The organism is Paenibacillus sp. MAEPY2 (assembly GCF_000499205.1).
Taxonomy (GTDB): Bacteria; Bacillota; Bacilli; order Paenibacillales; family Paenibacillaceae; genus Paenibacillus; species Paenibacillus vandeheii.
The window spans coordinates 115,344-173,014 of sequence record NZ_AWUK01000026.1 but is presented as its reverse complement, the minus strand read 5'-3'; the positions used below and the strand labels follow the sequence as shown (position 1 = coordinate 173,014).

The following is a 57,671-nucleotide window of genomic DNA, read 5'->3' as shown; positions in this document are numbered from 1 at the left end:
GGTCGGTCTGCCTCCGTTAAAATTCATGCAGCGAATAAGAATGGATAAGGCCAAACAGCTTCTAAAAGATACCGATGCAACCATTACGGAGATTGCTTTGTCGCTGGGTTACCCGAATTTATATTCATTTACAAGAGCATTCAAAATCTATTATAAAGTTCCTCCAATCATGATGCGGAGAACCTCAAGCTGATCCTGAACATACTGCTGTCCAGTTTGGAGAACGCTTACTTTTTTTGATTGGATTTTGAAAAAGGAGACTCCCACAATGAAGCTCTCTACAATGCAGAGATGGATTTCACCGAAACGCAGCATTCAGGGGAAAATTTTTATCGCTTTTATTGTCGTTACGCTTGTATCCATCGTTTCAATTACGGTCATTGTTTATATGAGCATGCGTGAGACGATCATGCAAAATGCCATCACGTCAGTTTCGGACAGCCTAAGGCAGGCGGATGAATCATTGAACATGATGCTGGAAGAGATTGATCGTCTGAATACCGTCGTGGTGACTAACAAAAACACGGTCATTGACACTTTGCTTAGTCCGAATGAGGAGATCAGTTATGAGTGGTTCCAGGAGCAGAAGCGGATGGATGAATTTCTATCGTCCCTGATTGATTATAAGGCTTACATTTCACGGATCGCCGTTGTGGGCCTGAACGGGAAGGTGTATTTCTCGGGTGGGCCTTGGCTGGACAGAACGATCTTGGGAACGCCAGTGATGGACTATATGCTGCAGAATGGATCAAGGCACGCATATTTCAAACAGACAGGGGTGTCAGATGCTGTCACCATTGGTCGGGAGATTCGTTACGACCGTGCACCCATTGGGGTTGTTATGGTTGACGTGAATTATGAATTTATCCAGAAAACATATGACGTGAGGCCGACTACAGATAGCATGATCTATGTACTGGACAAGGAAAATCGCTTCGTCTATGAAACCCGAGCTACCGCATCTCTTGCTCCTTCATACGAGGAAATTAAGGACATTAATCAGCAATTCGGAAGGAATGGTGACGCGGTCAGGAAATATATGGATGGAAAAGAATACATCGTTCTTTGTCGTCAATCCGACTATACTGGGTGGAGCACTATAGCTTTAACTCCAATAGATTCTCTTCTGACCGAATCTGTAAGGCTGCGCAAACTGCTGGCAGAGGTGTCCATTATCGTATTTGTCGTTGTGCTGATCGTTTCACTACAAGTCTCTTCCCGAATTACCCTGAATATTCGAAAACTAAAATCGCTGATGATGTTTGTGAAGGATGGCAATTTTACGCTACCCAAAAAAGAGATTAAAAGCGAAGACGAGACAGGGCAACTGTATCTTGTCTTTATCAGTATGATGGAAGAATTGAAAAGACTGCTCGAAGGAATCCGCCTCAGCGAGAAAGAAAAGCGGGAAGCTGAACTGACCGCGCTTCAAGCACAAATCCATCCACATTTTTTGTACAACTCGCTCAATACAATCAAGTATTTGGCCAGATTGAACGGAGTGCCGAACATTGAAGAGGTGTCGGGATCGTTGATTGAGCTCATGCGGAGTGTCCTCGGAAATTCAAGCGAATTTCTTACACTACGGGAGGAATTAGCATATGTTGAGCACTATGTCTCCATCATGAAGTACAGATATATGAAGCCGATTCGACTGATTACCGAGATTGAGGATGACGCATTGCTGGATTGCCGGGTCTTGAAGTTGATGCTGCAGCCTCTAGTTGAAAACGCAATTATTCATGGTATTGGACCACTCGAACAGGATGGATTCGTGTTGATACGGGTGTATGAGGATGCAAGCCATCTCCATATTGATGTGGTGGACAACGGCAAGGGGATCACGGAGGAGCAACAGAAGAATTTACTGGAAGGTACGGGCACAACAGGCGAAACATCACGTTTTAGTGGAATGGGTGTACGTAATGTACACGAACGAATTGTTCGCATGTATGGCGACTCCTATGGCGTCCATTTGTGCAGTGAACCGGGGTTTTACACCAAAGCCGAGATTCGGCTGCCCAAACTCGAGAAACGTATGGAAAATACCAAACGAGAGGTGACATAAGCCATGTTTCAGGTACTACTCGTCGATGATGAACCGTTGGTACGCCATAATCTATGGACGTTATTGGACTGGGCAAACTATGGATTCGAATTATGCGGTCAGGCGCATAATGGGTTAATTGCTTTAACGATGATTGAGCAGTCGCCACCGCATATTGTGATTATTGATGTAGATATGCCTGAAATGAATGGTGTAGAGCTCAATCGGACCATTAAGGAACGTTTTCCGTGGATAAAGACCATTATGCTTAGCAGTTATGATGATTATGACTACGTGCGGGACTGCCTGAACAATGGCTCCATCGATTATTTGCTCAAGCATCGGTTGGACGATTCAACGCTGCTCCACATTTTGAATAAAGCCGTATCGGAATTGCAGCAGGCAGATCGGTTGCGTGAGAAACACGTCGCTGAGAAGGCAGAAGCAGAGAAAGGGAATTCCGAAGTTATGCGGGATTATTTGCTGTATTTGCTCAAAAGACAGACGAAAGCAACGTATGGGTTTGAGGATTTTCCCCGGAAATACAATCTGTATCCGCATGCGTCCAGATATGCAGCAGCAGCTTTACAGATTGTTCCGTTCCTGCTGCTGACAGAGTCATACAGTGACGTGCAGACCAATGGTCTGATTCATCAGGTCGTCGATATGATGCAGCAGAGCCTGGGTGATATCCATGAACGGACAGCGGTGTACGTAGAGGAAGGGCGATTTGTTATCGTGTTTTCTTTCAAGGAAAGAAGCGAGCACATCATACAGCGTGAGGTAGATGGACAACTGCGGAAGATTCAGCATGCATTGGAACTGTTCCTGAATCTGCAATGTGTAACCGCTGTGGGACATGTATGCACCAGTCTGTCCCAGTTGGCATCCAGCTACTGCTCAGCCGAAAGCACACTTGACGGATCTTCCTCGAAAACGTTCAGTAGTCCTATCATTCCCGAAGAAAGCCCATGTTCGGACAAACATTCATCGGACAAGCGTTCAGATGAATTCCATCAACGCCAGCGTGTTTCACTGACCATTGAGGAGCACAAGCAGCTGCTGTTATCCATAGAAAGGTTTGACAAGCAAGGCGTTCACCAATTGATTTCCTCTATTTTTGCTTCGATAGACCACCTGCCTATCCACTCACATACGGTTCAGATGATAGTCAGCGAGCTCATGCAAATGGGTGATAAAGCATGGAAGAGCTGCTTGCCTTCCACAGATCCAGCGGTAGCTAAGCTGCCTTCAAGAAGCGAGCTTGGTCGAATGAAAAACATAAGAGAGCTGGAGCATGGCCTGCAATCCTTCTTCTCCAGCCTGTTTCATTTGCTGAATCAGCATCGTGTGGTGGGGGCCTATTCTCGGCATGTCACGCAGGCCATTCATATCATCCTGGAGAAGTATCCAGGTTATGTCACATTAGAGCTTGCTGCAAATGTCATTGGGCTGAATGCCTCCTACTTAAGCAGAATATTCAAGGAGGAGACGCAGCGGACTTTTTCGGAATATCTGAATCGTGTTCGGATTGATGAAGGGTGCAAGCTGCTGGACAGCGGTCAATATTCAATTAAAGAAATAAGCATGCAAGTGGGTTTTACGACGCACAACTATTTTTTCAAAGTGTTCAAAGAAATAACGGGTTTGACACCGCAAGCGTATATGAGCAATCCGGGAAAAAGAAAGAACGATATAAAGCATCCTGACATACTTACGGGGAACGATGCCGATCAGAGCAAAACTCAAAACTTGTAAAATATGTGGAGTAAAGGGTCATATTATTGTAATTGCCTTCCATGCCTAGTGAATTATAATGAGCACACACCAATAGCAAACGCTTACAATTTACATTTGGTGATAAGAATTGGGGGGCACAACTTATGCGTAAACGCTGGGGAAGAAATGTGATTATGACAATGATCGCTTCCAGTTTGATGCTGGCTGGATGCAGTTCCGGTGGAACCGCTAACGAATCTGCATCAGAGGTATCGAAAAACGACGTTCATACGACCGGGTTTCCAATTGTGGACCAACCGGTAAACCTCAAGATGTTTACCCGAATTGCACCCGTAAATGGCCCTTTCAAGGAGATGCCGGTTTTCCAGGATTACGAGAAATTGAGCAATGTGAAAGTGGAATTCATTGAAGCGCAGACAGATGGTTTTCAAGAGAAAAAAAATCTGCTGTTTGCATCAAATGAGCTACCTGATGCCTTGTTCCGTTCAGGTCTTTCCCCGCTAGAAGCCATTCGCTACGGTTCGGCAGGCCAGTTAATTTCGTTGGAAGGACTTATCGATGAGTACGCTCCGAATTTGAAGAAATTAATGGAGGAATACCCCGAGATTCGCGCAGGCATCACTACACCGGAAGGTCACATTTATACGATTCCGGGGATTGTTACGCTGAGTGCGGCCCGGACGGATAAGAAATGGATCAATCAGATGTGGCTTGACAAGCTGAATCTGGAAGTGCCGGAGACGACCGAAGAACTGTACAACGTTCTGCTTGCTTTCCGTGATGGCGACCCGAATGGGAACGGTAAACCGGATGAACTACCGATGACAGCCCGTGTAGGTTTATCTGTTGTGAGCGCGATGAGCGGATCCTTCGGTTTGGATTCACAGCTTGGATATAACATTAATATTGAAAATGACAAAGTAAGCATCTGGATGGGCAGTGACCAAAATAAAGAAATGCTGATGTATTTAAACAAGCTGTATAAGGAGAAGCTTCTGGATCAGGAAATATTCACACACACGGAAGCACAGTATCTGGCCAAGCAGGGATCGGGAAATACAGGCTTTTTCTTTGACCAGACAAACAATAACTTTTTGTCGATCAAAGACCAATATACGGGTATCGCCCCACTGGAAGGTCCGCAAGGTGATCGATTGCAGAGCCAGGCTTTGCCCATTGCCAGAGATTTTGGAGCCTTTGCGATCACATCCGTCAATCCATATCCTGAAGTCACGATGCGTTGGATTGATTATTTCTACAGTGATGAGGGTTCTACGCTGTTGAGATTTGGAAGAGAAGGCGAGCATTACGAGATAAAGGATGGTATTCCCTACTATACAGAGGACTTCTTGAAGGATATCAGCAATCAGGCCAAAATCACGCCTTACGCAGGAGGAGGCGCACCACATCTCATCAGCGAACAGGTTGCCTCTTTTATTAATCCACCGCAAGTGCAGGAGGCACAGCAAAAGCTTGATCCGTTCATGCCAAAAGTCCGCTATGCGGCTCCAATGTTTGATGAGCAAACCGCCCAGGAAGTCAATATTTTGCGAAATGATATCGACAAATATTACGAAGAACAAAGTACAAAATTTATCGTAGGTGCGCTTGGCTTTGACAAATGGGAGCAATTCCAGTCTACGCTCAAAAAGATGAGAATCGAGGAGCTGGAGAAGATATATCAGGATGCTTATGACAAGATGCAGAAGTAATGCTGAAACATCATGGATGAGGAGCAGATGCCCATGAAAAGCGCCAAAACGGATACAACGATTACGATGCCACGAAGTCATTCAAAAAAGAGTTCAGGCCTCTTAAGGCAAATGGGCAAAAGATTGGATCTATACCTTATGCTGCTTCTTCCAGTCACTTGGTATGTGGTATTTCACTATGCTCCGTTGTATGGACTGCAAATTGCGTTCAAAAATTTCAATCCGGCCAGAGGAATTCTGGGCAGCAGCTGGGAAGGCTTCGGTCACTTCGAACGATTTTTCAATTCATATTATTTCTGGAGACTACTATGGAATACACTGTCCATTAACCTGTTCTCCTTATTGATTGCCTTTCCGATTCCGATCCTGCTGGCACTGATTATCAATGAAATTCGCAATAAAACCTTCAGCAAGTGGCTGCAGAATATTACGTACATTCCCCACTTTATTTCAGTGGTTGTTATCGTTGGCATATTGAATGTGTTTCTCTCGCCCCATACGGGTCCGGTCAATCTGCTGATTGAGGCATTCGGAGGTACACCGATCCGTTTTCTAGAGGAAGCGGGTTGGTTCAAGACCATTTTTATCAGCTCGAATATATGGCAGAACATGGGATGGCAATCCATTATCTATATTGCAGCCTTGAGCGGTGTGAACCCGCATCTGTATGAAGCAGCCAAGATGGATGGAGCGTCAAGGCTGCGGCGTATTTGGCATATATCGCTGCCCGGTATTGCTCCAGTTGTTATCATTTTGCTCATTTTGGATATTGGTCACTTCATGAACGTGGGGTTTGAGAAAATTTTGCTGATGCAAAACAATCTTAATCTGGAATCGAGTGATGTCATTTCAACGTTTGTCTATACGACAGGGATCTTAAAGGGAGAATACAGCTATACAGCTGCTATCGGACTCTTTAATTCAATCATTAATCTGGTGTTGCTTTTACTAGTCAATCGGATTGCGCGCAAGACGTCTGAGACGAGTTTATGGTAAAGGAGGGCAAGGCCCATGTCCAAGCAGGCGACACTACAAGCCAGTTCCAATGAACGAATTTTCGATGTAATCATATACATCATAGCTTCAATTATTATCATCGCTGTGCTGTATCCGTTGATTTTTATCGTCAGCGCTTCGTTCAGTGATCCCACGAAAGTATTAAATGGAGAAGTGTGGTTGCTGCCCAAAGGACTGACTTTGGACGCCTACACGAACATTTTGCATAACGAGAAGATTTGGATGGGGTATCGCAATACGATAATTTATACGGTTGTGGGCACCGTGATTAACATTATCATGACCGTGTTGGCCGCATATCCCCTTTCGAGACCTGATCTTCCCGGGCGTAATATAATCATGGTTTTTATCACGCTAACAATGTTTTTCAGTGGTGGATTAATTCCAACGTATCTATTGATCAAAAATTTGGGCATGGTGGATACGATGTGGGCTCTGATTGTACCCGGCGCGATCGCCACATACAATCTGATCGTGATGAGAACGTATTTCCAGTCGAGTATCCCCTGGGAACTGCAGGAAGCTGCCCACATGGACGGGTGCTCCAATTGGCGGCTGCTTCTAAGCATTATTCTGCCCCTGTCCAAGCCGATTCTTGCCGTGATGGTGCTGTTCTACGCTGTAGGACACTGGAATTCATTTTTTAACGCGCTCATCTATATTCGCAACGAAAATCTGCATCCGCTTCAACTGGTACTACGCGAAATTCTGCTGATCAGCCAATCCGATGCCGTAGACGGTAACATTGGACTGGAGGACAAAATCCTGCTCGCGGAGAGCATCAAGTATGCGGTGATTATCGTTTCCAGTTTGCCTGTACTGTTGATGTATCCTTTTGTGCAGCGGCATTTTGTTAAAGGGGTCATGATTGGATCGATTAAAGGTTAAATCCATATCAATCACAATGATGGAGGAGCTATGTTAAAATCAAACGCAAGGATTAGTATCCATTGTAATAGCTTAAGCGAGCACACGGTCAACCCTTATTTGTTTGGACATTTTGTGGAAGACATTCGGGACCATATGGAGGCGATGCTTGCATTTCCATTGAAGGATATGGACTTTGAAAGCGAAGCTGAATCAAGAACTTCTGTATCGGGGAGCTGGCAGGCTTACACCAACGGGAGAAATACTCAATATGCGATGGAACCCCCGGCTCTCAGACATTCGGGTCGCGCTCAGCGTATTCGAATCTTAAGTGATGATGAAGCGTACGCGGGGATTGTACAGAGGTCCGCATTGAAAGGGCCGATGGATTACACCGTCCATATTGTTGCGCGGGCTTCCATCGAACTACAATATTTGATGGTCGAAGCGGTTGATAGACGAACGGAAGAAGTGCTTGGTCAGTTAAAAGTCGAATTGGACAGCCATAACTGGCGGGATTATGAAGGACGGATGACGATCGTGCGCGCTTGCCCCGATGCAGAAATTCGGGTGTATATTCCGGCCGAGCATCCAAGATGGATTGATCACGTCTCTACTGGAATGCTCTGGCTGGATCATGTGTCTCTATTGCCTGTCGATCATATTGCCCTAGTGAAACGTGAAGTGGTAGAGATGACGAGAGCACTAAACGCAGGCATGATGAGACTCGCAGGTAACTACATTAGTGCTTATCACTGGGAGCATGGCATCGGCCCGGTTCTGGAGAGACCCGTCATGTACAATGAGGCATGGGGAGGATGGACGAGCAAATATTTCGGAACGGATGAATTTATCCGCTTTTGCCACGAGCTGCAGGTAGAACCTCTGATTTGCGTGAACGATGGCTCGGGTACACCTGAAGAAGCCGCCCAATGGATCGAATATTGTAATGGTAGTGTGGGTACGCCGATGGGGGCTCTTCGGGCGAAGAATGGATCGCCGGAGCCTTATCACGTCAAGTACTGGGAGATTGGCAACGAGGTTTGGGGGCAATGGCAAGTGGGTGCATGCTCTGCGGAACAATTTGCGGAGCGGACCGTTCAGTTTGCAAAGGCGATGAAGGAAGTGGATGATTCCATTGTGTTACTGGCCTGTGGACATTATGAGCAGGATTGGAATAAAACCGTGCTTGCTCTGGCAGGAGAGCATATCGATTATCTAACGTTACATCTGTATCATGGCTACGGTCCCTTTGGCATGAATCAGGATACGCCGGCTGAGGAGCGGTACAAAGCAATGGCGAGTTATCCCGAGTGGACCCGGCACTATATCCGCCAGACAACGGAGGTCATCCATTCCGATGTCAAACATCAACATGTGAAGCTGGCGATCACCGAGTATAACACGATGTATTATCCTAACACTGTGCGAAAAGGACTGCCAGACGAACACACCCTTGGCGCTGCCGTGGCGAATGCGGCTAATCTGAATGAAATGATTCGTTGCAGTGATAGCGTGCACATCGGAAGTTTCTCCGATCTGGTTAATGGTTGGCTAGGGGGATGCATTCGCGTCGGGGATTTCTATGCTGATCAATATCGGGGCAAGCAGGCTGGATGGAGTGGACGCCAGCTCACGATTTATGGAACTCCGACCTATGAAGTGTTAAAGCTTTACGCGAATCGGGATATTCATCATCTTCTACCCGTGAAGACCGAATGTGGAACATTCTCTGTAGCTTCAAACAAAAAAACGCCTATAGATCTGGACGCTCTTCCCGATCTGGACATTGTAGCCGGGACGAATGTTGATCGCAGCCTGGTCACCCTGTTTATTGTGAACCGAAGCTTGGAGGAGGTACGGGTTGAGCTGGATTTGCAAGCTTTCGATGGAAGCGAAGAGGCGACCTTATATGAGATTACCAGCGAATCGCACAATCATATCAACTCCGTGTTCCAACCAGATCATATCAAGTGCACAGAGCGTAGTGTTTTGACCGAGGATTGGCAGCGTGGTTACTTATTACGTCCTTCATCCATCTATGTACTGGAGTTTGGAAAGGTAGATTAACTGATGAGTTGACGTCCCGTAATGTAGATAACATGGTTTCAGAATGTGTACTTAAGTTCTGAAACCCTGTTATTTATTCGAGATGGTTTCTCGATCACCAGATCAATAAGTTACTTGTCTAATGAAAATAAGCATTTTAAATATTCACCAGCGTTCTTTTATACAACACGGGTATTGCTGCTGCTATAAGGATTACACCCATGACAGCAGGTGCGGCATGACCAAGGGATACATAGATTTGACCTCCAATGATAGGACCAATCATTCTCGCTAAAGCCTGTATGGATTGGCTACCTCCCTGAACCCTTCCTTGTTCACTGGAATCAACAGATTTCGAGAGCATCCCGTTGAATGAAGGCCCGAAGATCGAATCGCCAAAACCAAATATAAACATGCCAGCGATAAAAAGAGGATAGAAGGAGAACAAAGTAGACAGCGCAATAAGACCGTAGCCTATAATCTCCGCGATCATTCCAAGAATGGCTATCTGTTTATCACCAAGTTTTTTCAAAAGCTTTGGCATGATAAGACTTTGTGAGATGATGTCCTGAACACCCATAATCGAGAACATAAGTCCAATGAGTGCTGGCTTCCAGCTGAAAGTATCTATTGTTAATTGTGAAAAAACGGCCTGTAATGATCCGTTGGGTATCCACAGTAAGAATGCTGAGATAAGCAACCTGTTTAAATTTTTCATGGAAAGCAGGTTTGCAAGCTGTATGAATGGATTAAGTCTTGCAAAAGTAATTTCTTTCAGTCTATTTTTCTTGTCAAGGCTCTCAGGCATAAAAAAGAATCCATATATAACATTCACTAAAGTGATAACTGCTCCAAAATACATGGGTGCAGCATAATCAATCTTGGCCAGTAATCCGCCTACAGTCGGACCAATGACGGTACCTACACCTACAACTGCGCTCACCCATCCAAAGTATTTGGTTCTCTGTTCTGGAGGAATGATGTCTGCAAAATATGCGAAGATCGTGCCTATGCTCCCGCCTGTTATTCCCTCAATGATGCGCCCCGCAAATAGTACCCATAGAGCACCTCCTATGCCAAAAATCAAGTACCCGATTGCAGAACCCAAAAGGCATATCAGGAGCAATGGGCGACGGCCATATTTGTCGCTCAGAGCGCCAAGTACGGGGGATGCAAAAAACACGCAGAAGGCATACACAGAGGTCAACAGCGTAACAACAATAGCTTGTTCTCCCGGACTGCTTATATAAGGCTGCACTAAGAACGGGACGACAGGTGCTATGATACTGAAGCCTATTCCGCAAAGAAACACAGAGATAAGACCGAATAATAAAGCATGTTTATCTATGGTTGGTTCTGTTTTCTGTTCGATGTTCTGTTTATGGTGTGATCGTGATCGAAATTTAAACATTAATTTCTCCTCTCCAGAGTAGCGATTTTATTTCCTTGGAAACATTAATAGCGTACAACCACTTTGTTTCCTTGTCAACAAAATAATATCGATAAAAAAGGCAGCCTGCTCTTTATAGAGCACGGCTGCATTTAGTTTACTTTCATGATTCGGATTTATTCCGACTTGATATCTGCACCCAGTTTCTTGATCTCTGCATCCAAATGCCGATTATACTTGTCCACAAAGTGAAGCATGCTGTCGAATTGTTCCTCGGTTACCTGCTCAAATACGGCTTTATCTCGCTCTTGAAACTCGTTATGCAGATCCTCATGAATTTGATAAATGGCTTTTCCTTGCTCCGTCAGCCTAAAGTAGATTTCTTTCTTGTTATCCGACTTCTGGTAGCTTTCGATAAGGCCTTTTTGTATGAGCTTTTTCGTTAATTTACTTATGGCACCGCGAGTCATATAAAAGGACTCCGCAAGTTTGGTCACATTGGAATCTACATTTTTTTCAATGTATTCGATGCAATGTACTTCAGAAGGCTTATAACCCTTAAGACTGTCTTCCATCTTATCCTTATTAAGCCGAACGATCTTGTTATATAAGTCTCTGAAACCCACTAAGACCTGTTCTTCTTTGTTCATGGCTTATCCTCCCACCCGTTGGTGCATTATAACATTATATTAAATTTTGGCTTCCAGTACAAAAGCCTTTCTGATTACTGCATAAATCAAGGTGCCTTTCTGAATAAACTTTTTTCTGAACGACATACTACTTCCAAAGAGGTGGTAAAATTTGCAGCGATTACATGAACAAGATCTTCACGATATAGAAAAGCAGATCTCTGAACATTTCAAAAAGAGCTCGGATTTCTTAAGCAAGAACGTGGTTATCGCCGATCAGGAATTCAGAGCGTATTACATGGAGAGCCTTGTCGATTTTCCAACCACATTGTCAGCAATTAACCAGGCGGCGAGTAGCGAAGAGAACGGATCATTTCAAAATATGTTCAGTCCGTTTGAAGAAGAGGCCTCCATGTCAATGGATGAGATATCCGGCCATATTTTGCATGGAAAGCTTGTTCTGTTTAGCACAGAAGGGATGGCAGTTGTCATGGAACCGGAGCATACTGACATTTCGCGATCTGTCAGTGCACCGGAGAGTGAGAATCCCCTTCAATCTGCGTACGATGCTTTTACAGAAGATATTAATAAAAACATCGGTTTGCTGCGGAAAAAGATGATCTCCGATGATTTGGTTATTGAACGACGCGAAACCGGAACTCGGTCTACCAAGAAAATGGCCATGGTATACCTGGAGGGAGCTGCCCAAGGCAAGGTCATTGCGTCTATTCGGGATAGACTGGAACAAAATAAGGACAAGGAACTGACTACGGTAAGGGATCTGATCCGTATATTGGGGCATCCGAAATTCTCAGTAACACCTACGTATATTTCCTCGGAGTTGCCGGGAGAGATGGTACAGCATTTGATGAACGGAAAAGTGATTATATTGATTGACCAATTTTCGTTTGCCTTTGCTTTTCCAGCAATTATAACGGATCTATGGTCAACAACGCTGGACGTTAACTATCCGTATCTGTTTCAAGTGTTTTTACGAACCGTACGGGCGGTTGGTGCACTTTTGGCCATCACGCTTCCAGGTATGTATATCGTGCTGAATTCGGTGAACCCGGAGCTGTTGCGAATACAACTCGCCATAACAGTAGCCAAGAGCAGAGAAGGGGTTCCGTATCCTTCATTAATTGAAATGCTGCTGGTCATGCTGCTGCTGGAGATGATTATTGAAGCTACGATTCGACTTCCCAAAAACATTGGACCTACGATAACTATGATTGGCGGTATTCTGTTGGGACAAGCGATCGTCCAGGCTAAACTCGTCAGTAATCTATTAATTATTATATTGGTTGCCTCAGCAATTGCCAATTTTGTGCTGGCGGGTTATATGAATACGACGGGTATACGAATGTATAAATACGTTGTCATGCTCATCAGTTCCTTTTTTGGGATATGGGGTCTTGAGGCAGCAATGATTTGGATTGTATTGTACTTTGCCTCGTTGAGCACTTGCTCTGTTCCTTACTTAAGTTTAAGTGTGAAAGGAAAAGCTTCAGATGAATAAAGCTCAGATTTTGACTCTGTTTGTTCTGCTTCATCTCGCGTCGATCTTTGCTATCTTCCCCGAACGCATCATCTCTGCGACTTCAAAAGGGCACTGGATTCCCATAACAATCCTTTTTCTGGCTGAGCTACTGGTTCTGTGGCTCTACTTAAAAGCGTTGTCCCAGTTCCCAGGAAAAACAGTGGTCGACATCTGTAATGAGTCACTGGGCAAATGGGGAACGAGGCTAATCGTTCTGCCTTTGCTCATCTTTCTATATATCGAATTATTTTTGCTTATGTATTTCCAGTCAGGTGAGATTAAAACTGTACTTCTACAAAGAACACCGCCAGCAGCGACAGGGGCTCTGTTCATCTTGCTTTGTTTCTATGCTGTTTGGAAAGGACTTCATATAATCATCCGAGCGAGCATCGGTTTGTGTATCCTTTTGATGCCATTCATTTTTTTCTCCATGATGATTAGCATCCAGAATTTCAGAATCAGCTACATATTTCCGATTTGGGATAGCGAAATGTCGTTTTTCTCCAATTCGGATTTCTATGTATGCACGGTTATTTCAGCCGGGTTTTTATTCCTGGGCATGATTCCCTCCAAGAAACGCATTAGCTTTGGTAAAGCTGCTGCTGCGGTCGGCATTATATTTGTGTTTGCCTTGGGGTCTGTATATGTTCCACTGCTTGTATTCGGGCAGGAAACAGTAGTGCACTTGCAGTATCCGATGCTTATGGCATCAGATACCATTGATTTGGAGTGGGTTGTATTTGATTGGCTCCCCAGCTTTTACGTGGTGGCCTCAAGTGCGCTGGGCGTGTTGAAGGTTTCGGTTTTACTCTGGATTCTGGTCTCTCTAGTGAAACAGCTGTTTATGCCGAAGATCAACAGATTATGGATTATCTCCCTGGCATGCGTCTCCTTGTACCTGATTAGTCTGTGGATACCGGATATGAACGCATTGAATACATATCTGTATCTGAATTCTTACTTTTGCGTTTACAGCGTGATCGGTTTTCCGATCATTGTATTCCTGGCGGCGCAATGGCGGCGAAAGAAGGTGGGTACATGAACATGCGTATTGCAAAGACATTAATTGTAACCCTAGCTATGCTCTTGTTGCTTCCGGGATGTTGGGATACAAAGGATATTAACAAACAATATCTGCCTGTTGTCATGGGTGTGGGTAAAGGCGCTACCGAAAAATACAAGATCATTCTCCAAATACCGGATGCATCAGGTAAAACCCAAATTCTTGAAAAAGAGTCGAAATCCATTAGTAAAGCCATCGATTTGATGCGAACCGATTCTGAAAAAAGCATTGAATTGGTACATCTGAGGTTGCTGTTAATTGACAAACAGGTCGCAGAGCAGGGGATTGAGAACATCATCAATTTTGCGGTGAGAGCGAACGATATATCGATTAAGGGCTTGGTAGGGGTAATTGATGGTGATTTTGAGAAGACGATGTATCATCAGATCTCACCAACACCTGAAATTTCTTCCTACGACTTTTTTAGCCAGGATGCCGGATGGACACCCAATCAATCGATCGTCCGAATATGGGAAGCCTATCAAAACCAAAACTCATATACGGAAGATATGGCCATCCCAATGCTCAAAAACGGCGAGCGAACCTTGTTTACCTTTAGGGGCACAGCCGTCATGCGGGAGGACCGTATGGTAGGAACGCTGAGTAAGGAAGAGACGCTTTTGTTTAATTTGTTCAAAGGGAAATATACAGGGGGAACCATTGAAGTGGCACAGAACACAAGTGTTCTTATTCAGGATGCGCATATCAAACATCAGACCCGGTGGTCGGAGAAAGGCCCGTCAATTCAGACCAATGTTGTTCTCGATGTAGAAATTACGGAAAGTCCTGAAGGAAAAGGCAATGGCATAATTGAAAAAGAAATGCAGGAGCAGCTGAGCCAGCAGTTCAATAAAACCGTGAGAAAGATTCAATCCTTCAAATCGGATGTGCTGGGCATAGGAATGATATTCCGTCCCCAACTTTCGGAGGAAAGGTTAAAGGAATGGAAGACCAAATGGTTTCCGATGCTGGAGCAGAAGATTAACGTCCGTGTGAACATTCTAAACGAGATCTATTTTAAAGAAAACTCCAATGATAATGAGGATCAGGGGAAATTGATCAAGAAATAACGCTAACCCATGAGGTCGCCTATATTGGCGACTTTTTTCATGTTTGCATCCGGTGATGCAGCATCCAATGGATTTGTTCTACAGGGTCATGGAATTAAGGAGTCTGAGATCTGGAATACCTTAGTAAAATAACATATCGCCGTTCTTAAGAGTATAAGGATTGGTTAGAGGGGATAATTGTTAATTAGAGAAAATCACTCCCAATGTATAGCTGTAAAGGAGCGGGATCATGTCTTTCTTTAGAACATTGACTGTACGGGCAAGAGAAGACGAGTTGATGGACGATTTTTCCATGGGTGGAGAAGAATTGAGCGAAGCGCTCAAACATTTGAGACGGCTGAACAAAATATTTGCTGCTCCCGGTCCAACCCGTGCAGGGGTGGAGAAGTTATGGAGAGCGATTGGCAGTCCAACTACGCTAACCCTTCTTGATGTGGGAGCAGGTTCAGGTGATGTAAACCAGAAGTTATTGCAGTGGGCAGACCAAAAGGGAATTAAGCTTGAGATTACTCTGGTCGATCTGACTGAGGAGGCATGTGAGGAAGCGAGAAATCTCTTCCGGAATGAACCCCGAATCAAGGTTCGGCGTGTCGATGTCAGGGAATTGCCGGATTCCTCAGCAGATATCGTGACTGGCTCGCAATTTGTCCATCATTTCGAGGGAAAGCAACTGGTTGATATAATCTCGCATATGCTGCGCGCCTCCAAATATGGCGTTGTCATTAACGATATCCATCGGCATCCCGTATCCTATGCGGCCGTCTGGATTACCACTCGAATGATCTCACGCAATCGGTATATTCGTCATGATGGACCTCTGTCTGTTGCAAAAGGCTTCACGGGCAGGGATTGGCGGGATTTGAAACAGCAGTTGAATCATGACACGATGACCTATGAATGGAAGCCCTTATTCCGCTATTCCGTTGTGATTCCCCATCATGGGACGTTAGCATAGCTCGTTACATCAATAGGCTGTTATCATAATGGACAATGAAAGGCGGGTGTTCTTAGGTGTCTAAACCAATGGATGCCATAGTCATCGGAGCGGGAATTGCCGGCAGTACCTTTGCGCTGCAGCTTGCCAGGCAAGGGCATCGGACACTGCTGCTGGATCGGCAGGAATTTCCACGTCACAAAACCTGCGGTGAATTTATGTCGCCTGAAACAACGGAGATGCTGAATTATCTGGGTATCCATCTTGGCGAACAAGAGTTAAAACAGAGCACCATGGATCATGCCAAGATCATTATGCCTCAAGGCGGGGAAATCGAAGCCCCTTTGCCGGGATTGGCCTATGGCATCAGCCGATATGAGCTGGATCGACTTTTACACGAACAGGCCGCAGCCGCAGGCGTTGAAATTGTTACGAGAGCAACGATAACCAACATTCAGCGGTTTGATGATGATAGCTATGAAGTTGAAGTCAAACAAGGAAATGACCAGATTCAATATAGAGCAAGAACCGTTATCGGAGCCCATGGTTCGAAGAAGCCGCGCGGGATGACCTCGCCAGTCGAGCTGCGGGATAAAACAGCATATGTTGGCGTCAAATCGCACTTTCGGGGAATCACCATTCCGCCACGGGTCGAGTTGTATTTTTGCAAAGGAGGGTACGTCGGCATTTCACCAATTGAAGATGGGATTGCCAATGTAGCTGCATTGCTGACACTCGATACGGTGCGGGGGAGCGGCAAGTCTGTGAAGGATATTTTGCAGGCGGCATCCTTGACCAACGAAAGATTGGCAGTGAGGCTTGCCGAAGGAAGTGCGGTCCAAGGGACGCAGGTCTCGATTGCACCACTCCATCTATCTAATGTTCCTGAACCATGGTCCCAATATCCTCATATTGGTGATGCCATGCTGATGATACCTCCCCTGTGTGGTGATGGAATGTCCATTGCCCTTCGCTCCGCGCTGCTGTGTGCTGAATGGACTGACAAGTATCTTCAAGGGAAGATCAGCTTCGAGCAGTGGCAGCACGAATATTCGAAGGAAGCCAATCGCGAATTCACACGCCTGCTCCGGAGGGCACGGAGAATCCAGAAGCTGGCCTTTGCCAAAGCGAACAAATTCTATCCCGGTTTAGCCCGGATGGTCCCAGGTCTGGCAACTTATTTGGTGAAGGCAACACGGTTATCGGAGATTAATCTGGTCCAACGATAACACATGGAAAGATTGTGAATTCCATAGAAAAAAGGGGCTGCATACGTCGGCCTCTTTTTGTTGTTCTCTGTCAATTTTGAAGAGACCGTTTAGAAATCTGCCAAATACTCGTATAATAGAATCTAATTGTAGTTATTGAGACAACATTCAGATTTGAATTCGGGAGGATTATTCTAAGATGAACTATTCATTTTCCAACCGGATTGCTGCATTGCAGCCATCCATTATTCGTGAGATCCTGAAGGCTTCTTCGGGTCAAAATGTAATTCCTTTCTCTGCGGGTAATCCCGCTCCGGAAACTTTCCCTATTGAGGCGATTCGGACATTCACCCAATCGATTTTGGAACAGGACCCGGTTACAGCACTGCAATATGGAATTACCGAAGGTTATGCCCCCCTGCGGGATACATTGACTACACACCTGAATTCAGGCTTTGACACAGGCAAAGCGTCGGATGAACTGTTCATCGTATCTGGAGCACAGCAGGGAATTGAACTCGCTTGTAAAGTATTCTGTAATGAAGGGGATACGATTATCTGTGAAAGCCCAAGCTTTATCGGTTCATTGAACTCTTTCCGGGCTTCAGGCGCAAAACTTGTTGGTGTTCCGATGGAGACAGACGGTATGGATATCGGAAAGCTGGAGCATGCTCTGCAAACCGAGCAGAATGTAAAGCTGATCTATGTGATTCCGAGTTTTCAAAACCCCACAGGTATTACTACAAGCCTGGAGAAGCGCAAAGCGATCTATGATCTTGCTAAGAAATATGGTGTCATGATCCTGGAAGATAACCCGTACGGAGAACTTCGGTTTCAAGGAGAAGATGTAGCGACAATCAAATCGATGGATGATGAAGGTCTGGTTATTTACGTAGGCTCTTTCTCCAAGATTCTGTCTGCTGGTCTACGTGTTGGTTATGTTCTGGCTCCTTCCGAGGTTGTTCAGAAGATGGTTGTTGCCAAACAGGGAGAGGATGTACATACAGCCATGCTGCCGCAAATTCTGGCATACAAGTTCATGACTGAGTATAACTATGCAGAGCATATCAGCAGCATCCGTGCGATTTATCGCAGGAAGTCTGCCTTGATGATTGACAAACTGCAGGAGCATGTGGGTGAGTCCATCACATTTACTCATCCGGATGGAGGGCTGTTCCTCTGGTGTGATCTGCCGGCTCATATCCCGATGCTGGATTATGCCAAAACAGCTGCTGCAGAAGGCGTGGCGGTCGTTCCGGGTACTGCTTTCCTCGTTGATGAGAACGAACCTTGTAATGCGATCAGACTTAATTTCTCAACACCTTCTGATGAGCAAATTGTGAAGGGCATCGAAATTTTGGGACAGGTTCTGCACAAATTCTAATTGGAGGCATATTTCATGAATCAACGTTTTCGAATCACTCGATCCATGCAAGAAAATAACGCAGAGCAATCCATCTCCTTGGAAGAATGCAAACAGTATTTTGCATCCAAACCGGACTTTACGTACTCACCTGTTCTTACCGTCCAGGGACCAGAGAGCGTCATGTCCATCGATGGGGATTTCTTCATGTGGGCGTATGAGAACCTGCAGATTCCATTTCGTCTGTATATGGGGGATCTGTATGTTGCCATTGTCAATGAAGCTGTCGTTCCGCAAATGATTGAGGTTGCAACGGATTTGCGAGCCGATGTGGTTGAAGGGTAAGCTGAGGCGTGGAATGAAATGAAATTCATTCGTCTAATTGTAACCATATAAGTATCGGGGAAGCCGCCAATCTGGCGGCTTTTTTGCTTGAACCTATTCGTTAATATGCTTATTGAAATATTCAATCGATAGGGGAATTGACGCTCAGGACCGGTTCGTGATAATTTATATAAATCACAAAAGCCTATAAATCCAATGAGGGAAAGGGGTTTTACGCAATGTCGTCAATCGTGATTGCTGCCGCTGAAGATATACGAAGCAAGGATTCGGAACTTTTAATCAAGGAGCTAAGCGAAGAACTGGGATTGTTATATGGCGGCGATGGGACGGCGGGATTTCAGCCATCTGACGTGGAGACACCGCGAGCGGCCTTTATTGTCGCGCGTTTGGATGGATATCCGGTAGGCTGCGGAGCCATCAGGCCCCTTGATGATACTTCCGTGGAGGTCAAGCGCATGTACACACGTTCGGATTTCCGTCGCAAGGGTGTGGCTCAGGCTATTCTGGCCGAAGCGGAGCGTCTTACGCTCGAATTCGGGTACACCAATCTGAAGCTGCAGACTGGCCCGAAACAGCCTGAGGCGGCGGCCCTTTATGAAAGAGTTGGGTACTATCGGATACCGATTTTTCACGGGGACTGGGATCAGGTGCTTGCCTATCAAAAAGATCTGGTGCTAAGTGCAACCCACAGAAACGAGCATTCCTCATTGAACGCATAAATAATATCCTTGTATAACAAACGAACCGAAATCTCTTGTTAATCATCAGAGATTCCGGTTCGTTTTTTTGGTGTGTAGAAAGTCTATTGAGTCCAGAATCTTTAAATCTTTACTCTTTTATAACGGAGGCATTTACAGCGTCTTCCATCTGATTGCTGTAGGTACGGAATAATCCAAGGCGCCAGAAGGCAGCTCCCTTGAGATCATAACGCTTGGCAAGACCCAGTTTATCATCTATGGAAGATGAGGTTTCACTATTTAAGCTTATCCCGAGCAAAAGCTTTTGCTTGGAGACGCCAGCATCTAACGCAAGCTGAATGGCCTTATCCACAAGAGTGTTCGGCTCAGGGACCTGCGATTTTGTACCGACAGGATTATATTGGTATGCCATAATGATGATGTCGTCTGCCAACGAAGCGAGCGTTTTGTAATCATAACCTTTATACGCACTATTTAGTGGGGGGACGGCCAAGGATAGAGCGATGTCTTTAGGCAAGGATTCCTTCAATTGCTTGACGTAATTGTTAAGCAGCTTCTGTTGCTCTACAGCGTCCAGCTTGAAACCCAGTCCTTCAAAATCAAGAACAACGCCGCCAAAACCATTATCAGCTATAGCAGCCGTTATACCCTCAATGGACTTCTGACGCATGCTGCTATCACTCAGCACCTTGGTCAGTTCTCCATTTCCATCCAAAGCATACACCATGAGATACGGTCTAATGCTCTGATTTGCTGTATTAGCAACGATGGATTGAGGTGTAACGTCGCCGTCAGCAGCAGGGAGCTGATACTCCTTACCCTGAAGCGTAAATTGACCTTCACGATCGATGCGACTCCAGCCAAAAGCGATGGAGTTCATGGATGACACCAAATCGATTTCCTTATAGGATTGCAGCGCATAGAAAGCTCTCAAATGCATCTCTCGTTGAGGTGAAACCAGGGCAACGGTACGAGTTGACTGGTTCCAGCTCACATCAACACCGAACTGACTACTGAACGAACTGAGTGGAATGAGCACACGGCCTTCCCGCTGAACCGGTGGAGCTGCAAGCTTGACTTTTTCTCCATTGACGGTTGCTGTGGTGCTTCCCACTTGAAGCAGGACCTCCGTCGCCTGACCTTTCACATTTCCATTTGCTTTTACGGTTTGCGTCTTGCTGTTCCATGTAATGCTGATTCCTAGGGCTTCGCCAACTGTTCGGAACGGAACATAGGTAACGCCTTTGTCGATCCGAGGTTCTGCATCGAATTTCAACGGAACGTCATCCAGCATGACTGAAATGGCGGGTGCGGCATAGGCATCATGAAGGCTTGGAGTGGTGCCAAGCAAGGATAGGGTAAGAATAGTGGCAGCAGCTGTCTTTCCTATTCGTGTATGTAACATGTTATGCGTTCCTCCAACTCATCAAATATAGTAGAATTGCAGTTCATCTGAACGGGAATCTATCACAAAATAGTATAGCAAAATTTTCATAGAGTTCCAATTATAAGAGTTGTTGTACATTCGAAAAGGAACGTTTGTTTTTCTAGGCTGGAGTTATAGCGAATGATATTATGAAGAGTAATAATTACCTGGTTGTATTAATTTTAGTTAGTAGGAGGAGGATGTGCGTGGGCAATATCTATACTTACTTTACCTCGAAAGACGAAATTTTCAGTGAAGTTCTACTACGAGGGCAGACGATGTACGGTAGGACCATTGCACAAATTGCTGATCTGGATATCGACCCTCGAGAAAAATTATTTGAGATTACGAAAGGGTGGTTATCCAATTTGAAGGTAGTTAATAAAGCATTGAAATGGGAAAGCGAGCATGAAACCGAAGCGATCGACAGATACGCTGCTGAACGTAATGTTCCTGCCAGTGGTATTAGTGGGACGTTCGAACGATCCCGGATGATTAACGCGCCAGTTAATGAAGATATCGTAGAATAAATGCAGCAAACAGCGGATTTCCAATATGGAGTGAAGAACATTTGAAATCAAGTTGTCATCAAAACCATAACGGACAATCAATATATCGACGCTGCTCTCAAGGATCCACTGAAATAAAGTAATGACTCCAATAGAATAGAGGCGCTCACTACATGAAAAATGCGTGCGGAAAAAGTGGTTATTCCTCCTTTAATTCAAAAAAAGAAATCGGTTAACAGGCGCAACGGGATTTTGAATTTTAACTTATCTTTATATAATCTGCATTTTATCTTTATCAGGTATGAATATAATTTTTTACAGTAATTCTTCATACAAAAAGAATGTCCACTACGAGGGCATTTGTCTAGTTTTTGAAAACATGTTAGGATCCAATTTATACGCATGCCGGTGATTCAAAAAGTTTGAAGGCAAGCATACCTAGAAAAACGTTGAGAGGTTGTCCTATGTCAAGAACCATACTGATTGTAGAAGATGAGCCTATTTTACGGGAAATCATGAAAGATTATTTGCTGGAAGAAGGATATGAAGTGCTTGAGGCGGGGGACGGGAAAAATGCTCTGGCGTTATTTCAAGAGCATGAGGTGGATCTGATCATACTGGATATCATGCTCCCTGAATTGGACGGATGGTCTGTCTGCAAACGCATCCGAAAGATTTCGAATGTTCCGATTATCATGTTGACGGCCCGTTCGGATGAAGACGATACTTTGCTGGGTTTTGAACTAGGTGCCGACGACTATATAACCAAACCGTACAGTCCTCCAATCCTGCTGGCACGGGCGAAACGGCTGTTGGAAACAAGGCAGATTCGGGAACAAGAGGAAGATACATTGTCTTGCCGCGGTATTTCAATCCATTTCCCATCTCGAACGGTTTTGGTTGATGGGGATAACTGTAGTTTGACCCATACCGAATTTGAAATTTTGGCTTATCTGATGAAAAACAAAGGAATTATTATAACCAGAGAACAGCTGATTACAAAAATCTGGGGGTATGATATCGTCGGCGACGATCGGACCGTTAACAGCCATATCCGCAATTTGCGTTCCAAGCTGGGGGAGCATGCCAAGCGCATTGTCACGATCGTTCGATCTGGTTATAAGTTCGAGGAGAAGTTATGAAAAAAGGGATTGTTCTAAAGCTGTTCCTATTAACGACGGGATTATGCTTGTTCATCCTTGCCGTTATTTTTACCTTGCAAACCGTATTTTTCAAACAGTTTTATATTCATCAAAAAGTGAAGGACGTCAACGCGGCGCTTCAGGCTTATGAACAAGACTACCTGAATCATGCCTCGAACACGCAGGAGATGGCAAAGCTGGAGCAAGACTTTTTTCAAAAGCATAACACCTGGATCACGGCTTTGGACACCCAAGGTAATTTGAAGTATTCGGACGATTTCTTCATGGAGATCAAGCTGGACCGTGCGGATAATTCTGCGCTTTCCAATAAAACGATGACCGTACCTCTATACAGTGTTATCAACATAGAGGACTTCAGCAGCGATAATCCGTTCCTCACTCCTTGGATTAAAGAAGGAGAACGGATCGCAATTGAAGGCTTGATGATGAACAATCAGCCGGTTATCCAGCGGATGGGGATGACCGTATCCAATATGAGAGAGGAAAACCGGCTGGAAAATCGGCAGATGGTGAACAAAGAGGGAGAGGTCCTCAATCGAACGAACGCGATCCAATATCGTGAAAAATATCCCACATTTCTGGTCAAAGGAACCATTGCGAAAGTCCGGATACCGAAAGGCGCAGAAGTTTCTCGTTATACGAATCACTTATTTCTGGACCGTATCAAAGCTTTCCAAGCGGATCTGCTGTACGGCGATTATGATCCTGCCGCGAATTCGAATCGGACCATGGATGTCGAGGAAAATCGCGTGGACTATAAAATTTTTGTGGACCGCATTCAAGATGGCGACGGTAATCCGGCATACTTGTTCGCGATGACGTCACTTCAGCCGGTCAATGAAGCCGCAGGGATGATCAAAGATTACTATGTGTACATCATTATTGCCACTTTGTTTCTCGTGCTGCTGGCATCGTTTTACTACTCTCGTCAGATCGCTCGGCCACTGCTGCGTATCAGCCGTACGACAAAGCAAATGGTAGTGCTCGATTTTTCGGAGAAAATCCCCATCACAACGAAGGATGAAATCGGCGACTTATCGCGCAACATTAACGAGCTTTCCGAGCGGCTGCACTCCCATATTCTTCGGCTTCAGCAGGACATCGAGAAAGAAAAGCAGCTGGAGCATACGCGAAAAGAATTTATATCCGGCGTGTCGCATGAGCTGAAAACCCCGTTAAGTGTCATTCAGAGCTGCCTTGCCATTTTGAAAGACGGGGTGGCAAGTCATAAACGGGATTATTATTTTAAGGCGATGGAGGACGAAGTCAAAAGGATGGATCTGCTAATCGTGGATATGCTGGAATTGGCAAAATATGAATCCGGAACGTATACACTGGATATGGATTCCTTTTATATCGACGCCGTTATCGAGCGGGTATGCGCAAAATTGGCTTCGGATATCGAGGCCAAGCAATTACATCTTAATACGTCACTGAAACCTGTTGAAGTGGTGGGGAATGAGCGGCGAATTGAGCAGGTCGTCGTCAATTTCCTCACAAATGCGATTCGTTATACGCCGGAGCAGGAGTCCATTCTCATAACCACCTCGGAAGATCAGGACGCCGTTAAAATTTGTATCGAAAATAAAGGAGCTTCCATTCCGGACGAACAACTTGAGAAGATCTGGGACCGGTTTTATCGCGGTGAACTATCTCGCCAACGGTCGTCCGGAGGCACCGGGCTCGGCCTCGCCATTTGCAAACAGATTCTGGAGATGCACGGGGTGGCTTACGGCGTTACCCATACCTCCGATGGAGTTTTGTTTTATTTTCAATTGAATAAAAAAGCGTAGGAATACGGAAGAAAGTGCAGACCTCGGTTCTGCGCTTTTTCTTTTTTTTAAATGGCGTTGATTTCATCTGCACTTCTTCTGCACTTCTTCTGCATCTCTCCCTGTTATTCTTTCTATTTGAGAGAGAGGGGATGGATTGAAAATGACAGTAGGACCAAACCTTGGTCGGGGTCTGAGAGAAAGAAAGCACAGAGCAAAGCGGCGCAGACGGCAAGCCATTTTTCTTGCAGCCGTTGGCCTGCTTTGTTTTTGCCTGATGAGATTGATACCACTCGATAAGGTCGCGATTGCGGACCAGCATGGAGAACAGTCTGTGTACCAACATTCGACGAGGAAAGTTAGTGAGGCTAATGCGGAAGGCGAGGATGCCAGACCGAAAGGGAAGATCGTATATTTAACGTTTGACGACGGGCCTAGCGACTTGACGGGGAAATTTCTCGACGTGTTACGGCAACATGGCGTCAAGGCCACTTTTTTCATGCAAGGAAGCCAATTGCAGCGAAAAAGTTTACAAAGCGACGTGAAGCGTGCTGTACGCGAGGGGCATTATGTAGGAGGACACAGTATGACTCACCAATATAAGAAGCTGTACGAAGAAGGAGAATTCGTGTCCGAAATGAAAGAAAACTTGGCGCTCATCCATGACATCACAGGAGAAAATCCACATTTGGTGCGTCCACCTTACGGCTCGGTTCCCGGGTTAAACGAAAAGAAGATCCGCGATCAAATCGCAAAAGAAGGAATGAAGATTTGGGATTGGACCATCGAATCGAACGACTGGAATTTGAAAGACCATCCGGAACAAATTGTCGAGAACATTAAAAAAGCGACAAAAGTCGATTTGGAAGTGGTATTGATGCATGAAAAGCCGCAAACGCTGCAGGTTCTTCCGGAGATCATCGCATTCTACGAAAAAGAAGGATACCGATTTGGCGTTTACAGCGATATTGAGCATTTTCACTTGAATTTTCAAAAGGATCATCGTTTATAGCCGCTGCGCGGCACAGGATCAATTTTTTTGGAAGAAAGAGCTGTCACGAGGGCCCTGTGGATCTCGGTTGGACGGCTCTTTTTTATCTATCATTGCTGCCTGAATCTATAAATTAATTTGATATGATCTGCACTTTATCTTTATCTCGGACGATTACACTCTTTATTGTAAGGAGGAGAGAGAGAATGAGAAAAGCCGTATTGACGGTCGCATTCTTGTTGTCCGCGGTGCTGATCGTTTTGCTGTACAGCATCAATTCGGGGGATGGGGCCGGAAGCCGCAGCAAGACCGAACTAAATCATCGGATGATGGACCTATTAAGCGGAAACAGTAATTCACCTCATCAGCCGGGGACGCTGTATAAAATCGTCATTGATCCCGGGCATGGTGGAAAAGACCGCGGGGCGACAGGGGCCGGCGGAAGTTTCGAGAAGGATTTTACGCTGAAGCTGGCGCACAAGGTGGAGGAAATGGCGAAGCAAGAACCGCGAATCCAGGTGTGTCTGACCCGGACGGACGACCGGTTTATATCCTCGGTGGACCGGGAAAGGCCGAAATTCGCCAATGATCTGGGTGCGGATCTGTTTATATCCATTCACGGCAATACGTACGAGGACCCTGGCGTGTCGGGCACGGAAACGTACTATTACCATGAGAATTCGCGATCCTTGGCCGATATCATACAACGACAAGTCGTTCAGGCAAGCGGGTTTCGGGACCGGGGAGCGAAGAAACAAGATTATTTTGTCCTAAAAGATACGGAAATGCCGGCCGTCTTGATCGAGACTGGATATTTAACGAATCCGCAGGAAGAGAAAGCAATGCTGACAGAAGATGTTCAAAGCCGAATAGCTGCTTCCATTCTGGAAGGCATAAAGGAGTACCTAAATTTAAATTAAGAGAGGACAATGATCCCATGTATAAAAAAGTCATTTCAACACTATTTATAGGCAGCATCGCACTTACCTTGGCAGCATGTGGGAATGGGCAAAATACGCAAAGCGAGACGCCTATGGCAGAAGTCAATGAAACGGCTCCCTTGGAGAAGTCAAACAATACTTCCTATAAAACGATTTTTCAACACAGCGTATTTCTGGGGGATTCGATTACAGAGGCGCTATCCTACCATGACATTTTGGACGAGTTCAATGTAGTGGCAGGTGCCGGAACGACTACCGAGCTAGCTCTGGAGGCTGGATATGTCGATAAGCTGGCAGAGCGGAATCCGCAGCATGTATTTATCATGCTGGGATCCGATGATATCCTATTGCCGCCCCAAATTACCGATAACCCCAAGGAGTATTCGCTGAAGTTTTACGCCAAATTGATCGACAGCATCAAGGAGAAGCTTCCGAAGGCATCCATAACGGTTTTACCAGTGACTCCGGTTACGCCGGAAGCTGAAAAAGTGGAACAACGCTACAAAAATATCAACGATTATAACCAAGGCTTAAAAGAGCTGGCGAGCAAGAAGCAGGTCGGATTTGTCGATTTATCCTCCATATTTGCGGACAGCAAAGATCTGTACAGTTCGGACGGCGTTCATTTTAAATCGGAGTTTTATACACGTATGCTGGATTTGCTCAAAGATCAGGTGAAATAACATGCAACTAGGTCAAGAACTGGAGGTGACGGGGATTGGTCTTTAGCAGCCTTATATTTCTATTCCTCTTTCTGCCGGTCACAATTCTGATCTACTATATATCGCCTATGAGGATTAGAAATGCCATTCTGCTCGTCGCAAGCCTGATCTTCTATGCATGGGGCGAGCCTGTCTATATTTTTATCATGATCTTCTCGACGGTATTCGACTATGTGAACGGGATTCTGATCGAAAGATACAGGCACCGTAAGGCAATTGCACGGGGAGTTTTGATCATATCCATGATTGGAAGCCTGGGAATTCTGGGCTTCTTTAAATACGCGGGTTTCGTCTTCGACAATATTAATTCGTTGTTTAACCTGAACTTGCAGGCAGCAGATCTTCCGCTTCCCGTGGGGATATCCTTCTACACGTTCCAAACGATGTCTTACGTAATCGACGTTTATCGGGGGAAGGTGACTGTTCAGAAGAACCTGATCTCCTTCGGCGCCTACGTGACGATGTTTCCGCAGCTTGTAGCGGGACCGATCGTTAAATACGCAGATATTGCGGGGCAGCTTGTTAACCGCAAAGTGACGTTGGACCGTTTTGGCGAAGGGGCGGAACTGTTTATAAGAGGACTTGCTAAAAAAGTGCTGCTTGCCAACAATATCGGTTTGTTGTGGGCAAGCGTCAAAGCGGTGAATGTGGGGGAGCTGTCGGTTCTTTCTGCATGGCTCGGCATTGTCGCCTTCACGTTTCAAATCTATTTCGATTTTAGCGGGTATTCGGATATGGCGCGTGGGTTAGGTAAAATGATCGGGTTCGAATTTATGGAGAACTTCAATTATCCTTATATTTCCAAGAGTATTACTGAATTTTGGCGGAGGTGGCATATTTCGCTCGGTGCCTGGTTCCGTGAGTATATCTACATCCCGCTCGGCGGGAACCGAGTGGGTATGCTGAAACAGTTGAGAAACTTGGCGGTTGTATGGTTTATAACCGGATTGTGGCATGGAGCGAGCTGGAATTTTATCATTTGGGGCTTATATTTCGGTCTATTTGTCACAATCGAAAAGCTATTTCTCTTGAAACGGCTCCAGCGCTTGCCAGCCTTTATAGGCCATGTCTACACCCTGATTATCGTGATTATCGGCTGGGTATTTTTCGAATTTGAACATCTGCCCGCAGCCATGACATTCATCGGAACGATGTTTGGCGCTGGAGCAAATGGGTTCGTAGACAACCGGTCGCTCTACGATCTGTCGACGAACGCCCTGCTGCTGCTGCTCTTGGTGTTTTGTGCCACGCCGTTTCCCAGTAATGCACTGACAAACATCAGAACCAAGTTTGCCCGATTCGGATCGATTGCCGCTTCCGCCATCTACTTCATCTTTATGGTGGCGTCAACAGCTTATCTGGTCAATTCAACGTACAATCCATTCTTATACTTTCGTTTTTAATGGAGGTGATTTATTTGAAGAAGTACGACCAGGTATATTATCGCGCACTCGCCATTTTACTGCTGATGTTTACCGGAGCGGTATTAGTTATCAACTTTCTGACCCCGAGTAAAGTATTTTCCGAATCAGAGAACCGGATGGTGCAGCAGCTCCCGAAATTCTCACTTGAAACATTAGTATCAGGCAAGTTTACTTCAGAATTTGAATCGTATATATCGGATCAGTTTATGGAGAGGGACTTTTGGATTGGACTAAAAACCGATGCGGACCAGGGAATGGGGAAAAAAGATAGCAATGGGGTTTACATCGGCAAGGACGGGTACCTGATTCAAAAATTTTCTCCTCCCGAAAAAGGAGATTTGGAAGACAAGATGAAAGCCGTTCAAGCATTTGATAAGGCTACGCCTGGTCTACGCAAATATATGATGTTGGTGCCGACGGCCGCTGCCGTGCTTGAGGATAAATTGCCGCCTTATGCTTCCGGTAGTGATGAGATGGTCTATTGGGAAAAGATAAAAGATTCTCATCTCGGGGACATTCGATGTATCGATGTTTCCCCCGCGCTAGAGGCGAACAAGGAGCAACCGATCTATTACAAAACAGACCATCACTGGACGACCAAAGGCGCTTTCCTTGCCTATCGGGAGCTGGGCGCGCCAATGAGTTTCACACCCAAGAACGAAGATGATTTCAACATTCGTCAAGTCACCAGTCAGTTCTATGGATCTTTGTATTCGAAAAGCGGGTATAGGCACATACAACCGGATTCTATTGAGCTTTATTATCCAAAAACACCGAGGACCATTTCCGTGGATTATGTAGACGAACAGCAAAGTGCGGATTCGATGTACGTCATGGGAAATCTCACCAAGAAGGATAAGTACACTGTATTTTTCAATGGGAATCATGGCTTGATCCGAATAACAACCGACAATACGGAAGGGAGAAGGCTTCTTATTGTCAAAGATTCGTATGCAAACAGCTTGATTCCTTTTTTAACACCGCATTTTAGCGAAATTGATGTGATAGACCTCAGATATTATGATGGGGATGTACTGAAACTTACGGAAGATCGGCAAATCCACGATATGTTGATTTTGTATAATTTTACTACATTTTTTGAAGATCCATCAATTAAAACATTAGCGGATTCCGTGGAATAATGCAAAAGGAGGTCAGTAACGATGCTTACTGGAAAGAAAATTAAATACTTGTTTGTCCTGTCTTCCGTCATGATCTTATGTGGCATTTTGATCGGGTGTTCCGGCAAGAACGAAGCCGCCAAGGATGTTCCTGTCCATACAATTGAGGAACGCATCAAGCAAGTGGCTTCTATGGAAGATATGGAAAAAGGGGATATGAACAGGCTTAAGAAGCTGTATCATCTCGATCCAGATGAAGTTCAGGATTTTGTGCTGTATACGGCAGAATCGAACGTGGAAGCGAATGAACTGGCCGTGATCAAAGTGAAACAAGAGAATCAAGCGGAAAGCGTTAAGGAAAAAATCATGAAAAGAATCGAGGCTCAAGAGGTCAAGTTGAAAGACTACCGTCCCGAGCAATTCTACCTCGTCGAAAAGCATGTATTAAAGGTCAAAGGACTATATATTTTGTTTACAGTCTCCAAGGATGCCGAGAAAATCGAAAGTGCGTTTGACAAAGCCTTTAAATAACAGGAGGTGCTCCTCTATTTAAGGCGGTATCGGGAACCAACGGGACCGCATTGTTCATTAGCAGAATGTCGGATGGGCAACACACCAACAGTAAGCGGCTGATCACTACTATGATCAACCGCTTACAAATGAATTTGTTGAGCATGTGATTCCGATCCTTCAAGCACGGGGGCTCTTCCGACAGAGTATACGGGCAGCACGCTTCGTGACCATCTTGGGCTGGAGCGTCCAGGCATAAGCCATTTTCAAAAAGTGAACACCGTAGGTAAGAGCTCCGTAACAATATGAACAAATAAAATTGTTTGCGAGAGAGTGCCACATCGTTGAGGTGCGAGCCTTAGCCATACAAGTTCAAAAGTAAAAGTAAAGAAGTCGCCTATGGGCGGCTTTTTTTGGTTTGGGACGATATACGTTTTTGTTCCCAGATAAAAAAAATCATTGTTTTAAAACTTTTTTAGACTTTCCGCTGTCTAACATGCGAAACAACATTCAAAGTAAGCTTTACTAAAAATGCGGCAATAATCAAACTATACAGTCGCAACGGGGGTGGACCAACTGAGCAAGGTGAGTACAGCACTAACTGAACAGCAGTTCAGTGAACGTCTGGAGGCATGTAAAGAAAAGCTTTATCGCTTCGCGTTCTCTTATGTAAAAAATGAACAAGAAGCATTGGAAATTATATCCGAGGCATCTTATAAAGGTTTTCTATCTTATGAAAAAGTGAACAGTCCAGATTATTTTGAAACCTGGATGACCCGGATCGTCATCAACTGTTCCCTTGACCACATCAGACGGAAGAAGAAATACACGTACATGGAAGACAGTACAATACCTTTTGCGGCACAGGAGAGTTCCATGGGGCTTGAAGAGCAATGGGATCTATACGAAGCACTTGATCACCTGCATCCCGAAGACAAGGCATTTATCGTTCTGAAATTTTTCCAAGATCAGAGATTCAAGGATATGGCAGAGATACTGTCCCTGCCGGAAAGCACGGTGAAGACCAGGTTTTATAAGATCTTGAACAAACTCAAAAAACATTTAACCAAGGAAGAGGTTGATTTCACATGACAGGGAAAGAAAGATATGAACAGATAGAGATTCCATCCGGCCTTTCCGGAGTAATTCAGCAAGCTCGCCAGCGGGCACGAAACCAGAAACGAAGAAAAATGGTAATCTGGCGTAGTTCCTCCCTGGTGGCTGCTTGTGCTGCGGTAATGATAACAGCTAACGTACCCGGTGTAGCTAAGGCATTATCCGATGTGCCTGTTATCGGTTCTGTCGTCAAGATTCTGCAAGTGGGTAGCGGTGGGGAGCGGACAGATGGTGTCTCGGTTACCACAAGCCAAGAATCGGATACGCTGAACATCCATTTTCAAATGGATGGAGAACAGATCAGCTCGGCTCCATCGTACACTGTTGATCATAAAGAAGGACCAAACCGCTTGATCTTCACCTTCAACGGGGTGCGTAATCTGGATTTTGCCAAGTTGGAGAATGATATTAAAGCACTTAAAAATGTAAAAGATGTCTATCAAAATATCATTTTGGATGATTCCGCTATGAGCTTTGTCGTGGAGCTGAAGGATCACGTGGATTATTCAGTATCCGAGTATCAGCAACCAGGGTTTATTCAATTGAAGCTTTCTTCCGCAGGAGAGTCAACACCATCGCATGAACTTTTCTTCGTCCGGAGCGAAGATATGGAGCAGGGCGAAGCGCTGGCCATGTTGGCTGAACAATATTCTGCCGACGGCAGTAGTGTTGTGCAAACCAAGAATGGACAATTCACCGTCGTGATGGGTGCCTTTGAGAATCGAGCAGATGCAGAGAAACAGCTGAAAGAATTTACTGGCCGGGAGGACTATAGTGGACCCCTGCATGTCGACAGCTGGATGAGTAATGAGAATCCACAATAATGAAAGAAGCCTGCCGTAGCGCAGGCTTCTTCTTGTAGACTTTATTATCTGAAGTCCATTTCCGTTATCTTTTACGAGTCGCCCTATTGGCGGCTTTTTTTGTTGTAACTATGAGATGTGGGGAAGTGCAAATCTGTAATCTTACATCGTTGTCAGTTTTGTGTAAGTTTGATCGATAGGAGCTGAAGTGGCCTTAATATACACTTAAATCAATTCAACGCACTACATTCACAGCTTTAGGAGGCCTAATAATGAAAAGTGCATATGCGGATCTATTGAAAATAGTAATTAAAAATAAACCATTTATTCGGTTGAGGAGATCCTTCGGATGTACCGAGATACTTGGGCTGAAATAGATTTAACGCAAATTCGTAAGAATGTCATACAGATCCGCAAATTTTTACCCCGTTCGACCAAATTAATGGCAGTTGTTAAAGCAAATGCATACGGGCATGGAGATATCGAGACAGCCAAAGAAGCAGTAGAGGCAGGCGCGGATTATTTAGCGTGTGCATTCATTGAAGAAGCCATCCGCATTAGAACTGCCGGCTTAAAACAACCGATTCTCATTTTGACTCCGATTCGTCCCGAACTTGTACCTCTGGCTCTAGAACATGAGTTGATGCTGACCGTTACACAAGCGTCATGGTTTCATGAGATGAGAAAATACAAGCCTATTCATACCCCGCATAAGTTATCTGTGCATGTGAAAATGGATACTGGACTTGGGCGAATAGGTATACGCACGCAAGAAGAGTGGCTTGAAATGGTTCCTTGGCTCAGAGCACCAGATGTAGTAGTCGACGGGTTCTATACCCACTTCGCGACTGCAGGTGAGGCAGACAACCGTTATCTACAGCTTCAGATTCAACGCTTCCTGGAAATGAAAGAATGGAGCAGTATGTCACGGATTCCAATCAATCATTATCACTGTGCGGGAAGTGTAGCAGCACTTCGATTCCCGGAATTGTGTATGGATATGGCTCGAATAGGAGCTGCAATCTATGGCTTTTATCCGGAAAAACTAGTACCTAACATCCAACTAAAGCCGGCATTCAGTATGCACAGTAGATTATTACAAACGAAAAAATTAAAAAAAGGCGAATATGTGGGCTACAACAATGCTTATCAAACAGACTCAGATCAATGGATCGGAACAGTGCCTATCGGCTATGCCGATGGATGGTCGCAGAGAATGCAAAATTCGGAGGTGTTGGTGGAAGGGTATCGTGCAGAAATTATAGGGAAAATCTCCATGGATCAATTGATGGTCAAGCTTCCGATGTATTTTCCGGAAGGATCAAAGGTGACCTTCATTGGCTATTCAGGTGAGCAGGAAATTCCGATTCAGGAACTGGCCAATCATATCGGTGGTGTCTCTCAAGAAATAACGAGTTCCATCACGGACAGAGTATTACGAATTTATAAAGAAGGTGGGGAGTTTCATCATGAAATCACGGGAAGTCGTACAAAAACATATTGAAATCAGCGTAAGTAACGAAGAATTATTTCAAGGGCACTTAGTGTTAATAAATGATCAAAACCCAATCAGAAGTCAAGTACAAGTCCATCAACTAGAGTCATTGGATTCTTTACCTTCAATAAAGAAGTTAAATAACGAGATGCTTCTGGAGAAACAGTGTTTCAAACAATTTCATGCTCTGCTTAAAGCTTGTGGGGGGACGGATGAAATTGTCACCGTCAGCGCATATCGAACAAAAGAAGATCAAGTCCAAATCTATCAAGATTGTTTGATAGAACAGGGTTCCGAATATACTTCCAAATACGTAGCCTTGCCTGACCATAGTGAACACCAAACGGGGTTGGCTATCGATGTGGGGAAATTGAAATCGAATATCGATTTTATTGCTCCTTCCTTTCCGGATACGGGCATTTACAAGTCCTTCAGACAACATGCCATACAATTCGGTTTTATTCTTCGATATAAACAAGAAAAAGAATCAATCACTCGTATTGCTTATGAGCCTTGGCATTTTAGATATGTAGGATATCCCCATTCCAAAATCATGGAAGAAAACAATCTATGTTTAGAGGAATACATCGATTTTGTACAGCAATATCGGTACTCTGGAGAGCAGCTTACGATTAAAGAAAAGGACATGACAATCCAGATATATTATGTTCCCGCGGATAAAGGGACATCCAGCCATATCCCGATCTTGAGTTGTGATTCTTATCGGATATCAGGAACGAATTGTGAAGGATTCATTGTAACGTCTTTCTCCAAAAATTAAGTTATAGCAATAAGGATGATTTAGTTTCATATCACATTTTAGGAGGCTTTTAAGATGCAGAAGAAGTCGATTGCGGTATTGTTTGGCGGATGTTCAGGTGAGTATAACGTATCTTTGAGTTCAGCCGCTTCAGTGATTGAAAATTTAGATACCGAAAAATACAATCTTGTGTTAATTGGAATTACACAGCAAGGTTCTTGGCTCAGATATAGTGGAACGGTTGAGGATATTCGCAATGATCGATGGCATTTACATCCGAGTTGTATCCCATCCTTTTTCTCGCCAAGTAGAGAAGTCAGAGGACTCATTGAGCTTGTTTATACGGAATATCATGTAACACCGATTGATGTTGTGTTTCCAGTGCTTCACGGCAAATACGGTGAGGATGGAACCTTGCAAGGATTATTGGAACTGTCGGGTGTACCGTTTGTTGGATGTGGCATGTTATCCTCTGAGTTATGTATGGACAAGGAACTGGCTCATAACCTGGTGCAGGCAGCGGGCATAGATACGCCGTGTTCCCTTACAATACATAGGAGTGAACGGATGGAAGAAGTGTTATCAGCAATAGAAGCACTGGGCTTCCCACTCTTTGTTAAGCCGGCTAGATCAGGATCGTCATTAGGCATATCGAAGGTGAACAATATGCAAGAGTTGATTAACGGAACTGAACACGCCTTCATACACGACAGCAAAGTTGTCATTGAGCAAAATATTAACGGTTTTGAAGTGGGTTGTGCTGTTTTGGGCAATTCTGATCCCATAATCGGCATGATTGATGAGATTGAGCTACAGGGGCACTTTTTTGACTTCTCGGAAAAGTACTCCTTGATCAGTTCGAAGATTCATTTGCCAGCCCGCATTGATGAGGACACTGCCAAGAAGGTTAAAGAGAGCGCTCTGACTATTTATAAAACGCTTGGATGCAGAGGGTTTGCCCGAGTAGATATGTTCCTGACCGCTGACGGAAGAATTGTGTTCAATGAAGTCAACACGATACCTGGTTTCACATCGAAGTCCCGCTATCCCAACATGCTCCAAGCTAGCGGCATGACTTATGCAAATATTCTTAACCAGCTCATCGAGCTCGCCATTGATGAGAACTGAGAGCGGCAACGTGCTGCTTCCAGGGCAGGGGACAACGGATTCCCCTGAGGAGATGATGTTGGATCGATATTTGGATGACATGTTCAACTACTTGCGAAGCGGATTTAGAGAACTCCCGAAAGGAAAGGAACATGATGAGAGTTACAACTGAAATGATTGATAAACAATTAAGAGTGAAAGGTAAACTGAATTATTTTGCTGAGCAGACAGCGAAAAGGTGATATTAAAAGGCGGACATTCCATAGCATAGGAATGTCCGCCATTTATAAACGAATACTTGAATTCTTTATCTATTCAACTTAAACCGTTGTTGCAACGTGCTTTTCACGGGCAATCTTGGTTGCATCAACCATGTTGCGCAAGGAAGCAACAGTTTCTTCGAGGCCACGTGTTTTGAGACCGCAATCCGGATTAATCCAGAACAGTTTAGGGTCCAATACACGCAAGGCGCGTTCGATCATGCTCGTCATTTCATCTACACTTGGAACACGTGGGCTATGGATATCGTATACACCAAGTCCAATGCCCAGTTTATACGTGTTCAACTCAAAACTATGAATGAGTTCCCCGTGACTGCGGGATGTTTCGATCGAAATAACATCGGCATCCATCGCTTCGATGGAATCAATCATGTCATGGAATTCGCAATAGCACATATGCGTGTGGATTTGAGTTGTATCTTGAACCGTGCAAGTGGAAATGCGGAATGCTTTGACCGCCCATGCCAGATAATCGGCTTGCTCCGATTCCTTCAGTGGCAATCCTTCGCGAACCGCAGGCTCGTCGACCTGGATCATGCCAATACCTGCTTGCTCCAGTGCTTCAACTTCTTGTCTCAGTGCGTACGCCAATTGATAAGCGATATGCTCGCGCGGGATGTCCTCACGTACAAACGACCAGTTCATGATGGTAATTGGTCCGGTGAGCATTCCTTTTACAGGACGCTGTGTCTGAGACTGTGCATATTTGGTTTCTTCTACGGTCATTTCCCCCGTAAATGCTACGTCTCCAAAGATAATTGGTGGTTTGACACAACGGGAACCGTATGATTGTACCCATCCGAATTGGGTGAAAGCAAATCCTGCAAGTTTTTCGCCAAAGAACTCTACCATGTCGGTACGCTCAAACTCACCATGTACGAGAACATCAATCTCGATCTCTTCCTGAATTTTGATCCAGATATCAATTTGATCCCGGATAAAGGCGGCATACTGCTCATTGTTCACCTCACCCTTACGCCACAATTGACGTGCTTTACGCACTTCAGCGGATTGTGGGAAGCTGCCAATGGTTGTTGTCGGGAAAAGTGGCAATTTCCATTTTTCCTGCTGCGCGATATGACGTTCGGCAAACGGACGGGAGCGTTCCGGCTGTTGAATACGGAGTGATGCAACAGCCTCTTGAACAGCAACACGATTGCGTTCCTCGGATTGCTGGAGAGCCTGAATCGTACGATCGGATTTTTCAATCTCAGCGATAATTTCAGTGCTTCTTGAAGACAATGCTTTCGTCAACAGAACAATCTCGTCCAACTTTTCATCTGCAAATGCGAGAGCATTCTTAAGTTCAGATGTGAGTTTAGTTTCACGCGCTGTCGTTACCGGAACATGAAGCAAGCTGCATGAGGATTGAACGAATAAGCGTTCAGGTGTTACGAGTTCAGCCAGTTCATCTAGCAGCTTCAGTTTTCCTGGCAAAGAAGCTTTCCAGATCCCACGGCCGTCAATAACCCCAGCACCCAAAATTTTATCCGCCGGGAAACCGGACGCCTGAATGGATTGAATGTTGCCCGTCGCCCCGTGTACAAAATCAAGTCCGATACCTTGAACTGGTAGGGCAATAATGTTGTTATAGTTCTCTACGGATTCAAAGTAGGTTTGCAGCATAATGTTCAGACCTGGTACAGAAGCTGCAAACGTCTCATAAATTTTGTTCAGCAACTGCAGGTCAGCATCACTTGTTTTGGTAACAAGGATTGGCTCGTCAATCTGTACCCACTGAACACCTTCGTTTGCAAGCTCCTGAAGCACTTGTACATAGAGCGGAAGCAGGCGATTCAGCCAAGCGTTCGTTTCGGATTTATCGTATCCTTTGGACAGCTTCAGGAAAGTCAAAGGTCCGACAAGAACCGGTTTGCCTTCAATACCGAGCTTCTCTTTGGCTTCACGATAAGCAATAAGGGGCTTATTCTCCGTAAGTGCAGGGGAGGCTCCGTCCAGTTCAGGCACGATATAGTGATAGTTGGTGTTAAACCATTTTGTCATTTCACTTGCTGCTGCATCTTTCGTTCCCCGGGCAATTCCGTAGTAGACAGACAAAGGTACAGCGCCACCATCATATGCAAACCGTTTTGGTACAATTCCGAACATAACGGCTGTATCTAGAATGTGATCGTAATAACTGAAATCATTGACAGGAATAAGATCGATTCCTTTTTCTTGTTGCTTGCGCAAGTGATCTAAGCGGATTTCCTGTAATCGTGCTTGAAACTCTGTTTCTTCCAGCTTGCCTGACCAGAATGCCTCCAAAGCTTTCTTCCATTCCCGATCGGCACCAATTCGTGGATATCCCAATACACTGCTTCTCACCATTAAGTAAAACTCCTCTACAATATGTTACCAAAAAGTTATCACATATCTTGGGTTATAAAGTAATTCCATTAAGTTATATCTAGCTATAGCCTATAGCTATACCAAAGTTGCGTGAGAACATTGATAATGGCAAGCATGCATAAAGATACTATAAAAACTTTGCAAACAAACCGTCCAGACGGTATAGTTAACTAGGGTGAATTTCTTTACGTATACATTAGGAGGAATGCATGTATGGGTGCGTATTTTTTATTAGGTTTGGCAATCGTATCCGAAGTTTTTGGAAGTTCCATGATGAAGTTATCCAATGGGTTCCAAAAGAAACTTCCGATAATAGGGCTAATTTTGGGCATGAGCACAGCGTTCTTTTGTCTTTCTCTAGCTTTAAAAACCATTCCGCTAGGGACCGCTTATGCAACGTGGTCGGGTGTGGGAACTGCTCTTACGGCACTCGTTGGAATTGTATTTTATAAAGAGAGCGTGAACATCAGGAAAATCTCAGCTTTAATTTTAATCATTGCTGGGGTCGTGATTATGAAATTGGCTCATAGCTGAGCAAGAGTGGAGGATGAACAATGAAAGGTTATTTTGCACTTGGCATTGCCATTATAACTGAAGTTTTCGGTACAACCATGCTAAAATTGTTGGAAGGATTCACGAATCTGCTTCCTTCAATTGGACTTGTTGTTGGAATGTCTTTGTCATTTTATTTTTTGACGATGTGTTTGAAAACCATTCCTTTGAGCACCGCATATGCCATATGGGCAGGTGCAGGGACAGCATTAACCGCCTTGCTTGGCGTCATTTTATGGAACGATCCTTTTAACATTCTGTCGGGAATTGGACTCTTTTTGGTCATTGGGGGAGTAGTGCTTTTAAACTTATCCAAAAGTCCCGTCAAATCATCAAACGCAAGTCAGTCATAAATAAACGTATATGAAGGAGGTTATCTTTTGAGAAGTAATTCAAGACGTCATGAGCTTTTGGCATCAGCATCATATATTGTCGAACATCTGGGCATGGAAAAATTAACGTTGGAAGCTGTAGCTAAACATGCGGGAGTAAGTAAGGGGGGATTGCTTCATCATTTTCCGAATAAAGAGGCAATTGTTACAGCCATGATCGAGGAATTTGGGGATACGTTTTTATCGGAACTACAGCAAAAATCAAGCGAAAGCATAGATGAAACCGGAAAATGGAGCAGGGCTTATATCGAAACGACCTTCCATGACTCCAAAACGACGGCAGCCTTGTGTACAGCACTTTTGGCCGTGTTATTCTCGAAGCCGGAATTACTTGCAGCATACAATAAAAAAAATAACATTCTTCAAGAAGATATTTTAAATGATGGCATTGATCCCGTAAATGCTGCTATTATCAAATTAGCTACAGATGGGCTATGGTTTTCAGAGATTTTTGGAGTCGGAATTTTGGATCAGGATATTCGAAATCAAGTAGAAGAAAGACTAATAAAAATGTCTTTTGAAGCGAAATGACAATATCTGCATCTACTCCTTTTTTCATATCTGAAGACCGAGAACGTATTATATGAATTGCAATTCTTTTAATCAGTATGACCATTCACGGCAGTAAGCGCAGTGTTGAACGTATGACCTTTGGTGGAGGTCATACCCAGAGCGATGCATTGGTCTATATTCCGAAAGACAAAATTGCCATAATGGGGGATCTGGTGCTATCCAAACATGATCCGGTTCTAATGTATGCCAATCCTCAGCAATGGCTGGAGATTTTGGACAAAGTCGAACAGCTGAATATAGAAACAATCGTACCAGGCCACGGCGAAGTGTGTTCGTTGACTGAACTGCATGAAGTCAAAGCTTACATAACCGATCTATTGGAAATCGTGACGGCTGCTGTTCAAAGTAACCAAAGCCTTGAAATGAGATATCTGTGCCAGCAGCCTACCAGCATTGGTCTTTTACCACGTATTTTAAATCGAATTTGCAAGCCATTCAGGAATGGCTCACTAAACGTAGTAAAAACTGATCCTGACTTGCAGGGTTATTGTCCAAGATACGTATACTCTTTTTTAAGAAGTCGCCATTTCAGGCGACTTTATTTTTTGGTTATGATGCAATGCAATATCAACTGTTTTTTTACTCCAAATAGAAGGGACAGGTTCATTTGATGCATAATAAGGATACTTAGAGAATTGTTGAACTGGAAATGAGGAAAGGGTGATTTGATGGGGGTACCTACTTTTCTTGAAACAGGTCATATGACAGAAGGTTTTCCGATCCGGGTAATTTATACCGGGAAACAGTTTAACTTTGCTGCACACTGGCATGAAGAGGTTGAACTGGTTGTAGTCAATGGGAAAAGCGCGAGAATTGGCGTGAATAGCCATATCTTTGACCTTGAACATGGAGACGTGCTGCTTATTAAGCCGGGGGACGTTCACTGCTTCTTGCCGGGTACAGATCATTTAACCATTATATTGTTTCGACTGGAATTGTTAACAGGAAGCTTCACAACCGAAAGAGAAACCCAGGAACTGGGAGAGCTTTTCAACAAAACTACGATCATCCCATCCAAGCTTTCCACGGAGAAAAATCTGGAGAAATATATAGGTGCATTAGCGAATGAAGAGAAGGATCAACAGGTGGGGTATCGCTGGTTAATGGTTGCCCGATTATATGATCTCATCGTTCATATGTTACGTACAAAGGAACCCATTACAGAACCATTCAACTCAGGACGGCACTGTACTCCTTCCAAAAAATTCGAATTCCTCGAATCGGTCTGTGAATACCTGGAAGCGCACTATGCAGAACCCGTCAAGTTGGATCAGGTCGCGGAGCACATTAAATTCAGCAAGTTTCACGTATGTAAACTGTTTAAAGAGGTCAAGGGAATCACGCTGATGGAATATCTCAATCATTTTCGAATTATCAAATCGGAATGGGCGTTATTGTTTCGTGAAGAATCCATTCTGGATATCGCCATTGGCCATGGATTTAACAATGTGAACTCGTACAATCGTCTTTTCAAAAAATATAATGATTGTACTCCGTCCGAATTTCGGAAAAAGCATCGTACGAATATCACAACATATGAAGGATGATTCACAATATTTATGGAGAAAGCCCACTCCAAAATCCATATACTCTAATAAATTGTAAGCGTTTCCTTTTTGAAGGAGGGGGCCTATGAAGAACTTTAAGCTTAAATATATCTCCATGATTGCACTCGTAAGCGCAGTGATGATAGTATCCGGTTGCCAGCCGGGTGGAGCGAATCAACCCAAGCAGGAGGAGATTACGGTATGGAGTTTTACGGATGAAGCGGGCTATGCCATTGAGAAATTCGAGGAGAAGTATCCAGACATCAAGGTGAACTTTGTTAATATTCCGGGCAATTTCTATATCACCAAGTTAAAGTCGGCGCTTCAGACGACGTCCAAGGCTCCGGATGTGTTTATGATCGAGAACGCAAATATCAGAGAGCTGATTGATGTTCCTTATCTGGAGAATTTATCGGAAGCACCGTATAACGCCAATGAGCTGATTCCAGAGCAGTATGCTTTTGTGCAAGCTAATGAGAAGGATAGTCAAGGAAATATTAGAGCGATCGGTTATCAGGGAACGCCTGGAGGCATTTATTATCGAAGAGATCTGGCCAAAGAATATTTGGGTACGGACGACCCGGATAAGGTAGCGCCGCAGATTGATACTTGGGAGAAAATATTTGAGATTGGAGAGAGGGTAGCGCAGCAAAGTGGAAATAAAGTTCATGCTCTTGCCAACTGGAACGCGATATCGAATTCGTATGATGGTATTCCTTGGGTTAAGGATGGGAAGTTAGTTATCGATCCCACTTACATGAAGGTGCTTGACCTTGTGCGCGAAGCGCGTCAGCGGCATGTGCTTGCAGAGTTGGATGATGGGAGTGCCGGATATGCGGCTTCCATGCAAAAAGGCCAGGTGATGTTCTATCCGGGAGCTACCTGGGCATTGCAATACACGTTTAAGGCGAATGCTCCGGATACCGAAGGGTTGTGGGGTCTCGCACCGGGGCCATCCGCTTTTAGTGCCGGTGGAACTTATATTGCCATGTACAGTAAAAGTGACAAAAAGGATTTGGCTTGGAAGTTTATTGAGTTTTATAACTTTGATCATGATTTTCTGTCCGAGCTTGCAAAGGAACAGGATTATTTCACAAGTAATATGGTCGTGAATGATCAGCTTGCGGGATCTGTATCTTCAGCGTATTTGGGAGGGCAGAAGCATTTTGAGTTTTTCTCGGAAGCGGCCAAGCAGGTTCCTGTATATGAGCGAACCAAGTATGATTCAATCATTAACAATGACATCTTCAAAAATGTACTCCAGTTGTATCTCAATAACGACATTCAGACCAAAGAAGAAGCGGTAAAACGAATAAAACGTGATGTCAAATTGAGATTTCCGGAGCTGGAAGTGGATTAGCTTAGAAGTAAGCGAATGCCTTTTAATCATCCGATGACTGGGGGTACAAATCATGTTTGCCAAGTCAATCCGCAAAGACCATTACGGATACTATTTCATTGCTCCATTTTTCATTCTTTTCGCCATTTTTGGGCTTTATCCAATCCTCTACTCGCTCTATATCAGCTTTACCAACTTTGACGGGATCACAACGCCCGACTTTGTTGGAATAGGTAATTATGTTGCGGTTCTACAAGATCCTCTTTTCTACAAAACGTTATTTAATACCCTTTTTATCTGGGGTGTCTCCGTAGTCCCACAGCTAACCGTTTCGCTTGTCCTCGCCTTTATTCTCAATGATAAGTTACTTAAGGGACGAGACATTTTCAGAGCGGTTTATTTCTTTCCCAATATCGTTACTGCTGCATCATTGGGTCTGCTCGTGAGTCTGATCTTTGATTGGCAATCCGGCGGTTTGAATCACTTTCTCGTTCAGGTTGGACTCATCGACGATCCGATTAACTGGAAAAATGATCCCTGGTTTATGCGACTGATCGTTTCATCCATTCTGTTCTTTCAATACTTTGGTTACTCCATGGTCATCTATCTGGCAGGACTTCAGGGTATTGATCCCGCTCTGCAGGAAGCCGCTCAAATGGATGGAGCGAAAAAGAAACATATTTTCATTCATATTATCGTCCCAATGCTTCGCCCAATTATTCTGTTTCAGATGATCACGTCCATTATTGGAGGTATTCAGATTTTCGATCAGCCGTTTACATTGACGAATGGAACGGGGGGTCCGGATCGTGCAGCCATGACGAGTATTATGTATCTGTATAATGTGGCATTCCAAAGTACACGTTTTGGTTATGGAGCGGCCATTGCATTCTGTCTGTTCATCATCATTATCCTGCTATCGGTCGTATCCTTCATGATGACGAAGCGCAAGAGCCGTGCATAGGGAGGGGGAAATGAAATGCAAACCGTCAAACCAGTTGAACAACAAAAAGTCACTCTGCAGCAATATGATACTGTAAGGCGTCTGACACTGGGCAAAGTTATGATTTATCTGTGTTTGATTGGCCTCGCCGTGATCTGTATCATTCCATTTTATCTCATGCTCATCTATTCCACGCATAACAATGCAACGATTGCATCGACATTTACATTTCTGCCCGGACCCTTCTTGGTGGATAATTATATGAACATGGCCTCCAAAATCAATATCTGGCGCGGGTTTGCCAACAGCTTTTTCATTGCCGGGACGTCTACGGTGTTATCCTTGTATATCGGTTCCCTAACTGCATATGGCTTTGCCAAGTTCAAATTCAAAGGTCGCAACTGGTTATTTCTATTTTTGCTTGCAACCATGATGGTGCCGGGGCAGCTCGCTCTGATCGGGATGTATCGTCTGTTCAGTACGTTAGGCTTACTGGACAGCTATGCAGCGATCATTTTGCCTGCAGCAGCGAATGCATTTAATGTATTTTTTATCAAACAATTCATGGAGAGCAGCATTCCCGACGAAATCATTGAATCGGCACGTGTGGATAGTGCAGGGGAGTTTCGCACATTTAATCAGATTGTTTTGCCCATTCTGGGACCGGCCATTTCGGCCCTTGGCATATTTACCTTTATCGGTTCATGGAATAACTTTCTCACGCCCCTCGTCCTGTTTTTCTCCCTGGATAAATATCCGCTTCCGGTACTCGTTGCACTGGTGCAAGGATATTACGGAATGGACTATGGACTGTTGTATTTGGGCGTTGCGATCTCGATTTTACCTATTATTATTGTCTTTGCGATATTCTCCAAGCAAATTATAGGCAGCGTTGCGCTGGGTGCGGTGAAAGGGTAAGTGTACAGGTACTCGTAAACAAAACACCACGGAAAAAGTCGCCATATGGCGGCTCTTTTTGTTTTTTACACGATCGTGTTTATGTCATTGGGCGTTTAAATCACTGATCTCTATATCTTAAAAAGTAGAGGAAAACCATTTTGAAAGCCCTTTCTAAAATCTATGATATACTACCATATGACTGGAAATAGCAATGCATAATATGATATTCCACCCTGAAGTTTTCTTCACTTTCACATGCAAAGGAGATGTCATGATGTTTAATGTTCTTATTGTTGACGATGAGTGCGTTCAAAGAGAAGGCATTAAGGATTGGATCTCTCACTACGGGTTTCCCTTTCAAGTATTGGAGGCCGAGAATGGCAAAGCAGCAGAGCGGATTCTGGTTCAAAACGCGATTGATATCCTCATCACCGATGTTAGAATGCCTCTGATGGACGGACTGGAGCTTAGCAAACAAGCCCGTAAGACCCAGCAGAATGTAAAGATCGTCATCTGCAGTGGCTATGATGAATTCGAATATGCCCGCAGTGCGATTCGGCTGGGTGTGGTGAATTATTTGCTCAAGCCGCTGGTCAGGGAAGAGTTTCTACAGGTGATGGAGGATATCACGCAGATCCGTCCTTATGGCGGGGGTCCTGAACCGGAATCGATGGAATCGAAGGTCATCCGACAGGTGAAGGATTATGTGAAGGATAATCATCAGAGAGATATCTCATTGTCGGAGGCCGCTCACGATGTGTATCTATCTCCAGGGTATTTAAGCATTTTGTTTAAAAAAGAGACCGGGGAAAACTTCTCGAAATATTTAACGGATTACCGCTTGCGGCGCGCAAGCCATCTGCTGGCTCACTCGAATATGAAAATCAATGATATTGCAGGGGCTGTTGGCATCGACAATCATTCTTATTTTGCCAAGCTGTTCAGAAACAGGTTCGGCGTCAGTCCGTTACAGTTCAGAGAGTGCGGGGTGCTTCATGATCGGATGGATCAAGAGCAAATTCAATGATATCAAGTTCAGAAACAAGCTGCTGCTGTCCCATCTGGTAATTGCACTCATTCCGATTCTTCTGCTTGGACTGCTCTCCTTCATTCAGTCCTACCGAATCCAAATGAAAGAGCTGCGGAGCGAAGCAGAAGCAAGTCTGGAGCAGGTGGCTAACATTATGGATTATAAGATTAATCGGTACAATACGCTGAGTGAGTTCATGGTGCTTAACAGGGATTTATCGAAAATATTTACGAAAGACTATGAAGAAAATTATTATCATATGTACCTCGATTTCCGGGACATTCTGGAACCACTGATCTCGAACATCCGGCTGATGGACGATGATATTGAAGCCATTACCTTTTATACATCCGGGGAGTTATTGGGAATTCGCAACAATATTTTGCCTATTGGGGATCTCAAGAGCAAGGCTTGGTATGACGGATTTCGAGGCAGGCGCTGGATTGTGGATGGAGAGAAGCTCTATCTCGTTCAGGAACTGATCAGCAATCCGAAAGACAGCAATTTTATGGTGATCTCCATTCAGCATGATAGCATCTTTGCAGACCTGGACAATCTGTCGGAGCATGTAGCCGTTCATATTGAGGATGCGAAGCAGCATGTGATTTTCCAGAAAAACCACGAGCGTGCTGTTGGGGCCGCAGGTTTGAACGTTGGTGATCCTGGTGATCTGAGTTTAAGCCGATCGCTCGCCAATAATGGCTGGACAATTCACTATAATCTGCTGAATACGAATGCGTACGTAAATGCAATGGGCATTTTTAAAATTACGCTGTTTGTCATCATCCTCAGTCTGATCATTACTTTCCTGCTCATTTATGTCATTTCCAATAACTTTACGCAACGAATTATCCATATCAAGAACAAGGTGGACAAGGTGGAGCGGAACAATCTGGATGTTATTATCCGAAGTTCATCCAGAGATGAATTCGGTGAGCTGACTAACGGTATCGGTAAAATGCTGAAAAGGATCAACAGCCTGATTTCTCAGGTGTACCACGCCGAAATTGCCAAGAAGGAAAGTGAGTATAACAAGTTGATTAGCCAGATTAACCCTCATTTTCTGTATAATACGCTCTCATTTATACGATGGAGGGCCGAGAAAAAAGCGGATATCGAGACGAGTTATATGGTATCTGCATTAGCCCGCTTCTATAGAACAACACTAAATCAAGGGAGGCATATGGCTACGATTGAGGCTGAGATCCAGCATATTAAGGCATACCTTGATTTGCAGCTCATTATGAACGATGGCCGATTTGAAGTGGATTACCATATCCATGACGAGGTATTACATACCGAGGTGATTCATTTTATTTTGCAGCCGATTGTGGAAAATGCCATCAAGCACGGTTTTGTGGAGGCAGATGCGAGAGATTATTGCATTCACATAGCGGTTAGTCGGATTGGGGAGAGCATTAAATTAATGGTTCGTGATAACGGTGTAGGCATGATGCCAGCGCAGGCGGCCCTTTTGCTAACGGGGGAGAATGGCGGGTGTGGGGTCCGGAACGTGAATGACCGGATTAAGCTGTATTATGGGGGGGATTACGGGCTTGTGATTCATAGTGAACCGGGCAACGGAACGGAAGTGTCCATTGTCCTTCCTGCCTCATGAGTGTGTCAACATATACTAAAAACATAGCTTGAATACTGAAGCGGTTGCTGGAGCAACCGCTTGTTTGGTTCTTGTTAGGATTTAATGATGCAGAGAATCAAAGTTAAATTGGAGGTCATAAAAAAAGTGATACATATCCGAAAAATGTGGCATATACGCCATTTTTGAAAACGCATACAATTTGGTTATCAAGAGCAAATCAGATAAAGGGGATGACAGGATGAGCAAGCGCAGAACGATGGCTACGCTGCTGATTGGCAGCATGATGATGGCTGTATTCAGCGGATGTACCGGGGGCAATAACGATAGTGCACAGCCCCAAGTTTCAGATCAGGATTATGAACCATATGGTAAATACGAGACGCCAGTGGAATTTACGATCGGCCGGAATACCAATCATGTGAACAACTTGCCTTCCGGCGACACCATTGAGGACAATCTGGCTACACGCTATGTAGAAGACCGGGTGAACGTCAAGGCCAAGGTGGCATGGGAAACAGATGATATGGATCAGAAGCTGTCACTCTCGATGACCACAGGTGACCTGCCGGATGTCATGCTGGTCAGCCGCGAAATATTTAATCAGCTGGTGGATAACGATCTGATTGCCGACATGACGGAAGTGTACGAGAAGACAGCTTCCGAAGGCGTTAAAAATATTTATGGTTCCTACGGAGATTTGCTGCTGAATCAGGTGAAGGTAGACGGAAAAATCATGGGTCTGCCCATGACGAATATCGGAAACCAGCACCAATTGCTGTGGGTCCGGAAGGACTGGGTGGATAAAGTCGGCGCGAAGCTGCCTGAAACCGTCGAGGATGTATGGAATCTGGCCAGAACGTTTGTGGAGAAGGACGTTTCGGGAACAGGCAAGACTGTAGGCATGGTGATGGACTCCAATGCCATGAATTTTACGCCAATCTTCGCTGCGCACGGAGCCTTTCCTATGAACTGGATACAGAAGGACGGTCAGGTTGAATATGGGTCTGTTCAGCCTGAAGTGAAGCAAGCGCTGACGGAGCTAAGCGCAATGTATAAAGAGGGCTTGATCGATAAACAGTTTGCTGTCCGTTCCAATGAAGAGAAGGAAGCCCTCGTCATCAACGGACAGGCTGGAATGCTGTTTAACCCATGGTGGATCGGCTACACCAACTACAAGGATTCCATCAAGCAAGATCCTGAAGCAGTCTGGGTTGCCGTATCCGCACCTGTGGATGAGAATGGCAAGTTCAAGACGATTCGGCAGGATCCGGTGGGCGGAGGTATCGTCGTTGTGAAGAAGGATTTTGGGCATCCTGAAGCGATTATGAAATCCATCAATTTAACAACGGATTTCCTATACTCCTTAACGGAGGACGCGATCAATTATAAGAAAGAGCATCCCGACGAGTTGCTGACCGATGCAAGCCGCTGGAACAATGATCCTACCCAAATTCCGATGCAAGTGGATTATGACGATGTGCTGAAGCGTTATTACGATGATTTGATTAAGGCGGATAAGGCAGGAGATGCTTCCGCTGTTCAGGAAGATCGAGTGGTTTCTTTCAAGGCCTATCAAGAATTCAAAGAAAAAGGGAATGCGATTGATGCAAACACCTACGGCGAATACCTCTCCCGGATCGAGGGACAGCGTGAAGCAAACAACCCGAATCTGGAAGTGATCCCCGCAGGCTTCTACGGAACAACCGAGACGATGAAGCTGAAGTGGGCGAATCTGCAGAAGCTCGAAGAGGAAACCATGCTCAAGATCATTATGGGGGAGGCCCCTGTAGATGAATTTGATACGTTTGTTGACACTTGGAAGCGTACGGGTGGCGATGAGATTACAGAAGAAGTCAACGAGATGAGCAGCAGATGACGATGGCGTGAGCTTAGGTGCGGAAGCCAAGTATGATGGTGGACTTCCGCACGGGCTTTCGCCGATAATGCCTGTCCAATTAGGCACATGATGGAGGTGGAACAGACAATGGCACAGATGGAGACAGCCGTTAATCCAGAGCGGAAAGTGCGTTACCCGAGGAAAAAGAAACGTAAAACCTTTGACGAAATGACCTATCATTTTATGCTGCTGCCGGGCATGGTCATGCTGTTCATTTTCTCTATAGTACCGATGTTCGGGGTTGTGATGGCATTCCAAAAGTTCATTCCCGCCAAAGGTATATTCGGGTCCAAATGGGCAGGGCTTTCCAATTTCACGTATATGTTTCAACTGCCGGATGCGAAGCAGATCTTCGTGAATACGTTGGTTATCGCGGTCGGGAAGATTGTTCTGGGGTTAATTGTACCCATCGTATTCGCTCTGCTGCTTAATGAGGTGCGTCTGAAGGCATTCAAAAGCACGATTCAAACCGTCGTCTATTTGCCGCATTTTATGTCATGGGTGGTTCTGGGCACAATGTTGACCATGATCTTTTCCTTTGATGGCATGGTAAACAACATACTTGAATTTCTCGGCCTGGAGCGGATCATGTTTCTGGCGAGCAATGACTGGTTCAGGCCGCTGCTGATTGTAACGGATACCTGGAAGGAATTTGGCTACGGGACGATTGTCTATTTGGCTGCATTAACGGCGATCAACCCTGCATTGTACGAATCCGCCGCAATGGACGGCGCGAGTCGTTGGAAGCAAACGCTAAACATCACGCTGCCGGGTATGTTCCCGACGATTATTTTGCTGGGGACGCTAAGCCTTGGCAATGTGCTGAATGCGGGCTTTGATCAGGTGTTCAACCTGTATAATCCGCTGGTATACGAAACAGGCGATATTATCGATACTTTTGTGTACCGTATGGGTCTGATCAACATGCAATATTCATTTGCAACAGCGATTGGACTGATGAAATCAGTGATCAGTTTTGTACTGATCGTGATTTCCTACAGGCTGGCTTCGAAGTATGCGGGGTACAGAATTTTCTAGGAGGGTTAGCATGATTCAATCCAAATCGCTTGGCTCCAGGCTATCCCGCCTGTTGATTATGTTTGCGTTGATCCTGATTACGTTCATGTCTCTGGCTCCGATCGTTAATACCATTATGGTGTCGGTCAGCAGCAGTACGGCTGTTAATGCAGGCCGGGTTTACTTTTTTCCAGTGGAGCTGAATTTCTCATCGTATGGGCAGATTCTGAATGATACGAAGTTTTGGAAAGCTTTTCTTATCTCCGTCGAGCGGGTAGTGCTTGGGGGAGCCATCAACATGATTTTGACCATCCTGATGGCGTACCCGTTATCTCGCAGCGTTACACAATTCAGATCGAGAAACACATATATGTGGATTATAGTGTTTACGATGCTTTTCAGCGGGGGAATCGTGCCTTGGTATATGGTGATCAGCAATCTGGGGTTAATCAACAGCATATGGGCGCTGGTTCTGCCGGGAGCAGTCCCAGTCTTTAATGTAATTCTCCTGATGAACTTCTTCAAGGGAATTCCGAAGGAGCTGGAGGAGGCCGCATTTATTGACGGAGCCAGTCCGCTTAAAATCCTGCTCAAAATCTTCATTCCCATTTCCATGCCGAGTCTGGCAACCATTACGCTGTTTGTCATTGTCGGTCACTGGAACAATTTCTTTGACGGCATTATTCTGATCAACGACAGTTCCAAAATACCACTTCAGACCTATCTGCAGAGGCTCAGCCTCACACGTGATCAGATGCAAAATCTTTCGGTCGAACAGCTGCAGCAGTTTAATAAAATCTCTAACACCACACTGAACTCTGCCAAAATTCTGGTCTCCATGATTCCCATTCTGCTGATTTATCCTTTTCTCCAACGTTATTTAATCCACGGTATCGTTCTGGGTGCTGTGAAGGAATAGCTCGGGCTATCAAGCATGATTAGCCGCCTTGGCTTGGTTCGAAAGGAGGTGAAGGAACACACATTCAGGGGAGAGGGACAATCTGAGCTGGAGCATACATGAATGTCCCTGTTTTACGAGTGAACCGTTCGTTATAAGTCGACTGGAGAAGGGAATGGATCTGATGAGCAAAAGGAAAATAGTGAGCCTCACGCTGGTACTCAGTATTATTCTGGTTACTACCTTGGGGGCAACAAGCGGCGGCAAGAATCGTTATGCGGATCAGGCGCAGTGGGCGCAAGGGAAGCTGCATGAATACTACTGGAACGATGCATCCAAAATGATGAATAATGCTTATCCATCCACACCAGAAGGTGAGCATGCCTTGAATTACTGGTGGAAGGCTCATGCAGTCGATGCATTGGTGGACGGATACGAACGGACAGGAGACAAGGCATACACCGAGCGTGCAGAAGAACTCGTTCGCAGTATCATTGCCCGCAATGGCTCACTTCACAATGAATTCTACGATGATATGGAATGGCTCGCGCTTGCCGGGCTTCGTCTGTATGATGCAACAGGAAGTGAAGAAATGAAGGGATATGTTCTGGAGTTGTGGGATGACATCAAGACCGCCTGGTGGGAAGATGAGCTTGGCGGTATGGCTTGGAAAAAGGATCAGCGTGATAACCGAAACGCGTGCTCCAACGGTCCTGCCGCCATCTTGGCTGCAAGACTGTACGAACGTTTTGGCGATACGGGGGATCTGGAATGGGCCAAGAAGATATACGATTGGGAGAAACAATATCTGGTTCATTCGCAAACAGGCCTGGTAGCAGATGGTTTGGTACTGCGGGAGGATGGCACACTGGATGTGAATGAAGCATGGATCTTCACCTACAATCAAGGCACGTTTATTGGAGCGGGTGTCGAGCTCTACCGGATAACGGGGGAGAAGGCGTATCTGAGAGATGCCGAGAAAACGGCAGCCGGTTCTTTGAAGGCCTTAACAGATGAGAAGACGGGCATATTTAAAGAGGACAGCGACGGAGATGGTGCTTTGTTCAAAGGCATATTGATCCGCTATATGGTTGAGTTGTATGAAACCGGGCATAACAAGAGCCTGAAAAAGGCGATTTATCGCAACGCCGATGCCCTGCTGAAGGGCAGCCGGGATAACGGTTTATTCGGTCAGGCTTGGGGCAAACCCGCCCAGAATCCGCTCGACCTTTCTGCTCAGCTCAGCGGGGTATTTCTTCTGGAAGGAGCTGCAAAGCTGGAAGCAGGCAAAGTGGATAAGCCAGATAAACCAGATAAACCAGATAAACCAGATAAGAAGTAGCTGTTTGAAATTGAGGATCGTCAACGGTATAACAATCGTTAGAAGTCAGCGTCAACTGCATATAATCTTTCCGAGAGATAGACTATATACTGCTGACTTAAGATGTCTGTAATGGCAACCGGCTCCGTCATGAAAAAAAAGCATCGTACCCGACATCACGGGGGTACGATGCTTTTATGCGTCTGCACATTTGCTGTAAGTATCGTTATTACTTGCTAGCGGGCAAGTGGTAACTTTCTCGAATGAAGGAGAAATAGTCATCAGCACGGACAACCTTGAATTCCGATCCGAGCTTTTCCGTGATCGCCAAGGCATCGGATGGGGTCGTGCTCCATGCAAGCAATCCAAGAGAAACGAACAACGGGGACTTGCCGTCCCAATTTGCTTTTGCGTCATTCAGCACTTGTAATCCGTCCTGCACGGTACTTATCCCACGAATCGTGGATACCGGCAGACTGTCGCCAACAATCTCAACACCATACTTGTCTTCATAGCTAATGAATAAGCCGGGTGCCTTATAATCCTGCTCGTAAGCGCTTGCTTTAAATGGCGTGAGAGGTATATTCTCGCTGTCTGCACGATTCAAAACATAAGGAATCGTCATGCCTGTCTTTTTCATATACTTTTCGGTCTGCTGCAAGAATTGTCGAAAGCTTGAGTCGGGCCATGCCCCCGGATAGAAGTATCCTGCACCGGATGGCCCTGCGATCAGCAGATCATTCGGTGTTGCGGTGTTCACATAATAATTCAGGATCGCCGGGGCTGCCTCGTAGAGAAGCGGGCTCGAAGTCCAGTTGATCGGAACTTTTCCCCTGGCCGGATCATCCCACATCACACGCATGCGATGCTGATTATACTGAAAATTATCACCTTCCGTGAAAGTATACGTTACATAGATTTTGTTCTCCAGCGCAGGTCGCGGAGATTTTTTCACCGGAGTGAGCTGAGGCTGTGTTCCCGAGAAAACGGTCAGGTTACTGAACCAGTCGGCAGCGAGAACATAGACACCATAACGTGAAGCAATTTCAACAGAACTGAACTCACCCTCAACATCATTGCTGAACCAGCCGAGGTAGGGAGTTCCCGGTTTTACGTCAGACATGATCTTCTCGAAGAGTGTCTTTTGCTCAGGCACATTGGAATCCAACCAGAATACCATCGCTTTATTCGCGACTGCATAATCTCTTAAATAGGCATAGGGTTCCCGCTGCTCAGCTGAAAGTGGACGGATATTACCCGCTGATACTTTGTACTGGTTCCACATATCCACCTCAGCCGTCAGGTTCTGAGTTCCCGCAGGAGGACTGAATTCATATACAAAATAGTTGCCATTATCGGCGAAACGGTGGCCACCTTGACCTTCATTAACCTTGGAATTCTGTCTGTCGTAAAGAAATGATTCTTCTTCCGGTGTTCCTGCGACGAATTTTGCAATCTCTTTTCCATCAGCCTTAACGGTAATCTCATGCACAGCTGGTCCCCAGCCATCCTGAGTGAAGGCATCATCAAATCGCAAATATACCGAAGTTTTGCCCAGAAGTGAGGAGAGGTCCAGAGAATACGTATCACGGTTGCTTGCATCCCGGATCTGCTGCTTTTCCTCTGCAATCGTCACAAAAGATTCTGGCATTCCGGAAGGGATGCGAATCGCTGTATCTGGATCAAGTCCAACTAACATCTGATGACTCGTTTTCTTCCACAGATTCTCATATTGCCAGATATAAGCATCCATCCGACTATTGAATTTACCTCGCAGATCATCCATAATCTTTAATTTGTAAGGCGCTTTGGACAATTTGACTGCCAGCTCGGGACTGGCCACAACAGCATTCTTCAGTCCTGCGAGCGTGGTTGCTACGTTAATCGTATCCGGTACATTGGGATCATATACGATCATTCCTTTGACCTCGCTGCGATAAGCAGAGAATACCTCCCAATAATCTGGATGGAGCGTGTACGGCACGTTGATATCTTTAAGCCAGGTCAATTTCCCTTCTTCCTGGGATTCGATGAGATAGATTCGGGGTTGTTCCCTGTTAACGATTCCCTGCAAAGTTCCCATCAACAATTTGATGTCACCTGGCGCATCATAGATGTCGGCTGCATCCAGGTGTTTCGGCTTTTTGAAGCTTGGTAGTTCACGGTGTTTGGAACCATCAGGTTTAGCATTTTGTACATCTGTTTCCGAAGCGGAAGCTGCACCGGCTGTTAATGAAAAAGCGCATAGGAAGGCTAAACAGAGAATCGTGAATCTACGAGCCATGGCGAATTCACTCCTTGTTATAGTCAGAAATTAGAGCGTGTGCCTTCGTAATACCCATCCTCCTTTCGCGGCAGAAAGCCGATCAACACATCTCTATCCAACACATATTAAATATATTCATATATAATTTTACAAGGGGTTCGACAAAAGTTCCCATTATTCCTGGAAATCAGGCATAATAAATGGGGTGATATCAGGAGAATGATCTTTACAACTGCAGATAAGCCCAGCTTGTTTATTGCACTTGTATGTGAAAGGATATATTATATATCTCAAATATTATGAATGAATTGGTGATGTGATCAATATGAGTACAAACGATCGAATTCCGTTGTATCAACAAATCCAGGACTATATCAGACATGTCATAACTTCAGAAAATATGAAACCCGGTGATCGCATACCGACAGAGAAGGAACTGATGGATCAGTTTCAGGTCAGTAAAATTACGGTTGCCAATGCGCTGACCGGATTAGCAAATGAAAAATTAATTGCGCGTGTGCCGGGGAAAGGCAGTTTTGTTGCAGAAGAAGCCGATAGTGCTTCTGTGACATCAACGCAAGCTGCCACGATGAAGGGCAGAGAAGGGATACTTTCTAGTGGAATGGTTGGCATCATAATGCCCTCAATTCATGATTATTTTGCCATTAGACTCGTTGAGGGAATTGAGCAAGCACTGCGCGAGGAAGGATACCGCAGCATGATCATGTTTACCCATGGCAAGCTGGATAAAGAGAAAGATGTCATCAAGGAGATGAAGGCACTTGGGGCAGAGGGTCTGTTAATCTTTCCTGTAGATGAGGAGAACTACAACGAGGAGATCCTCGGTATGAAGCTCTCTGGTTTTCCTTTTGTACTGATGGATCGCTATTTGCCAGGGGTGGAGACGCATTATATTGCGGCAGATGGTAGACGGGGCACGAGACTAGCCGTGGAGCATCTGTGGGAGCTTGGACACCGGGATATCGCCATTTGCTCGGATTCTCCCCTGCAGACGGTCACGGTTCAGGAGCGGATTGAAGGTTATATTGAGGCTTTAAAAGGCAAAGGGGCTTTAATCAATCCAGCGCATATGATTACGGATTTCCAACCGCTAAGCGAACTTAAGGATGCGGAGGCCCACCCCTTGTACCGATATATCCAAAACCGAATGGTCACGGCATATGTTTCGCTTAACGGTAGACTGGGTGTACAAATCTATCAAATGGCCAAGCAAGCAGGGCTTAGGGTGCCTGAAGATGTATCGATTGTAAGCTTCGATGACCCGACATCCATCGTGGAGGAATTCAGCATTTTTACCCATGTGAAGCAGTTTGAGCGCAATATGGGATATCAGGCAGCTGTTAAATTACTTGAAGTATTGCGCGGTCATGGGGAAGTGAAAAGCTACAGCAAAATTCTGATTGAACCCGAACTGGTCATACGTCAAACCACCGGAACGGTTTCTCAAGCCTGAATTTCACAAAAAATAAAACCTTTTCCGTCAGAAACGGGAAAGGTTTTTTGTGTTTATACAAAAAAACATATTGAATATATTCATATCATATATTATAGTCTAGAAAATGATGGATAGTCATACATTGCAACCCAAATGAAATACGAGCAAGGGAGGCTAAGAATGTGGCACGAGATCGAAAGGAAGAGCGTACCGGATTTCAAGAATCCGCTCCTTATCATGCCGATTATGATTTGCAGACTGACTTTGTAATGGTTTACGGGATTGACGAGTCGATGCAGGAACGCATTCAGAAGTGGAAAGAAAAAGGGTATATCGTTCATCTGATGACAGGTGTTGCCTGGGGGACCTACAACAACTATCTCGATGGCGAGGTTGATGGCGCAACGCATTGGGATGAAGCTCAAACGGACCGTCAGGGGAATATGATTCTTCACGGGGACAAACCGGTCATTCCATACATGGTGCCTACGATTTCCTTTGGCCATTACATAGCAGAGCGAATACGTCTCGCTGTTGACGCCGGTGTAGAGGCCATCCATCTGGAGGAACCTGAATTTTGGGTAAACGGAGGATATTCGGAAGCTTTTAAACGGGAATGGCAGCTGTATTACAAGGAACCCTGGATTCCACCCCATGCTTCGCCAGATGCACAATTTCGAGCTTCCAAATTAAAAGCGTATTTATATACACGCGTCCTGGACCGATTATGTGCCGAGATGAAGGACTACGCGTTAAAACGTTATGGTCGTGTTCTTCGCTTTTATGTCCCGACCCATAGTCTGATTAATTACACACAGTGGCGAATAGTCAGTCCACAATCTCAGCTTTTAGAGCTGCCTTCCATCGATGGATACATTGCACAGATCTGGACCGGGACATCCCGAACCCCTAATGTGTATGAAGGCAAGCGTAAAGAACGCACATTTGAAACCGCTTACCTTGAATATGGCGTAATGCAAGAGCTGGTTCGTGGGACCGACAGACGAATGTGGTTCCTGCATGATCCGATTGAAGATAACCCGAATTATTCCTGGGCCGATTACCGACAGAACTATTTAAAGACTGTGGTTGCCTCGCTCTTGCACCCCGGGGTTGCCCATTATGAAGTCTCTCCTTGGCCTCGACGAATCTTTCAAGGTACTTACCCATCCGAGGACGGCTCTGGCAAGGAGCAAATTCCGTCAGACTATGCCACAACTTTGCTTCAAGTCATGCACACTCTTGGTAACATGGATCAGGATGTGGTTGAAACAGCAGAGGAACCATTACAAGTTGGCGTTTTCATTGCAGACTCGGCGATGTATCAACGAATGAAGCCAGACCCCAATGCACCCCATGCCGGTAAATACGATGGAACAGACCCTGAAGGATTTCAGGAGGATGGGGATACCGAGCTGCTCGATTTCTCTCCTTTTTACGGACTTACACTGCCTTTATTGAAACATGGGATTCCCGTGAGGCCCCTTCAACTGGATAATGTAAGGCGGTATCCGGGTTACTTGGCAAGTTATCGTGTGCTCATACTTAGCTATGAATTCATCAAACCGGAATATCCGGACATTCACTATGCCCTTGCACAGTGGGTGCAGGATGGCGGAGCGTTAATCTACGTTGGCGACGACAGCGATCCGTATCATGATATTCGTGCATGGTGGAACCCTGACCGCAAGGAAGGGCAGTCAGATCCAGCGCATAACTCTCCTCGAGCACATTTGTTTGAGCAGCTAGGTCTGAAAGATAAGAGAGAAGGGATC

The 57,671-nt window shown here is 45.0% G+C and carries 51 protein-coding genes (2 of these 51 cut by a window edge); 46 read left to right on the top strand and 5 right to left on the bottom strand.

The window, feature by feature from the left end; translation table 11 throughout:
* The 7 genes from P364_RS0119640 to P364_RS0119610 all read left to right on the top strand — a co-directional run.
* A protein-coding gene (locus P364_RS0119640) for an AraC family transcriptional regulator (RefSeq protein ID WP_024631786.1) crosses the window boundary here: on the top strand, positions 1-193 show its end. 662 nt of this gene lie to the left of the window's left edge; the window shows 193 of its 855 coding nt (coding positions 663-855); the start codon falls outside the window, past its left edge; its stop codon occupies positions 191-193.
* Positions 194-268: 75 nt separating this feature from the next.
* On the top strand, positions 269-2,068 hold the full coding sequence (locus P364_RS0119635; RefSeq protein ID WP_024631785.1) for a sensor histidine kinase: 1,800 nt from the start codon (positions 269-271) through the stop codon (positions 2,066-2,068).
* Positions 2,069-2,071: 3 nt separating this feature from the next.
* On the top strand, positions 2,072-3,805 hold the full coding sequence (locus P364_RS0119630; RefSeq protein WP_024631784.1) for a response regulator: 1,734 nt from the start codon (positions 2,072-2,074) through the stop codon (positions 3,803-3,805).
* Positions 3,806-3,930: 125 nt separating this feature from the next.
* Positions 3,931-5,499 (top strand): extracellular solute-binding protein, encoded by a 1,569-nt coding sequence (locus tag P364_RS0119625; RefSeq protein WP_024631783.1) that lies wholly within the window; start codon positions 3,931-3,933, stop codon positions 5,497-5,499.
* A 33-nt stretch (positions 5,500-5,532) separates the two neighbouring features.
* On the top strand, positions 5,533-6,495 hold the full coding sequence (locus P364_RS0119620; RefSeq protein ID WP_024631782.1) for an ABC transporter permease: 963 nt from the start codon (positions 5,533-5,535) through the stop codon (positions 6,493-6,495).
* Between the two features lie 15 nt (positions 6,496-6,510).
* Positions 6,511-7,404 (top strand): carbohydrate ABC transporter permease, encoded by an 894-nt coding sequence (locus P364_RS0119615; RefSeq protein ID WP_024631781.1) that lies wholly within the window; start codon positions 6,511-6,513, stop codon positions 7,402-7,404.
* A gap of 30 nt (positions 7,405-7,434) precedes the next feature.
* Positions 7,435-9,453 (top strand): alpha-L-arabinofuranosidase C-terminal domain-containing protein, encoded by a 2,019-nt coding sequence (locus P364_RS0119610; RefSeq protein ID WP_024631780.1) that lies wholly within the window; start codon positions 7,435-7,437, stop codon positions 9,451-9,453.
* Positions 9,454-9,589: 136 nt separating this feature from the next.
* On the opposite strand, the gene P364_RS0119605 is transcribed toward P364_RS0119610, so the two are convergent.
* Complete coding sequence (locus P364_RS0119605; RefSeq protein ID WP_024631779.1) at positions 9,590-10,843, bottom strand: MFS transporter; 1,254 nt, start codon at positions 10,841-10,843, stop codon at positions 9,590-9,592.
* A 155-nt stretch (positions 10,844-10,998) separates the two neighbouring features.
* On the bottom strand, positions 10,999-11,472 hold the full coding sequence (locus tag P364_RS0119600) for a MarR family winged helix-turn-helix transcriptional regulator (protein WP_024631778.1): 474 nt from the start codon (positions 11,470-11,472) through the stop codon (positions 10,999-11,001).
* 151 nt (positions 11,473-11,623) lie between these two features.
* Between P364_RS0119600 and P364_RS0119590 the strand changes: the two genes are divergently transcribed.
* The 8 genes from P364_RS0119590 to P364_RS35485 all read left to right on the top strand — a co-directional run bounded on the left by P364_RS0119590 (position 11,624) and on the right by P364_RS35485 (position 19,693).
* The gene (locus tag P364_RS0119590; RefSeq protein ID WP_024631777.1) at positions 11,624-12,970 is read left to right on the top strand and encodes a spore germination protein; all 1,347 of its coding nucleotides are present in this window, start codon (positions 11,624-11,626) and stop codon (positions 12,968-12,970) included.
* Positions 12,963-14,033, top strand: a complete 1,071-nt coding sequence (locus tag P364_RS0119585) for a GerAB/ArcD/ProY family transporter (protein WP_024631776.1) — start codon at positions 12,963-12,965, stop codon at positions 14,031-14,033. Before P364_RS0119590 ends, P364_RS0119585 begins: the two co-directional genes overlap by 8 nt.
* 2 nt (positions 14,034-14,035) lie before the next feature.
* Entirely contained in the window at positions 14,036-15,124 is a 1,089-nt protein-coding gene (locus P364_RS0119580; RefSeq protein WP_161634218.1) for a Ger(x)C family spore germination protein, read from the top strand.
* A 229-nt stretch (positions 15,125-15,353) separates the two neighbouring features.
* Entirely contained in the window at positions 15,354-16,079 is a 726-nt protein-coding gene (locus P364_RS0119570; protein WP_024631774.1) for a methyltransferase domain-containing protein, read from the top strand.
* Positions 16,080-16,135: 56 nt separating this feature from the next.
* Complete coding sequence (locus P364_RS0119565; RefSeq protein WP_024631773.1) at positions 16,136-17,287, top strand: NAD(P)/FAD-dependent oxidoreductase; 1,152 nt, start codon at positions 16,136-16,138, stop codon at positions 17,285-17,287.
* Between the two features lie 178 nt (positions 17,288-17,465).
* Positions 17,466-18,650, top strand: coding sequence for an aminotransferase-like domain-containing protein (locus tag P364_RS0119560; protein WP_024631772.1), 1,185 nt, complete (start codon positions 17,466-17,468; stop codon positions 18,648-18,650).
* 15 nt (positions 18,651-18,665) lie between these two features.
* Positions 18,666-18,974 carry a hypothetical protein gene (locus P364_RS0119555; protein ID WP_024631771.1) on the top strand — a complete coding sequence of 103 codons (309 nt, stop codon included), beginning with the start codon at positions 18,666-18,668 and terminating at the stop codon, positions 18,972-18,974.
* A gap of 218 nt (positions 18,975-19,192) precedes the next feature.
* Positions 19,193-19,693, top strand: coding sequence for a GNAT family N-acetyltransferase (locus tag P364_RS35485; RefSeq protein WP_024631770.1), 501 nt, complete (start codon positions 19,193-19,195; stop codon positions 19,691-19,693).
* A gap of 109 nt (positions 19,694-19,802) precedes the next feature.
* Here P364_RS35485 and P364_RS0119545 read toward each other — a convergent pair whose 3' ends face one another.
* Positions 19,803-21,077, bottom strand: coding sequence for a stalk domain-containing protein (locus P364_RS0119545; RefSeq protein ID WP_024631769.1), 1,275 nt, complete (start codon positions 21,075-21,077; stop codon positions 19,803-19,805).
* A 227-nt stretch (positions 21,078-21,304) separates the two neighbouring features.
* Here P364_RS0119545 and P364_RS0119540 point away from each other — a divergent pair, with 227 nt between their 5' ends.
* From P364_RS0119540 to P364_RS37610, 15 genes are all read left to right on the top strand, one after another.
* Positions 21,305-21,628 carry a hypothetical protein gene (locus P364_RS0119540; RefSeq protein ID WP_024631768.1) on the top strand — a complete coding sequence of 108 codons (324 nt, stop codon included), beginning with the start codon at positions 21,305-21,307 and terminating at the stop codon, positions 21,626-21,628.
* A 443-nt stretch (positions 21,629-22,071) separates the two neighbouring features.
* Complete coding sequence (locus tag P364_RS0119535; RefSeq protein WP_024631767.1) at positions 22,072-22,749, top strand: response regulator transcription factor; 678 nt, start codon at positions 22,072-22,074, stop codon at positions 22,747-22,749.
* Positions 22,746-24,563 carry a sensor histidine kinase gene (locus P364_RS0119530; RefSeq protein WP_024631766.1) on the top strand — a complete coding sequence of 606 codons (1,818 nt, stop codon included), beginning with the start codon at positions 22,746-22,748 and terminating at the stop codon, positions 24,561-24,563. Before P364_RS0119535 ends, P364_RS0119530 begins: the two co-directional genes overlap by 4 nt.
* 142 nt (positions 24,564-24,705) lie before the next feature.
* A complete protein-coding gene (locus P364_RS0119525; protein ID WP_063870647.1) occupies positions 24,706-25,554 on the top strand; it encodes a polysaccharide deacetylase family protein in 849 nt (282 codons plus the stop codon).
* Between the two features lie 185 nt (positions 25,555-25,739).
* Complete coding sequence (locus P364_RS0119520) at positions 25,740-26,453, top strand: N-acetylmuramoyl-L-alanine amidase family protein (protein WP_024631764.1); 714 nt, start codon at positions 25,740-25,742, stop codon at positions 26,451-26,453.
* Positions 26,454-26,470: 17 nt separating this feature from the next.
* Entirely contained in the window at positions 26,471-27,157 is a 687-nt protein-coding gene (locus P364_RS0119515; RefSeq protein WP_024631763.1) for a GDSL-type esterase/lipase family protein, read from the top strand.
* A gap of 35 nt (positions 27,158-27,192) precedes the next feature.
* Positions 27,193-28,599 (top strand): MBOAT family O-acyltransferase, encoded by a 1,407-nt coding sequence (locus P364_RS0119510; protein ID WP_024631762.1) that lies wholly within the window; start codon positions 27,193-27,195, stop codon positions 28,597-28,599.
* Between the two features lie 5 nt (positions 28,600-28,604).
* A complete protein-coding gene (locus P364_RS0119505; protein ID WP_330217205.1) occupies positions 28,605-29,762 on the top strand; it encodes a DHHW family protein in 1,158 nt (385 codons plus the stop codon).
* 21 nt (positions 29,763-29,783) lie between these two features.
* Complete coding sequence (locus P364_RS0119500; protein WP_029881122.1) at positions 29,784-30,272, top strand: DUF4358 domain-containing protein; 489 nt, start codon at positions 29,784-29,786, stop codon at positions 30,270-30,272.
* A 564-nt stretch (positions 30,273-30,836) separates the two neighbouring features.
* Positions 30,837-31,343, top strand: coding sequence for a sigma-70 family RNA polymerase sigma factor (locus P364_RS0119495; RefSeq protein ID WP_328285965.1), 507 nt, complete (start codon positions 30,837-30,839; stop codon positions 31,341-31,343).
* Positions 31,340-32,191 carry an SPOR domain-containing protein gene (locus P364_RS0119490; RefSeq protein ID WP_024631758.1) on the top strand — a complete coding sequence of 284 codons (852 nt, stop codon included), beginning with the start codon at positions 31,340-31,342 and terminating at the stop codon, positions 32,189-32,191. Before P364_RS0119495 ends, P364_RS0119490 begins: the two co-directional genes overlap by 4 nt.
* Before the next feature lie 328 nt (positions 32,192-32,519).
* Complete coding sequence (alr, locus tag P364_RS0119485) at positions 32,520-33,674, top strand: alanine racemase (protein ID WP_024631757.1); 1,155 nt, start codon at positions 32,520-32,522, stop codon at positions 33,672-33,674.
* Entirely contained in the window at positions 33,640-34,446 is an 807-nt protein-coding gene (locus tag P364_RS0119480) for a D-alanyl-D-alanine carboxypeptidase family protein (RefSeq protein WP_024631756.1), read from the top strand. Before alr ends, P364_RS0119480 begins: the two co-directional genes overlap by 35 nt.
* A 54-nt stretch (positions 34,447-34,500) precedes the next feature.
* Positions 34,501-35,553, top strand: a complete 1,053-nt coding sequence (vanG, locus tag P364_RS0119475; RefSeq protein ID WP_024631755.1) for a D-alanine--D-serine ligase VanG — start codon at positions 34,501-34,503, stop codon at positions 35,551-35,553.
* The gene (locus P364_RS37610) at positions 35,543-35,704 is read left to right on the top strand and encodes a hypothetical protein (protein WP_161634855.1); all 162 of its coding nucleotides are present in this window, start codon (positions 35,543-35,545) and stop codon (positions 35,702-35,704) included. Before vanG ends, P364_RS37610 begins: the two co-directional genes overlap by 11 nt.
* Before the next feature lie 148 nt (positions 35,705-35,852).
* On the opposite strand, the gene metE is transcribed toward P364_RS37610, so the two are convergent.
* Complete coding sequence (metE, locus tag P364_RS0119465; RefSeq protein ID WP_024631754.1) at positions 35,853-38,144, bottom strand: 5-methyltetrahydropteroyltriglutamate--homocysteine S-methyltransferase; 2,292 nt, start codon at positions 38,142-38,144, stop codon at positions 35,853-35,855.
* Positions 38,145-38,378: 234 nt separating this feature from the next.
* Here metE and P364_RS0119460 point away from each other — a divergent pair, with 234 nt between their 5' ends.
* The 14 genes from P364_RS0119460 to P364_RS0119395 all read left to right on the top strand — a co-directional run bounded on the left by P364_RS0119460 (position 38,379) and on the right by P364_RS0119395 (position 52,195).
* Positions 38,379-38,699 (top strand): DMT family transporter, encoded by a 321-nt coding sequence (locus tag P364_RS0119460; protein WP_024631753.1) that lies wholly within the window; start codon positions 38,379-38,381, stop codon positions 38,697-38,699.
* 20 nt (positions 38,700-38,719) lie between these two features.
* Complete coding sequence (locus P364_RS0119455; RefSeq protein ID WP_024631752.1) at positions 38,720-39,070, top strand: DMT family transporter; 351 nt, start codon at positions 38,720-38,722, stop codon at positions 39,068-39,070.
* A gap of 27 nt (positions 39,071-39,097) precedes the next feature.
* Complete coding sequence (locus P364_RS0119450) at positions 39,098-39,640, top strand: TetR/AcrR family transcriptional regulator (protein WP_024631751.1); 543 nt, start codon at positions 39,098-39,100, stop codon at positions 39,638-39,640.
* A 113-nt stretch (positions 39,641-39,753) separates the two neighbouring features.
* On the top strand, positions 39,754-40,293 hold the full coding sequence (locus P364_RS35480; RefSeq protein WP_236642123.1) for an MBL fold metallo-hydrolase: 540 nt from the start codon (positions 39,754-39,756) through the stop codon (positions 40,291-40,293).
* Between the two features lie 57 nt (positions 40,294-40,350).
* Complete coding sequence (locus P364_RS0119440; RefSeq protein ID WP_024631749.1) at positions 40,351-41,229, top strand: AraC family transcriptional regulator; 879 nt, start codon at positions 40,351-40,353, stop codon at positions 41,227-41,229.
* Between the two features lie 85 nt (positions 41,230-41,314).
* Entirely contained in the window at positions 41,315-42,589 is a 1,275-nt protein-coding gene (locus P364_RS0119435; RefSeq protein WP_024631748.1) for an ABC transporter substrate-binding protein, read from the top strand.
* A gap of 52 nt (positions 42,590-42,641) precedes the next feature.
* Entirely contained in the window at positions 42,642-43,532 is an 891-nt protein-coding gene (locus P364_RS0119430; protein WP_024631747.1) for a carbohydrate ABC transporter permease, read from the top strand.
* 15 nt (positions 43,533-43,547) lie between these two features.
* Positions 43,548-44,429, top strand: coding sequence for a carbohydrate ABC transporter permease (locus tag P364_RS0119425; protein WP_024631746.1), 882 nt, complete (start codon positions 43,548-43,550; stop codon positions 44,427-44,429).
* Positions 44,430-44,682: 253 nt separating this feature from the next.
* Positions 44,683-45,438: a response regulator transcription factor gene (locus P364_RS0119420; RefSeq protein WP_029881120.1), complete on the top strand. Its 756-nt coding sequence runs from the start codon at positions 44,683-44,685 to the stop codon at positions 45,436-45,438.
* Positions 45,407-47,059: a sensor histidine kinase gene (locus P364_RS0119415; protein ID WP_024631744.1), complete on the top strand. Its 1,653-nt coding sequence runs from the start codon at positions 45,407-45,409 to the stop codon at positions 47,057-47,059. Before P364_RS0119420 ends, P364_RS0119415 begins: the two co-directional genes overlap by 32 nt.
* A gap of 220 nt (positions 47,060-47,279) precedes the next feature.
* Positions 47,280-48,917, top strand: coding sequence for an extracellular solute-binding protein (locus P364_RS0119410; RefSeq protein WP_024631743.1), 1,638 nt, complete (start codon positions 47,280-47,282; stop codon positions 48,915-48,917).
* Positions 48,918-49,025: 108 nt separating this feature from the next.
* On the top strand, positions 49,026-49,976 hold the full coding sequence (locus P364_RS0119405; RefSeq protein WP_024631742.1) for an ABC transporter permease subunit: 951 nt from the start codon (positions 49,026-49,028) through the stop codon (positions 49,974-49,976).
* 10 nt (positions 49,977-49,986) lie between these two features.
* Positions 49,987-50,874 carry a carbohydrate ABC transporter permease gene (locus P364_RS0119400; RefSeq protein WP_024631741.1) on the top strand — a complete coding sequence of 296 codons (888 nt, stop codon included), beginning with the start codon at positions 49,987-49,989 and terminating at the stop codon, positions 50,872-50,874.
* A 163-nt stretch (positions 50,875-51,037) separates the two neighbouring features.
* Positions 51,038-52,195: a glycoside hydrolase family 76 protein gene (locus P364_RS0119395; RefSeq protein WP_161634219.1), complete on the top strand. Its 1,158-nt coding sequence runs from the start codon at positions 51,038-51,040 to the stop codon at positions 52,193-52,195.
* Positions 52,196-52,403: 208 nt separating this feature from the next.
* Here the strand turns inward: P364_RS0119395 and P364_RS0119390 are convergent, their stop codons facing one another.
* Positions 52,404-54,458 carry a GxGYxYP domain-containing protein gene (locus P364_RS0119390; RefSeq protein ID WP_024631739.1) on the bottom strand — a complete coding sequence of 685 codons (2,055 nt, stop codon included), beginning with the start codon at positions 54,456-54,458 and terminating at the stop codon, positions 52,404-52,406.
* Between the two features lie 307 nt (positions 54,459-54,765).
* On the opposite strand from P364_RS0119390, the gene P364_RS0119385 reads away from it, so the two are divergent.
* Positions 54,766-55,914, top strand: a complete 1,149-nt coding sequence (locus P364_RS0119385) for a GntR family transcriptional regulator (RefSeq protein ID WP_024631738.1) — start codon at positions 54,766-54,768, stop codon at positions 55,912-55,914.
* A gap of 164 nt (positions 55,915-56,078) precedes the next feature.
* A protein-coding gene (locus P364_RS0119380; RefSeq protein ID WP_024631737.1) for a hypothetical protein crosses the window boundary here: on the top strand, positions 56,079-57,671 show its 5' portion. It continues 612 nt past the right edge of the window; the window shows 1,593 of its 2,205 coding nt (coding positions 1-1,593); it begins with the start codon at positions 56,079-56,081; the stop codon falls past the right edge of the window.

Bases quoted from the DNA above. Each gene is read 5' to 3' on its own strand.
- P364_RS0119460 (WP_024631753.1), top strand. From the start codon at position 38,379: ATGGGTGCGTATTTTTTATTAGGTTTGGCAATCGTATCCGAAGTTTTT.
- P364_RS35480 (WP_236642123.1), top strand. From the start codon at position 39,754: ATGACCTTTGGTGGAGGTCATACCCAGAGCGATGCATTGGTCTATATT.
- P364_RS35485 (WP_024631770.1), top strand. From the start codon at position 19,193: ATGTCGTCAATCGTGATTGCTGCCGCTGAAGATATACGAAGCAAGGAT.
- metE (WP_024631754.1), bottom strand. From the start codon at position 38,144: ATGGTGAGAAGCAGTGTATTGGGATATCCACGAATTGGTGCCGATCGG.
- P364_RS0119525 (WP_063870647.1), top strand. From the start codon at position 24,706: ATGACAGTAGGACCAAACCTTGGTCGGGGTCTGAGAGAAAGAAAGCAC.
- P364_RS0119620 (WP_024631782.1), top strand. From the start codon at position 5,533: ATGAAAAGCGCCAAAACGGATACAACGATTACGATGCCACGAAGTCAT.
- P364_RS0119605 (WP_024631779.1), bottom strand. From the start codon at position 10,843: ATGTTTAAATTTCGATCACGATCACACCATAAACAGAACATCGAACAG.
- P364_RS0119405 (WP_024631742.1), top strand. From the start codon at position 49,026: ATGGCACAGATGGAGACAGCCGTTAATCCAGAGCGGAAAGTGCGTTAC.
- P364_RS0119560 (WP_024631772.1), top strand. From the start codon at position 17,466: ATGAACTATTCATTTTCCAACCGGATTGCTGCATTGCAGCCATCCATT.
- P364_RS0119420 (WP_029881120.1), top strand. From the start codon at position 44,683: ATGATGTTTAATGTTCTTATTGTTGACGATGAGTGCGTTCAAAGAGAA.
- P364_RS0119390 (WP_024631739.1), bottom strand. From the start codon at position 54,458: ATGGCTCGTAGATTCACGATTCTCTGTTTAGCCTTCCTATGCGCTTTT.
- P364_RS0119415 (WP_024631744.1), top strand. From the start codon at position 45,407: ATGATCGGATGGATCAAGAGCAAATTCAATGATATCAAGTTCAGAAAC.
- P364_RS0119615 (WP_024631781.1), top strand. From the start codon at position 6,511: ATGTCCAAGCAGGCGACACTACAAGCCAGTTCCAATGAACGAATTTTC.
- P364_RS0119535 (WP_024631767.1), top strand. From the start codon at position 22,072: ATGTCAAGAACCATACTGATTGTAGAAGATGAGCCTATTTTACGGGAA.
- P364_RS0119585 (WP_024631776.1), top strand. From the start codon at position 12,963: ATGAATAAAGCTCAGATTTTGACTCTGTTTGTTCTGCTTCATCTCGCG.
- P364_RS0119530 (WP_024631766.1), top strand. From the start codon at position 22,746: ATGAAAAAAGGGATTGTTCTAAAGCTGTTCCTATTAACGACGGGATTA.
- P364_RS0119555 (WP_024631771.1), top strand. From the start codon at position 18,666: ATGAATCAACGTTTTCGAATCACTCGATCCATGCAAGAAAATAACGCA.
- P364_RS0119520 (WP_024631764.1), top strand. From the start codon at position 25,740: ATGAGAAAAGCCGTATTGACGGTCGCATTCTTGTTGTCCGCGGTGCTG.
- P364_RS0119625 (WP_024631783.1), top strand. From the start codon at position 3,931: ATGCGTAAACGCTGGGGAAGAAATGTGATTATGACAATGATCGCTTCC.
- P364_RS0119400 (WP_024631741.1), top strand. From the start codon at position 49,987: ATGATTCAATCCAAATCGCTTGGCTCCAGGCTATCCCGCCTGTTGATT.
- P364_RS0119600 (WP_024631778.1), bottom strand. From the start codon at position 11,472: ATGAACAAAGAAGAACAGGTCTTAGTGGGTTTCAGAGACTTATATAAC.
- P364_RS0119435 (WP_024631748.1), top strand. From the start codon at position 41,315: ATGAAGAACTTTAAGCTTAAATATATCTCCATGATTGCACTCGTAAGC.
- P364_RS0119580 (WP_161634218.1), top strand. From the start codon at position 14,036: ATGCGTATTGCAAAGACATTAATTGTAACCCTAGCTATGCTCTTGTTG.
- P364_RS37610 (WP_161634855.1), top strand. From the start codon at position 35,543: ATGAGAACTGAGAGCGGCAACGTGCTGCTTCCAGGGCAGGGGACAACG.
- P364_RS0119610 (WP_024631780.1), top strand. From the start codon at position 7,435: ATGTTAAAATCAAACGCAAGGATTAGTATCCATTGTAATAGCTTAAGC.
- vanG (WP_024631755.1), top strand. From the start codon at position 34,501: ATGCAGAAGAAGTCGATTGCGGTATTGTTTGGCGGATGTTCAGGTGAG.
- P364_RS0119425 (WP_024631746.1), top strand. From the start codon at position 43,548: ATGCAAACCGTCAAACCAGTTGAACAACAAAAAGTCACTCTGCAGCAA.
- P364_RS0119480 (WP_024631756.1), top strand. From the start codon at position 33,640: ATGAAATCACGGGAAGTCGTACAAAAACATATTGAAATCAGCGTAAGT.
- P364_RS0119635 (WP_024631785.1), top strand. From the start codon at position 269: ATGAAGCTCTCTACAATGCAGAGATGGATTTCACCGAAACGCAGCATT.
- P364_RS0119490 (WP_024631758.1), top strand. From the start codon at position 31,340: ATGACAGGGAAAGAAAGATATGAACAGATAGAGATTCCATCCGGCCTT.
- P364_RS0119430 (WP_024631747.1), top strand. From the start codon at position 42,642: ATGTTTGCCAAGTCAATCCGCAAAGACCATTACGGATACTATTTCATT.
- P364_RS0119630 (WP_024631784.1), top strand. From the start codon at position 2,072: ATGTTTCAGGTACTACTCGTCGATGATGAACCGTTGGTACGCCATAAT.
- P364_RS0119395 (WP_161634219.1), top strand. From the start codon at position 51,038: ATGAGCAAAAGGAAAATAGTGAGCCTCACGCTGGTACTCAGTATTATT.
- P364_RS0119515 (WP_024631763.1), top strand. From the start codon at position 26,471: ATGTATAAAAAAGTCATTTCAACACTATTTATAGGCAGCATCGCACTT.
- alr (WP_024631757.1), top strand. From the start codon at position 32,520: ATGTACCGAGATACTTGGGCTGAAATAGATTTAACGCAAATTCGTAAG.
- P364_RS0119545 (WP_024631769.1), bottom strand. From the start codon at position 21,077: ATGTTACATACACGAATAGGAAAGACAGCTGCTGCCACTATTCTTACC.
- P364_RS0119410 (WP_024631743.1), top strand. From the start codon at position 47,280: ATGAGCAAGCGCAGAACGATGGCTACGCTGCTGATTGGCAGCATGATG.
- P364_RS0119500 (WP_029881122.1), top strand. From the start codon at position 29,784: ATGCTTACTGGAAAGAAAATTAAATACTTGTTTGTCCTGTCTTCCGTC.
- P364_RS0119455 (WP_024631752.1), top strand. From the start codon at position 38,720: ATGAAAGGTTATTTTGCACTTGGCATTGCCATTATAACTGAAGTTTTC.
- P364_RS0119385 (WP_024631738.1), top strand. From the start codon at position 54,766: ATGAGTACAAACGATCGAATTCCGTTGTATCAACAAATCCAGGACTAT.
- P364_RS0119440 (WP_024631749.1), top strand. From the start codon at position 40,351: ATGGGGGTACCTACTTTTCTTGAAACAGGTCATATGACAGAAGGTTTT.
- P364_RS0119570 (WP_024631774.1), top strand. From the start codon at position 15,354: ATGTCTTTCTTTAGAACATTGACTGTACGGGCAAGAGAAGACGAGTTG.